Genomic DNA, 57,203 nt, shown 5'->3' with positions numbered 1-57,203 from the left:
TGGAATCCGGCTCGATGCCCGGCAAGCTGGCCGACTGCCAGTCGACCGACCCGCGCGAGACCGAGCTGTTCATCGTCGAGGGCGACTCGGCCGGCGGTTCGGCCAAGTCCGGCCGGGAGAGCCGCATCCAGGCGATCCTCCCGATTCGCGGCAAGATCCTCAACGTGGAGAAGGCCCGGATCGACCGGGTGCTGAAGAACAACGAGGTCCAGGCGCTGATTACGGCGATGGGCACCGGCATCCACGACGAGTTCGACATCACGAAACTGCGGTACCACAAGATCATCCTGATGGCCGACGCCGACGTCGACGGCCAGCACATCCAGACGCTGCTGCTCACCCTGCTGTTCCGCTTCGTGCGGCCGCTGGTCGAGCACGGGCACGTCTACCTGGCCTCCCCGCCGCTCTACAAGCTCAAGTGGAACAAGCGCGGTGACGACGCCCAGTACGCGTACTCGGACCGTGAGCGGGACGGGCTGATCGCGCTGCGCCAGCAGAAGAAGGCGAACGCGAAGCCGGACGACATCCAGCGGTTCAAGGGCCTCGGCGAGATGAACTTCCACGAGCTGTGGGACACCACGATGAACCCGGACACCCGCACCCTGCGCCAGGTGACGCTCGACGACGCCGCTGTGGCGGACGAGCTCTTCAGCGTCCTGATGGGTGAGGACGTGGAGGCTCGGCGGTCGTTCATTCAACGCAACGCTAAGGACGTCAGGTTCCTGGACATCTAGGTCCAGGAAGCCGTATCCACAGCGTGCGCCCACTTTCCACAGTGTTATCCACAGCCATATGCCCGTTCTGGCCGCATTTGCCTGGCATCACCTTGAGTAAGGGTTAAAAGTGACTGACACTCCTGAGCCCCCCGACGGCGACGAGATCCTAGGCGACATCGGCGGCGGTGTGAGCCAGCGCGTCGAGCCGGTCGGCCTCGAGGTCGAGATGCAGCGCTCGTACCTCGACTACGCGATGAGCGTCATCGTCGGCCGCGCGTTGCCCGACGTCCGCGACGGCCTCAAGCCGGTGCACCGCAAGATCCTCTACGCGATGTACGACGCCGGCTTCCGCCCCGACCGCGGCTACGTCAAGTGCGCCCGTGTCGTCGGCGACGTGATGGGCAACTACCACCCGCACGGCGACTCGTCGATCTACGACGCCCTGGTCCGGATGGGCCAGATCTGGTCGCTGCGTTACCCGCTGATCGACGGCAACGGCAACTTCGGTTCGCCGGGTAACGACCCGCCGGCCGCCATGCGGTACACCGAGTCGAAGCTGTCCCCGCTGGCGATGGAGATGCTGCGGGACATCGACGAAGACACCGTCAACATGCAGGACAACTACGACGGCCGCACCAAAGAGCCGACGATCCTGCCGGCCCGCTTCCCGAACCTGCTGGTCAACGGGTCCGAGGGCATCGCCGTCGGCATGGCCACGAAGATCCCGCCGCACAACCTGCGCGAGATCGCCACGGCCGTGCAGTGGTGCCTGGACAACCCGGAGGTCGACGAGGCCACCACCCTCGAGGCGCTGCTCGAGTTCGTCAAGGGCCCGGACTTCCCGACCAAGGGCCTGATCGTCGGACAGCAGGCGATCCAGGACGCGTACCGGACCGGTCGTGGGTCGATCCGGATGCGCGCGGTGGTCGAGGTCGAGGAGGACGCGCGAGGCCGGCCGTGTCTCGTGGTGACCGAGCTGCCGTACCAGGTGAACCCGGACAACCTCGCCGAGCGGATCGCCGAGCTGGTCAAGGAAGGCAAGCTCACCGGCATCGCGGACATCCGGGACGAGTCTTCCGGCCGTACCGGCATGCGCCTGATCCTCGTGCTCAAGCGTGACGCGGTCGCCAAGGTGGTGCTGAACAACCTCTACAAGCACACCCAGCTGCAGGAGACGTTCGGCGCCAACATGCTGGCGCTGGTCGACGGCGTGCCCCGCACGCTGAACCTGGCCCAGTTCATCCGCTACTACGTCGAGCACCAGATCGAGGTCATCCAGCGGCGGACCGCGTACCGCCTGCGTAAGGCCGAAGAGCGGGCCCACATCCTGCGCGGTCTGGGCAAGGCGCTGGACATGCTGGACGAGGTCATCGCCCTCATCCGGCGCTCGCCCACGGTGGAGGACTCGCGTCAGGGCCTGATGACGCTGCTCGACGTCGACGAGATCCAGGCCACCGCGATCCTCGACATGCAGCTGCGCCGCCTGGCCGCCCTGGAGCGGCAGCGGATCATCGACGAGCTGGTCAAGATCGAGCTTGAGATCGCCGACTTCAAGGACATCCTGGCGAAACCGGAGCGGCAGCGGACGATCGTCTCCGAGGAACTGGCCGAGATCGTCCAGAAGTTCGGTGACGACCGGCGCACCCAGATCATCCCGTTCGACGGCGAGGTCTCGATGGAAGACCTCATCGTCCGGGAAGACGTTGTGGTGACGATCACACGAACCGGTTATGCCAAGCGCACCAAGACCGATCTGTACCGGTCGCAGAAGCGTGGCGGCAAGGGAGTGAGCGGCGCCACACTGCGCCAGGACGACATCGTGTCGCACTTCTTCGTCATCTCGACGCACGACTGGATGCTGTTCTTCACGAACAAGGGCCGGGTTTACCGGGCAAAAGCCTACGAACTGCCCGAAGCAAGCCGGGTGGCGAAGGGTCAGCACGTCGCGAACCTGCTCGCGTTCCAGCCGGATGAGCACATCGCGCAGGTCATCCAGATCCCGAACTACCAGGTCGCGCCCTACCTTGTGCTCGCCACCAAGAATGGGCTCGTGAAGAAGACGCGCCTGGAGGAATTTGACTCCAACCGCAGCGGTGGCATCATCGCCATCAACTTGCGGGAGGATGACGAATTGGTGGGCGCGGCGCTGGCGGCTTCGGAGGAGGACCTGCTGTTGGTCTCCAAGAAAGCCCAGGCCATCCGATTCAACGCCACCGACGAGGCGCTGCGCCCGATGGGCCGCGCGACGTCCGGTGTGATCGGCATGCGCTTCGGCGACAACGACGAGCTTCTCGCGATGGAAGTCGTTCGCGAGGGCATGGATGTGTTGGTCGCCACCAACGGTGGGTATGCGAAGCGCACGCCCATCGAGGAGTATCCCGTACAGGGACGTGGCGGTAAGGGGGTGCTGACCGCCAAGATCACTGAGCGTCGTGGTGGACTAGTCGGCGCTCTGGTGATCAGCCCGGAGGATGAACTGTTTGCCATCACCAGCAATGGTGGTGTCATCCGGACTCCCGTGAAGCCTGTACGGCGCACACGGGATCGGAACACAATGGGGGTCAAGCTGATGGACCTCCCAGAAGGTGTAACCATCGTGGCGCTTGCTCGCAATGCCGACGAGCCTGACGAACAGGACTAGTTGATGCCGGAGACACAGGCGAAGTCGGGGGGCCCGGGGACCTCAGCGACTCCGGACGATGCGGCGAAGAAAGACGCTGCCGCACCGAACGGTCGCGAGACCACAGGGCGTGCCGCTGTCCCCGCCGACGCCCCGTCCCCGCCGAAGTTCACTCGGGCGCCGGGCATGGCCCCGCCCCCGGGTGAACCGGCCGCCGGCACCGACGGCGCCGAGGCGAAGCGTCCCAGTGTGCAGCCCCCGGTGAAGGGCTCGGCCTCCGTGCCGGTCGTCACCAAGGGCAAGGGTGCGGCGCCGGGTGCGACCTCTGGTCGTACCCCCGTCAGTGCTCCCGCCGCGACGACGCAGGGGACCGCGCCGCGTCCGACCACCTCGCCGGCGGCGCCGGCGACCGCACCCGGTGCGGCCAAGCAGCGCGCCGGCTCCGCGCCGGCTCCGGCCGGCGGTGCGGCCGCGGTCGGGGCGGCCCGTGTCTCCGAGGCTGTGCGGTCCGCCCGCTCCACGGTGTCGTCGGCCGCGGCGCGGGGCCCGCGCCGTGCCCGGCTGAACCTGAAGCGGATCGACCCCTGGTCGGTCATGAAGTTCGCGTTCGCCGTGTCGATCGTGCTCTTCATCGTGGTGGTCGTCGCGACGTCGGTGCTCTACCTCGCCCTCGACACGATGGGCGTGTGGAGCTCGGTCAACGGCAACCTTCAGGACCTGGTCACCGCCAGCGGCGGCACCGAGGGAAGCTCCAGCGGCACCTTCCGGATCACCGCTTGGGGCGTCATCGGCACGTCGATGCTCATCGGTGCCGTCAACGTGGTTCTCTTCACCGCGCTGGCCACTCTGAGCGCCTTCATTTACAACGTTTGCGCCGACCTTGTCGGCGGTATCGAGCTCACTCTGGCCGAGCGCGACTGACGATCCGCATCACCGGGTTGCGGGTACCCCCGCTTGGAGGCCCGCAACCCGATGCGGTAACGTTCTCTTCGCAGTTGAGGGGCTATAGCTCAGTCGGTTAGAGCGCAGAGCTGATAACTCTGAGGTCGATGGTTCGATTCCATCTAGCCCCACGAGTGACAGGTGGCCCTTGTCCGCGGAGTGCGCGGACCGGGGTCACTCGTCATTTCTGCTCCGGGGGCCGAGCCCCCGGAAACCCCGCGTTACGGTGGGTGCGGTGGCTGGTTCGAGTCGCTCAGGTTCCTTCTTGCGGCTTCAACTTCCACCAACCATGTTTGTACGCGGACCTGTTCTTTCCGGGCAGCGGGTAAGGGGTGGCAGTTCAGTGTTGAAGAAGCTCCTCATCATTGCTGGTGTCGTCGGGGTGGCGGCTCTGGTGGTCAAGAAGGTCAAGGCCTCCAGTGACGAGCGCGCGCTCTGGCACGAGGCGACCACGGCGCCCGATCTGCGGTGACGGCGGTTACGGGGCCCTAGCTCAACTGGCAGAGCACCGCCTTTGCAAGGCGGGGGTTAGGGGTTCGAGTCCCCTGGGCTCCACGACTGACGAGTGGCCCTCGTCCGCGGACAGCGCGGACCCGGGGCCACTCGTCATTTCTGCTTCCGGGGCCGAGCCCCGCACCCGCGCCTCATGGCGATCGAGTGATGGATCCCGTCGTCGGCTCGGGCGGTCGACAGGCACCGTTCACTGAGGACTCGTCGGCGCCTTCGGGGCTGCTGCGGGTCCCGTACTCGATTCGGCAGGGCTGAATCGGACGACCAAGCTATGTGGAGCGAGCGATAGCGGGGGCGCCGGCGGGCATGTGGCAGCCCTCAGATCCGCGGTGACGGCCGATCCCGGGGAAGCCCTATTGCGGGGTGTCGGCAGCCGAGCTCACGAGGCGAGACGACCTCTCAGCCGTTTTCAGTGCAGGCGGCTTCGCTCACCTTGCGCCGCTCGGCTGGCCGGGCACTCAGGGGTGACTGTTTTATAACGATATGGGGACGCCACATAGTGGCCGTCCTTGATGTCGATGCCGCACTGCGGCACGGGCGGGTCGCCCCGGCGAGGTGGGATTCCTGCACCGGGGCACGCGACGCCGGTTGGCCAATTGGCCTTAACCATGCCGGGGACGGTACGGAGCCACGATCTTTGATCTACTAGACCGGTGAGACGCCGTTCCGCTCTACTTCTGCTGACGCTCGTGCCCCTCGCCGGGTGCGGCGCGTCCGGTTCCGCCGAACCGCTCGCCTCCGCCGGGACGTCGGCGGACTACGCCTGGCCGGCCCGGAACGCCGACCTCACCAGCGGGTTCTGCTTCACCCTGGTGCGGGGTCTCACCGAGCATCAAATCACCAAACGACTCGGTGGCGACGATCTCGAGCGGGTGGACTGGAACCGGGTCGTCCGGCCTGGTGACGGTGAGGCCGGCGCCCGGAAACGGTTCTTCATGGGCATCGGCCGGGTCGGTAACTGGTCGGTCATCGTGGAGGACAACGGGACGCTCGGCGTCACCCGGGAGCTCGTGAAGTCGCTTTCGAAGAACCGCGGCGAGGTCTTGGCGTACCGAGGTGGCGGCGGCGAACCGGGGCGTCTGGTGGTCTTCCGCAACGGGGATCTCGCATTGGATCTCGACACCTCGGCGCCGGACCGGCTCGGCGGTAACAAGCCGGACCAGTTCCGCCCGACCCTGCAGGCGACCGGTCTTCTCGGGGGTCCAGCCGTGACCGATCCCACGGCGTCGGCGCTCGCGTTCATGGCCGCCCGGAGCGGCGTCACGCTCACCGCGCAGGTGATGCAGCAGCTGGAGTACCTGCTCGTCGAGGTTCCGCAGGCGTAGGCACGCATTTGCCCGTTCCAGCGAACGTGCCGGGTTATCCACAGAGGAATGAATGAGCCCTGCGGGGCGCAGTTCGTGCGGCTAGCCTGCAGGGCGTGGATGAGCGAAGACGGGCCGCCGCCGTGATCGTGCGGGACGGCCGTGTGCTGATGATGCACGAGCGCAGCCGGCGATTCGGTGGCGGCGAGTGGTGGACGCTTCCCGGCGGCGGCCTGCGCCCCGGCGAGACGGCCGAGGAGGCACTGCGGCGCGAGGTGTTCGAGGAAACCGGCCTGATCGTCAGCGACGCCCGCTACGTGCTGGAGATGCCCTACCCGTCGGGCATGACGTCGGTCTTCACGGTGACCGTCGCCGACGGCGAGCCACGACTCGGGCGAGACGACGGTTCCGGGCCGGAACAGATCGGGATCGACTGGCTACCGGTTCCTGAACTGCCGATCGAGACGAGCGGCGTGCCGGTGCCACCGTTGATGGTGGTGCTGCCGACGCCGGGCGGTCAGGCCGACGCGGAATCGGTCACCGGGTCGCTCTCGGGCACCACGGCCGGCGAGGAGACCGCGACGAACGGGGATGTGACGGCGCGCCGGCGCTCCACGACGAAGTAGATCGAGGCGGCGGTGTAACCCGCGGCCAGCAGGCCGCCCAGGCCGCGCACCTGTAGGGACGCGAACGGCGCCATGGTGATGGCAGCCGCGATCAGCGCCCAGCACGCCAGCAGGATGGTGTTGACCGTGTCGGTGCGGTACCACGCGGTCTGTGACCGGCGGCGCGCCTGGCGCTGGATCTCGACGACGAGGGCGTGTGTCAGCACCATCGCCAGCAGGCCGAGCAGCAGGACGGCGAAGACCGAGTGACGGCCGCCGGAGACGGCGACCAGCGCCGTAGCGCCGACCATCAACGCGAGGCCACTGACGGTCCCGACGCGTGCTTTCCGGCGCTCCTCCACATCATCTGACGGTCGGCATGATCGCTTTGAACCTGAGAGTTTTCCGCCGGCCGCCCGCTCACGATTGCCGATTCATCAGCGTATGCGGTGGTTAAGGTCTATTGTCCGTCCGAGGTCGGGTGCGATGGTGGACGTGCCGTGATCGCCGGGGTGGGTGAGGATGGCGGGATGATGGGAAGCCTGCCGACCGAACCCGCCCAGTCGCGCCCCGACCTGCTCGCCCCGCCGGTGGCCAAGGCCCTGGCGGTCTGGCCGACCGAAGGAGTGATCGACGCCGACCAGGTTCTGGTGGCGCCGATCGATCCCGGGCTGGCGGACACGGCGGCCTTCTGCGAGGCGTACGGCATCAGCCTGGCCGAGTCCGCCAACTGCGTGATCGTGGCCGGCAGCCGGGGTGGGGTCACGCGGTACGCGGCCTGCATCGTGCTCGCCACCACCCGCGCCGACGTGAACGGCGTGGTCCGCCGACACCTCGATGTGCGCAAGGCCAGTTTCGCGCCGACCGACGACGCGGTCGCGCTGACCGGAATGGAGTACGGCGGCATCACCCCGATCGGGCTACCCGTCTCCTGGCCGATTCTGGTCGATTCGCGTGTGGTGGCCACCCCGCACGTGATCATCGGATCCGGCGTGCGGCACAGCAAGATCGCCATCGCCGGACCCGCCCTCGGCGCCCTGCCCGGCGCCGAGGTGATCGACGGTCTGGCACGCGAGGCATCCTGACAATCGTCTATGTCGTTTCACGTGAAACGTCATAGACCGGCGTTGGCACTCTCCCGGCGTGAGATCTCCTGGAAGGCGGCGAGCAGAGTGCTCGGCTCCTGAGCGCCCTGGACCTTGTACTTCCCGTCGATGACGAAGGTCGGCACGCTGGTGATCGCAAGGGCTCGCGCCTCGTCGAGGTCGGTGCGGACCGCGGTGGTGCCGGCCTCGGACTCCAGGTAGGTGAGCGCGGCGGCGGCGTCCAGCCCCATCGTGCCGGCGACGGTCGCGAGGGCGGGCAGGGACCCGATGTCGATGCCGTCGGTGAAGTGCGCTCGCTGCAGGGCGTCCAGCATGTCCGCCTGGCGGTCTTGCGTTGCCGCCCAGGCGATCAGCCGGTGCGACGCGAAGGTGTTGGCCGCGATCGCCCGGTCGAAGTCGAGTGTCAATCCCTCACTCGCGCCGATGGCGGCCACCTGCGTGAACATCTGCTCCGCACGGGCCGGGCCACCGAACTTCTCCGCCATCACCTGCTTGATCGGCAAGGGCTCCGGCGCTGGGGAGGCGTCCAGCTGGTACGCCCGGTAGGTGACCGTCACCGTGCCGTCGAAGGCCTCCAGTGCCTTCTCGAGTCGCACCTTGCCGATGTAGCACCACGGGCAGATCACATCGGACCAGACCTGAATATCCACGTCACTCCGTCTTGAGGGGGGTCGCCTGCTCGGTGATCTGACGCTTGAGCCGCGCCAGGATCGCCGTCCCACCACGCACCCGCAGTGGGCTGATCGTCTGGGAGAGACCCATCCGAGCATAAAGATCATCGGGCACGGCCAGAATCTCCGCCGCGGTCGCCCCGGCCAGGCCCTCGGCCAGGATGCCGGCGAACGCCCGGGTGGTCGGCGCCTCGGGCGGGCAGTCGAAGTGCGTCACCACGGTCTCGTCCGGCTGCACGACCGCCTTGAGGAAGAACGCGGTCTGGCACTCGGGGACCTGTTCCATGCCCTCGTGCCCGGCCAGGTCGGCGGGCAGCGCCGGCACGGCGTCGGCGAACTCCAGCAGCATCTCCAGCACGACCTCGCGGGGCGCGGAGGCGAAGTCGTCGACGATCTCGGCCAGCTTCGGCGGCATGTCACTCACGACCTCGACCCTACGCGTCGATCACCGTGACGGCCGCTGCTGTGGATGCGGTGTGCGCCACGGTGGAAAGGGCGGGTGCAGTCGATGCCCGTTCGGGGCGTGGGCGGAGCTGCCGCAGGCGGGACGTCACCCCCGGGCGGCCGGCCGGCGATCCGGCGGGGCGGCCGGGCAGTGATCACGCCGTCGGTAGGCGGGCGGCTTGTCGGCCGTGGTCAGGCCGAGACCGGTGGAGCGGTGGTCAGGCGGCGGCGGACGAGGTGGGCAGAAGGGCGACGTCGCTGAGACTGAGGATGCCGACCAGTTGACGGTCGGCGTCGCAGACCAGGAGACGGCGGACGCCCCGCTCGCGCATCGCCTGCACGGCCTCCTCCACCGTGGCGCTCTGCTCAACCATGAGCAGCTCACGGGTGGCGATCGCGCCGAGCGTCACGACCGCCGGGTCCAGCTTCTCGGCGATGGCCCGGACCACGATGTCGCGATCGGTGACGATGCCGGCCATCGTCGGGCCCTGGGTCACCACCACGTCACCGATGCCCTGGTCGCGCATGACCTGAGCGGCCTCGTCGAGGGGGGTGTCCTCGGGCAGGTAGACGACCTTCCGGGTCATAGCGTCCGCGACCAGCCTGATCATGCTTCTGCCTCTCCACCGCCGTTGTGTCACGGTTACCCGAGCTCCGCGGCGATTACACCAGCCATGTCCACAAGGGGCACTTCCGTGCGCTCGCGCGTGCGGCGGTCGCGTAGTTCCGCGAACCCCTCGGCCAGGCGGCGGCCGACCACGACGCACCGGGGGATGCCGATGAGCTCGGCATCGGTGAATTTGACGCCCGCCGAAACGTTGGGCCGGTCGTCGACGAGCACCCGGAGCCCGGCCCGGGACAGAGTGGCGGCGAGAGCGAGGGCGGCCTCGACCTGGCCGTCCTTGCCGGCCGCTACCACGTGCACGTCGGCCGGGGCGATCGCCGCCGGCCAGACCAGGCCCTGCTCGTCGTGATGCTGCTCGGCGATCGCCGCGACCGCACGGGACAGGCCGATGCCGTAGCAGCCCATGGTGGGCCGGACCGGCTTGCCGTCGGCGCCGAGCACGTCAACCTTGAAAGCGTCCGTGTAGCGGCGGCCGAGCTGGAAGATGTGGCCGATCTCGATGCCACGCCGCATCGTCAGCGTGCCGTCGCCGCAGGCCGGGCAGGGATCACCGGGCCGGACCACGGCCGCCTCGATGGTGCCGTCGGGGTTGAAGTCACGGCCGGCGACCACGTCGGTGGCGTGCTTGCCGGGCTCGTTCGCGCCGGTCAGCCATGCGGTGCCGGGCGCGACACGTGGATCGGCGAGGTAGGGAATCGTGATGCCCTGGGGGCCGATGTAGCCCTTGACCAGATCGGGGCGGGACTCGAAGTCGTCGAAGAGGACCGCGGTGGCCGGGGCCAGGGCGGCGTTGAGCCGCTTGAGATCGACCTCACGATCGCCGGGCAGACCGATCGCCAGAAGCTCCGGTCCATGACCGGGGTGGAGCACGGTGACCACGACGTTCTTGAGGGTGTCGGCCGCGGTCCAGTCGGTGCGCCCGCCGAGGCCACGCTCGTTCGCCAGCTCCACCAGCGAGGCGATGGTCGGCGTCTCGGGAGTGTCGTGCACCTCCATGGTCGGTGCGGTCACCTCCCGCGCGGGCGGCGCCGGGGTGCTCACGGCCTCGGTGTTGGCGGCGTAGTCGCAGTCGGTGCAGCCCACGAACGTGTCCTCGCCGACCTCGGCCGCGGCCAGGAACTCCTCGGACACGGAGCCGCCCATCGCACCGGACACGGCCGAGACGATCGCGTGGTCCAGCCCGAGCCTGGTGAAGATTCGCTGGTATGCGGCGCGCATCCGCTCGTACGCCTCGATCAGTCCGTTCTCGGTGAGGTCGTAGGAGTAGGCGTCCTTCATCAGGAACTCGCGGCCGCGCAGCAGGCCGCCCCGCGGCCGTGCCTCGTCGCGGAACTTGGTCTGGATCTGGAAGAGCAGGAGAGGGAAGTCCCGGTAGGAGCCGGTCATGTCCTGCACCAGCAGGGTCGCCATCTCCTCGTGCGTCGGTGCGAGCAGGTGATCGGCGCCGCGACGGTCCTTGACGGTGAAGAGATCGTCGCCGTACTCGGTCCAGCGGCCGCTCGTCTCGTAAGGCTCGCGGGGCAGCAGCGCGGGGAACGAGATCTCCTGCCCGCCGGCCGCGTGCATCTCCTCCCGGACCACGGCGGTGACCCGGTCGAGGACCAGCTTCCCGAGTGGCAACCAGGTGTAGCCGCCCGGGGCCGCGCGACGGATGAACCCGGCGCGCACGAGGAGGCGGTGACTCGGCACCTCCGCGTCCGCCGGCTCCTCACGCAGGGTTCTGAGCAGCAGACTGGACATCCGGAGCAGCATGGTGACCGAGCTTAGGGACCGGGTACGACGAATTCATCCGGTTATCCCGTTGTCACCAGGGTCACGTCCGGTGTGCTCCCCGGAGAGCTAGCGTGACAGGCATGTCCGTTCCGAACGATCCGGCGCAGGCGCTACAGGCGTACGCGCACCCTGACAAACTGGTCACCACCGAGTGGCTCGCCGCGAATCTGGATACCCCCGGCCTGGTCGTCGTCGAGTCGGACGAGGACGTGCTTCTCTACGACACCGGCCACATCCCCGGCGCGGTCAAGGTCGACTGGCACCTGGAACTGAACGACCAGGTCAGCCGGGACTACCTCGACCCGGCCGCGTTCGCCGCACTGTGCGCGGCCAAGGGCATCGGCCGTGACGACACGATCGTGTTCTACGGCGACAACTTCAACTGGTGGGCGGCGTACGCCCTCTGGGTCTTCAGCCTCTTCGGCCACCGCGACGTGCGGCTGCTCGACGGCGGCCGGCAGAAGTGGGCCGCCGAGGGGCGCTCGCTGACCAGGGAGAAGACCGTCCGCCCCGCCGCTGAATACCCCGTCCCGGTTCGCAACGACGCGGAGATCCGGGCCTTCCGCGACCAGGTGATGGGCCACATCTCCAGCGGGCGGCCGCTGGTCGACGTGCGGTCTCCGCAGGAGTACTCCGGTGAGCTGACCCACATGGAGGCGTACCCCCAGGAGGGCGCGTTGCGTGGCGGGCACATCCCGGGCGCGGTCAGCAAGCCGTGGAAGTCCGCGGCGAACGAGGACGGCTCCTTCAAACCGCACGACGAACTCATCAAGATCTACCGCGATGAGCTGGGCCTGGAGCCCGCGGACGACATCGTCGCCTACTGCCGGATCGGTGAACGGTCCAGCCACACCTGGTTCGTGCTGCGGTACCTGCTGGGCTATCCGCAGGTCCGCAACTACGACGGCTCCTGGACCGAGTGGGGCAACCTGGTGCGGGCGCCGATCGCCAAGGGCACCGAGCCCGGCGGACTCAGCTGATCCTCAACGGCCTTCCAGACGGCGCCGCCCTTCGCCGGTGGCGCCGTCTTTCGATGAACCGAGCCCGGGAGTCCGGCCTCGTCGGCAACCGAATCCGTGCCTCCGGCCGTGTGGGAACCGAATCCGGGGCTCGGTCTTGTCGGTGAACCGGATCGGGGACCGCCGGCGATAGTCCAGATGTGCGACGGAAAAGACCGCAGCCGGTGCCGCCGGCCAGTGAGCAGAGCAGCGACGCCGAGCTGCTGCGCGCCATCGCCGCCGGGCAGACAGCGGCGTTGCGCCTGCTGCATCACCGGCATGCCGGCTGGCTGCGCGCCCGCCTCCGCCGGCGCTGCGCCGACCCCGACGTGGTCGACGCCGCAATTCAGGACACGTTCGTCGCGGTCTGGAAAGACGCCCATCGGTATGAGGTGACGGCGGCCGACGCCGCGGCATGGCTCTGGACCATCGCCGTCCGCCGCCTCCTCTCCGCCCTGCGCGGGCCGGCCCACCGCTGGCTGAGCGGTCCCGCCGCCGAGCTGCCCGACGTCGCCACCACGCCGTCCGCCGAAGAGCTGGTGCTGCTCGGCGTCGAGCACGGCGCCCTGGGTCCGGCGCTCGACCGGCTCTCCCCCGAACTGCGCCACCTGATCGAGGCGACCGCGCTCGACGGCCTCTCGGTGCGTGAGGCCGCGAAACTGCTCGGCATCCCCGAGGGCACGGCGAAGACCCGGCTGATGCGCGCCCGGACGAGGTTGAGGGAGCTGCTGGCATGACCGACTCATGGCACATCGACACCGCACTGCTCAGCGACTACGAAGAGGGCACTCTCAGCCCGAGCCGGGTCATGGCGGTCGAGGCGCACATGCTGGCCTGCGCGGGCTGCCGCACGCGGGTGCCGGTCGACTACACCTGGCTGACCGGCAACTTCTCCGTCATCTACGACAACGTCCACGCTCCCCGGGTCGGCCCGCTGCAGCGACTGCTGACCCGGTTGGGCCTGCCCGAGCACCGGCTGCGCCTGCTCACCGCCACCCCGGCGTTGCGCTGGTCGTGGCTGGCCGCCACGGCAGCGGTCCTCGGGCTCGCGGTGGCCGTGTCGTGGCTCGACTGGTCCGGCGCCGCCGCGATGAGCACCGTCTTCCTGGCTCTCGCCCCGATCCTGCCGGTGGCGACCGTCGCGACCGCCTACGGCCCGTCGGCCGACCCGATGCGCGAGATCACCGGCACCACACCGGCGGCCGGTCCCGCCCTGGTGTTGTGGCGGGCCGTCGCGGTGGTCGGCGTCGCCGTGGTGATGGCCGCGGTCGCCGGTCTCCTGCTGCCCGGCCCCGGGTGGTTCGCGGCGGCGTGGCTGCTGCCCGCACTGCTGCTCTGCACCGGGACGCTCGCCCTGGCCACCAGCCTGTCGCTGCCGGTTGCGGCCGGCACCCTGGGCGGCCTCTGGCTCACCGGGCTGTATGCCGTCGTCCGGGTGGTCCGTGACGACGTCTTCGTGCCGCTGGTGTTCGGCCCGCCGGCGCAATTCGGTTACCTCGCGGCGGCCGCGGCCGCCGCGGCAGTCCTGACCCTGCGGCGACGCCGCTTCGACCTGGGAGAGAGCCGATGACCACGGTGACCGTGGACAACCTGTCCAAACGGTATGGATCGACGGTCGCGCTCGACGCCGTCGACCTGACGATCGGGGTCGGCGTGACCGGTCTGCTCGGCCCCAACGGGGCGGGTAAGAGCACCCTGCTGCGATGCCTGGCCACCGCGCTCGGTCCGGACGCTGGTTCGATCCGGGTGCACGGCTTCGACCCGGCGGTCCCGGCGCAACGGACCGAGGTGCGGCGGCGGATCGGCTACCTCCCGCAGAACCCCGGGCTCTACCCCCACTTCACGGCGTACGACCTGCTCGACTACGTCGCCGTGCTGAAGGAGATGACCGACACCCAGCGGCGGCGGGCCGAGGTGCGGCGGGTGCTCGACGAGGTCGAACTCACCGACCGGGCGAAGACCAAGGTCCGCAAACTCTCCGGCGGCATGCGTCAGCGACTCGGTCTCGCGCAGGCACTGCTCGGCGACCCGGAGCTGGTGATCCTCGACGAGCCGACGGTCGGCCTCGACCCGGAGCAGCGCATGTCGTTCCGGGCGTTGATCTCGCGGATCGGCGAGCGGCGGACCGTGCTGCTCTCCACACACCAGACCGAGGACGTCGGAGCGCTGTGTGAGCGCGTCGTGGTGATGAGCGGCGGCCGGGTGGTCTTCGAGGGCGGCCCCAAGGAACTGGCCGGCGTCGCCGAGGGCCAGGTGTGGCTCTCCGAGTCGCCTCCCGTGCGAAACACGGCCTACTGGCGGAACGCGGACGGGCTGTACCGCACCGTCGGCCCGCGGCCGGACGGGGCGGAGGCGACCCGGCCGTCCATCGAGGACGGCTATCTGCTGCTGCTCGGCACCGCGGTGGCGACCGGGGCGGTCCGGTGACGGCGATGCTGATCGAGGCCGACCGCCCGCGCGTGTCGGTTCCCGCGGCGACCATGGCTCTGGCCCGGGTCGAGACCCGGCATCTCCTGCGTGGCGCGTTCTTCTGGGGTGGTCTGATCCTTTCGGTCGCGCTCGGCGTCGTGTGGTCCTGGACCCGCATGCCGTCCTGGGACACGTTCTCCCAGAACGCCGGGATGAGTTCTCTCGTGCTGGCCACCTCGCTGCTGATCGGCGCTCACCTGGCCACCGGCCGGGACCATCGGGCCGGCGCCGACGAGACCACCCGCACCATGCCGGCCGGGCGCCGGCGGCGAGGCGTCGCGATGCTGGTGGTGGTTCCGGTCGCCGCGGTGAGCGGAGTGGTGCTCTATCTCATCGAGTTGCTCCTGCTGATGCCGACCTGGCCGGTCGGGCGTTTCGACCCCTGGGCCGCAGCGGTCGTCGTCGTGATTCCAGCGATCGGCGCGGTCGTCGGCGTCCTGGCCGGCCGCCTCATGCCCGCGGTCGCGGCCGGTCCGCTCAGTGCGGTCGCATTCACCGTCCTGCTGATCGGGCTGCGGGTCCTGCCATCCTCCCCAGGCGGTTACGGCGAGGCCGTCTGGCTGGTGCCGAACCAGCCGTGGGAGGTCGGAGCGTCCCGGCCGACCGGATGGCACCTGCTCTATCTGCTCGGTGTGCTGGTCGCGATCACCGCGGTGGCCGCCTGGCGGGCCTGGCCGAAGATTTCGGCGGCGGTCCTGATCGCGGCGGTGGCCTCCGCGGGACTGGCCGTCGACCGTCAGTCCAGCGCTTCCGTCATCGAGATCCATTACCCGGAGGACACCGAGCCGCTCACCGGGGTCGCCGTTCTGAGCTGCCAGGCCGACCGGGAGGTCCGCTACTGCGCGCTGCCCCACCACGAGGGCTGGATCGGGCTGTGGCGAGAGGCGGTGGAACCGGTCATCGCTCATCTGCCGCCCGGAGCCGTCCGGCCCGCAGTCCGGCAGGTCGGCAACTCCCACAATCTTCAACCGATGACACCGGGCATGCCGGAGATCATCACCGCCGCCTCCTGGGGCCGCATCGGAGCGTGGGCCGACGACTCACGCGGCAGGATGACCCGTGACTACGTGGTGGCCGCGATCGGTGTGCGACGGCAGGCGCTCTTCTACGACAGCTGCGAGGGCGCCGGGCAGCACCGAACCGTGGCTGCCCTGTGGTTGCTGGCTCAGGCGACGCCGGGTGATGTCGCGCGCCTGCGGAGCGGCGAACTGCGGTTGCCCCGCGTGAACTACGGAGACGCTGAACTGCGGGCCGCCGTCGCGCTGTTGGACCGGCCCTATGCCGAGGTCGCCGGGCACCTGTCGGCGCACTGGGCGGAGTTGCTCGATCCGTCGTCGACTGCGCTGGCCGGAATCGGCGTCACTCTCACACCGCCGCCGGTTCCGGCCACCCCTGAGCCGGAGGAACCCGGCGCCGGGGGCGGGATCTGCCGGTGACCAGGCTCCTGATTCCACTGACCGGGCACCTCGCCCGCGCGGTCTCGTGGTGGCCGCTCGGGGTGGCGATCCCGCTGGCGGTCCTGGCTCAGGCGCCGGTGTTGGCGACCGAGCCGTCGCTCCGGGCGGTCCTGACCGGGTTGTGGCTGGCCGCCGGAGTGCTGGGGGCCGGCGCCGGCTTCGCGCTGCCCGATCTCATGGCGGCCACGGTGGTCACGCCGGTGCCCCGGTGGGTCCGGCAGTGGCTCCGGATCGGGTTGGTCCTGGCGCCGGCGGTGCTGATCTGGGCGGTGCTCCACGCCGTCGTGCGGTGGGCCGTCGCGCCCGAAGTCACCTGGCCCGGCGGCTTCATGATCCTCCAAGCCGCGGTGTGCGGCCTGCTGCCGATGGCGGCCGCGGCGATCGGGGCGCGCCACCGCGGCACCGCGACCGGCGCCCTCCTCGGGCCGGCGGCGCAGGGTCTCGTCCTGGTCGTGACCTTGTTCTTCGCCGAGCGCAGCTCGCCCTGGTCGATGCCGTCCGCGGACGGGTGGACGACCGCGCATCGGGTCTGGCCCGTGGCGCTGATCGTGGTCGTGCTCAGCTTGCTGCTCGCCAACCGCGAAGCGGCAGGACCACACGGCGCCTGATCGGAACGGTCTGCCAGGCATTCGCCCAACGCGGCGATGGGCCACGCAACAGGTCACGCAACGGGCTGCGCGGCAACGGGCTGCGCGGCAACGGGCTGCGCGGCGGCGGACTGGGTGGCGCCATGATCGCGACGGTGGATCCGCGGGAGCGCGGGTCCAACGGGGGCCGTCGGGATCATGGCGTCTTCCTCAGCTCGCGGAGTGATATCGGTCTGATTTTGTCGGTGGTACCCGGTACCGTGCCGCACCGTGAGCAACACGTTCCAGGTCGACCTGCGGGGCATCGTCGATCTGCTCAGTCACCACCTTTACGCGAGCCCCCGCGTCTACGTCCGCGAGCTGCTGCAGAACGCCGTCGACGCGATCACCGCGCTCGGCCCCGAGCACGCCGGCGTGGTGACCGTCGCTTCCTCCGACAGCACCGGCGACGGCACGCTGCGGATCGACGACAACGGCATCGGCCTGACCGAAGCTCAGGTGCACGAACTGCTGGCCACCATCGGCCGCAGCTCCAAGCGTGACGAGCTGGGCTTCGCGCGGCACGAGTTCCTCGGCCAGTTCGGCATCGGACTGCTCTCCTGCTTCCTGGTCGCCGACGAGATCCGGGTGCACACCCGGCGGGCGGGCGCCGACCCGGTGCTGTGGACCGGCTTCTCGGACGGCCGCTATGCCGTTCGTCCCGGGGCCGAGCGTGAGCCCGGCACCACGGTCACTCTGCTGCCGCGCCGCGGCGCCGAGGAGTTCCTGACCGGGGTGACGGTGACCGAGTTGGCCCGCACCTACGGTTCGCTGCTTCCGGTCGCGGTGTCGGTCGACGACCAGCGGATCACCACCGGCACCCTGCCGTGGCAGCTTCCACCCCAGTCCCGCCTGGCCTACGCCGAGCGGACGTTCGGCTTCAAGCCGTTCGACGTGATCGAGCTCAACGTGCCCGCGGCCGGTCTCACCGGCGCCGCGTTCGTGCTGCCCACCCCGGTCAACCCGGCGAACCGGGGCGGCCACCGGGTCTACCTGAAGCGGATGCTGCTCTCCGACAGCATCGAGGGCCTGCTGCCCGAGTGGGCGTTCTTCGCCCGCTGCGTCGTCGACAGCACCGAGTTGCGTCCCACCGCGAGCCGGGAAGCGCTCTACGACGACGGCCTGCTCGCCGAGACCCGGGACGCCATCGCCGACCAACTCCGTGGGTGGCTGGTGCGGCTGGCGGCGAGTGACCCGCGTCGTCTCCGCGACTTCCTGCGCATCCACCATCTCGGTGTGAAGGCTCTGGCCCTGCACGACGACGAGATGCTGCGCCTGGTCGAGCAGTGGTACCCGATGCAGACCAACATGGGTGAGGTCACCCTCGCCGAGTTCCGTGCCCGTCACGGCGTCCTCCGATATGTGGCCACCGCCGACGAGTTTCAGCAGCTCTCGGGAGTCGCCGCCGCCCAGGACGTGGGGTTGATCAACGGCGGCTACTTCTACGACGCCGAGCTGATCGAGCGGTTGGCCCTGATCGATGCGGAGGTGCGGGCCGAGCGGCTCGACCCGACCGATCTGACCACCCGGTTCACCGCTCTGGACGCCGATGTCGAACTGCAGTTGCGCCCGTTCCTCTCGGCCGCTCAGCGCCGGCTGGACCGGCTCGGCTGCGAGGTGGTGGTGCGCGCCTTCGACCCGGTCGCCCTGCCGGCTCTCTATCTGGTCAGCCGGGCGGCGGCATATCACGACGAGTTCACCGCGAGTCGTGATCAGGCCGACGACCTGTGGGGCGGGGTTCTCGACGCGCTCTCCCGGACGGTGCCGACCGACCGACCGCAGCTCGTGCTGAACCATCGCAATCCGCTGGTTCGCCGGGTGGCCACTCTCGGCGACCCTGAGCTGGCCGGTCTGGCCGTCGAGTCGCTGTACGGCCAGGCCCTGCTCCTCGGCCACCACCCGATCCGCCCGTCCGACGCCGCCCTGCTCACCACCTCGTTCCTGGGCCTGCTCGAGAGGGCCGTCCCGAGCGAGCGGAACGACGAGGAGACTCGATGAAGACCGCTGACGAGCTCTGGCAGTTGCTCGGCGAGGCGCAGGAGATGCCGTACGGCGCCACCCAGATCGCCCTGGTCGACCAGGTGCTCCGGCACGTGGACGCGACCGACGACCCCGCGCTCAAGTTCTCGGCCCGGCTGTTCGCGACCACCGCCTACATCTACGGCGGCGAGCAGGTGAAGGCGTTCCCGTCCTTCTCATGGTGCGTGGCCGATTTCGACCGCAACCCCAGCCCGTACCACGAACGCTGGATGCACAACCTGTTGTGGCTGTTCAAGAACATGGTCAGTTCGATGACCAAGTTTCCCGAGGTGCCGCTGGGCCGCACCTATGCCGTGCTCGACGACATGGAGCGGCGGTACAGGGAGAGCGGTCACGGCATGCAGCCGGTCTACAAGCACCGATACCTGGTCGCCGAGCATGTCGGGCAGACCGAGGAGGCGGCGGAGTGGTTCAGGCGGTGGCAGGCCGAGCCCCGCAACCGGCTCTCCGACTGTTCCGGCTGTGACCCGACCACCCTGGTGAACCACCTCGCCCGTGCGGAGCGCTTCGAGGAGGCCGCCGAACTGGCCGCACCGGTGCTCGCCGGTGACCTGTCCTGCAACGAGCAGCCGCAGAGCATTCTCGGCGAGCTGATGGTGGTCTATCTGAAGACGGGCCGCCTGCGAGAGGCGGCGGACGCGCACCGCCGGTCCTATCTGGTCATGCGCAACAACCTGGCCGATCTGTGGGAGATCTCAGAGCACATCCAGTTCTGTGCCCGGACCGGCAACGAGCATCGTGGTCTGGAGATCCTTCAGCGCCACATCGACTGGCTGGAGCGGGCGCCCTCACCGGCCGCCGCGATGAACTTCGCCGCGGGCTCGGTCCTGCTGCTGCGTCGGCTCACGGAGCTCGGGCACGGTGACACCCTGATCCGCCGCGGCGGCCGCGACGACATCACCGCCGCAGCCCTGGCCGAGGAGCTGACCACCTTCGCCACCGGGTTGGCCGCCCGTTTCGACGCCCGCAACGGCACCGATCATCAGAGCACCGTGATCACCGGCGTGATGACGGCCGAGCCCTACGGCGTCAAGGTGCCGCTCTCGGCCACCGCGAGGCGCGTCCCGGTCACGGCGGGAGCGGGCACCGAGCAGGCGGGAGCGGTCACCGGGAGGCCCGTCCCGGTGGTGGAGCCGGAACCGCCGATCGAGGTGCCGTCCTCGGCGACCGCCGCCGATCTGATCGAGCTCGCCGAGCAGTACTCGAAGGGATCCCGGGAGGATGCCGCTCGTACCGTGATGGAGGCTTTCGACGCGCGTTTCGAGGTGCCCGAGGAGCCGGCGCTCGCCGCCCGGCTGTGGGCGCTGCGTGGTTTCCTGCTGCCGGCCGACGCGCATGAGGAGACGGTGGCCGCCTGGGACCGGGGGGTGGATCTCTTCACCCGTGCCGGTGAGGTGGGTGAGGCGAACATGTTGCGTGCCCGCGTCGCCCTGGAGCGGGCTCAGTCCGAGGGCCCGAGCGAGGAACTGCTGGCCATCGTCCAGTCGAACGCGGATTACCAGGACGAGCACGGCGATCCGGCGATCCGGGCCGCCGCGTGGATGCGGGTGTCCCAGATGTTGCGGTTGCTGGACCGTCCCGGCGACGCCAACGAGGCCGGCGACCGCTCGGACCGGTGTGCGGAGGAGGCCGGCGACCAGCGGCAACTGGCCTATCACGCGTTGGTCCGTGCGCAGAACCGCGAGGCGGCGCACCAGCACGAGGAGGCCGTCGCGGCGGCCCGGGCCGCCTGGGACTTCTATCGGGAGCACGGGCCGGCCGGGCAGAGCGCCGAGGCGGCGATGGTCTTCGGCCAGCTCACCGATGATCCCGAGCAGGCCGTGGAGGCGCTGACCGAAACCTTGGCGGCGGGCCTGCCGGCTCCGGCGCTGGCCGCCCGGATCCACCGTGGCCGTGCGCTGGTGCGACTGGACCGGGCGGAGGAGGCGATCGACGACTTCGTCGAGGCGATCGCGCTCTGTGCCGAGGGCGCCGCGGGTGAGGGCTCGGATCGGGCCGGTCTGTTCGCCCGGCACGAGCTGGCGCAGGCCTATCACCACGCGGGCCGCCCGGCGGAGGCGGCCGAGGTGGGTGAGGAGGCGCTGCTCGGGTTCGACCGGCTGGGCTTCGAAGAGCCGGCCGGCGACACTCGGTTGCTGCTCGCCACGGTCTACCGTGATCTGGGCGACACCGATCGGGCACTGAGCATCTACCGGCACCTGATCGAGTGGTTGGAGGGCAATCCGGCCGGGCGGGGCCAAGTCGGCGAGCAGGCCGGTCAGCTCCTCTATGACATGGACCGTGACAGTGAGGCGGCGCTGACCTTCCGGGCAGCCGCCGAGTCGTTGCACGAGGCCGGCGATCTGGCCGCCGAGCTGCGCGTGCTGCGCCGCCGCCTGATGGCGCTGAACTTCGCCGACGAGGTCGCCGAGGCCGAAGAGGTCATCCGGTTGGCCACCCGCCGATATGAGGAACTGCCTGCTGAGCTGGCCACTCAGCCCGGGGTGCTCTGGGGCAGGTCGATATTCGCCTTCGAGGTCGGGAACCTGCTGATGCGACGCGGCCGCTATGCGGAGGCGCTGCCGCACCTGCGGGACGCTCCGGAGCGGCTGCGCGGCATCGGCGCGGCGGACGACGCCGACCGGGTGGAGGGCATGCTCGCTGAGGCGTTGCTGCGGTCCGGCTCGGCCCACGAGGCGGAGCGGATCCTGGGCGCGCTGCTGAAGCGGATGCGTCCGGACGCGCCCACCCGGGAACTCGCCGTCGACCTCTACGACGCGGCCCTGGAGGCCGTGAATCGGCTGAACGACCGTTAAGTGAAGGCTTGACATCGGGTTACAGTTGCGAGGTGACGACGGTAGATCAGCGGCATCGGACCACCCCGCCGGCGCCGAGGCGGCGGTCCCGCCGCGACGAGATTCTGGAAATCGCGGTGGGCCTGTTCGCGTCCCGCGGCTATCACGGTGTGTCGATGGACGACATCGGCTCGGCAGCCGGCGTCACCGGTCCGGCGCTGTACCACCATTTCGCCGGCAAGGAGGCGATGCTGGTCGCCGCGCTCATCCCGGTGAGCGAGAGTCTGCTGGAGGGCGGTAAGAAGCGTGTCGCCCGGCATCCGGAGGACGCGAAGGCCGCGCTCGCCGATCTGATCGACTTCCACGTCGAGTTCGCGCTGGCCAACCCCGCGGTGATCGCCCTGCACCTGCACGAGCTGGACCGTCTGCCGGAGGACCCGCGCCGCCAGATCCGCCGGCTCCAGCGGCTCTATGTCGAGGAGTGGGTGGCCGTGCTGTCCCGGGTTCGCCCCGAACTGCCCGCCCCCGAGGCCCGGGTGCTCGCGCACGCGGCGTTCGGCCTGATGAACTCGACACCGTTCCTGGGCGGCGAGGTCGATCGAGTGCGCCGTGCCGCCCTGCTGCGCGACGCGACGGTCCACGCGCTGATCGGCCACTGAGAAACCGGTCGGCCAGAACGAGTCACCGAGAAAGCCGTCCGGAAAGCTGGTCGGCTGATAAAGATTTAAAAAGGCATAAATCTACATAGGGATAAGCGCCCACAAGGCAGTCTGAACCCACGGAGAGAGGGCTCATGATCGAGTCACTGCTCATTGCCAACCGCGGCGAGATCGCTCGGCGGATCATCCGTACCGCCAAGCGACTCGGCATCCGCACCATCGCCGTCCACTCCGACGTGGACGCTGACATGCCGTTCGTGCTGGAGGCTGACGAGGCGGTCTGCGTCGGCCCGGCCAACCCGGCCCAGAGCTACCGCAACACCGAGGCGATCCTGGCCGCCGCCAAGTCGACCGGCGCGCAGGCTGTTCACCCCGGCTATGGCTTCCTCAGCGAGAACGCCGACTTCGCCCGTACCGTCGAAGCCAACGGCCTGGTGTGGGTCGGGCCCGGCGCCGATGCGATAACCGCGATGGGCGACAAGATCAATGCTCGGAATCTGATGGCCGCGGCCGGCGTGCCGGTCGCGCCGGGGTCGCCGGACCCCGCCGTGACCGTCGAGGCCGCGCTGGAAGCGGCCGAGGCGATCGGCTTCCCGGTGATGGTGAAAGCGGCTGCCGGTGGCGGCGGAATGGGCATGGCCGTCGCCGAGAACGCGGACGACCTCAAGAAGGAGTACGAGAAGGTCCGCACCTTCGCCGAGCGCATGTTCGGCGCCGGTGATGTGCTGATCGAGCGCTACTTCCCCCGGGTCCGTCACGTCGAGGTGCAGATCCTCGGCCTGGCCGACAGCCGGGTGATCGCCCTCTCCGAGCGCGAGTGCTCGGTGCAGCGCCGCAATCAGAAGCTGGTCGAGGAGGCCCCGTCGCCGGCGGTCGGTCCCGAGCTGCGGGCGCGTCTGCTGCAGGCCGCGGTCAAGGCCGGCGAAGCGGTCGGCTATCGCAACGCGGGCACAGTGGAGTGTCTGCTCGATCCGGCGACCGGCGAGTTCTTCTTCCTGGAGATGAACACGCGTCTGCAGGTCGAACACCCGATCACCGAGCTGATCCACGGCATCGACCTGGTGGAGCTGCAGCTGCGAATCGCCTCCGGCGAGGACGTCACGATCGAAGACGGGCAGAGCGGCCACGCGATCGAGCTGCGGGTCAACGCCGAGGACCCGAAACGTTTCTTCCCCGGCCCCGGCAAGATCACCACCTGGGTCGAGCCGAGTGGCGAAGGAACGCGAGTCGACTCCGGCTACACCGAGGGGAACACGGTCAGCCAGAACTACGACTCGCTGATGGCGAAGCTGATCGTCTTCGGTCTCGACCGGGACGACGCGATCGCGAAGGCCCGTGCCGCGGTGGCGGGTTTCCAGATCGCCGGCCCGAAGAACAACCTGCCCTTCTTCGCCGAGCTGCTGGAGAACCAGGAGTTCCTCTCCGGCGACTACGACACCGGCATCGTCGGAAGGATGCGGTGACCATGGTCTCCATCCGTGAGGTCGCTCCGCGCGACGGTCTGCAGAACGAGGACCCCATTCCCGCCGCCGCCAAGGTCGAGTTGCTCGACGCGCTGAGCCGGACCGGTGTGCGCCGGATCGAGGCGGTCTCGTTCGTCCACCCGAAGGCCATCCCGCAGATGGCCGACGCCGACGAGGTCTGGGCGAAGGCCTGGCACAACCCGGACGTGCGATATTCCGCGCTGATCCCGAACACCCGCGGCGCCCACCGTGCGCTCGCCGCCGGTTTCCGGGAGATAGAGGTGGTGGTGTCGGCGAGCGACACCCACAACCGCCGCAATCTGAACCGGTCCACCGAGGACTCGCTGGACGACATCGCGCAGCTGATCCCGCTGGTGCACGAGGCCGGCGCGACGCTCGAAGTGATCGTCGCGACGAGTTTCGGCTGCCCGTTCGAGGGCGACATCGACCCGGACCGGGTGGCGGGCATCGTGGCCCGGGTCCGCGCCGACGGTGCGGACCGCATCGCCTTCGGCGACACGACCGGCATGGCGACTCCGCGGCGGGTCCGTGACCTTCTCTCCGCGGTCCGCCCCGACCTGCTGCACTTCCACGACACCAGGGGTACGGGTCTCGCGAACATCCTGACCGCCCTGGACCTGGGGATCACCGAGTTTGACGCGAGCGCGGGCGGGCTGGGCGGCTGCCCGTACGCTCCGGGCGCTTCCGGGAACGTCGCCACCGAGGAGGTGGTGCACATGCTTCACGACATGGGCATCGACACCGGAATAGACCTGGACAGTCTGCTGGAAGCGGCGGCTCTGGCGGAGCGTCTGGTCGGGCGCACCTTGTCCTCGGGTGTTCTGCGAGCGGGGCCACGCACGCGTCTGGTGTGATTTTCTGCGCTTTCCCCGCGGTCAGTTTTCCGATTTGTCCGCGTGACTTCCCGCTCGCCCCCGTCGTTACCAATACCGAGTGACCAATACCGCCCTGTTCTGGAAGTTCCTGACGAACAGGTTTAATCGGTCACCGATCGACGACGAGGGGTAGATCATGACGGGTCGGGAGGTCGAGCGCGACGAGCGCACGGCAAGCCGGTCCTCGGCGATCACCCGCGGCGGCTCCCCGCTCATGCCGTCCCACAGCCAGGGGGCGGAGCGGCGGCCGGAGCGCCGCGCGGGACACACCGGATCCCGGTGGCTCCTGCGTGCACTCGTCATCGGTGGGCTGGCCGGGGTGGCGTGGCTGCTCACCGGCTCCGCCGCACACGCCGCGGACCAGGGTGACGAGCCGTCCGGCTCGCTGCTCGGGCCTGTGCCGCAGTTCGCGACGGAGACCGAACTCCTCGAAGCGGCCGTCCAGCCGCCGGAGTCCACACCCAAGAACCACCGGCCCCATGCCGTGACGTCGATTCTCACGGCACCGGAACAGGTGCTGTCCGGGCCGGTGGCGATGCTCGACGAGGTTCTGCTCGACGAGGTCGCGCACGACGGCTCCGCGATCGACGCGAAGACCGCCGGTGTGCCGCGGCGTACGGCGACCCCTTCCCCGCGCGCCAGCGGTGGAACGGCGGACGACGGGACGCTGCCCGTGTCGGCGGGAACCGTTGCGGAGCCCGTGTTCGAGCTACCGGCGGAGATCTCACCCGAGATCCCGGTAGCCGACGATGTCACCACGCCCGCCGGGACGGAGCTGGAACAGCCGGAAGAACCGGCTGTCACGCCCGCTCGGGTGGCGAAGGTGGCAGCGAGGGCCGGCGTGACGCCGGCCCGCAAAGCCAAGATCCAGTCCCGGTCCCGGGTTCACCGGCACATTCCGGCCGCCCGGCCGGCGTCGGAGACCGCCCGTGACGACGTGCCCGGCGACGACGGGCCCGTGTCGCGGCGCATGAACCTCGGAGCAGTCAGCGGTATCCCGGCCGGTGGGCCGGGAGCGTCTGCGGAGGCCGGCCCGATGGCCGTTCTTCCGGCCCGGCTCGCGAACGGTGCGGTGGACGACCACCGGCTTCCGCTCGCGGCTGGTGTCGCGGCTCGGCGAAACGACGCCGAGGCCCCGACCGTCTCACCTGACTGAGGGTCATCACCACCTGTCGCCGGCGCTTCGTAGAGCGTCCATGCCCCGCGATTCCTCAACCGTTTGCGCACAGGCGGCGAGTCGTCCGAGGGAACACCACTGAACCGCGATCCGAAGCGCCAACCATGGCGCGCGTCGACAGGCGGAGTCAGGGCCGGATAAATCGCGCCAGGGCACCGCTGCGCCCGAAAGCGGGCTCCGGAAGTACCAACTGAATACGCGTGTAGATCATTTCTGACCATTTGCGAAAGGCATCCCTTTTCTCATGAAGAAGACTTGGGTTCGTAAGACTCTGAGTGTCGGTGTCCTCGCCGCCGGCGCCCTGCTGCTCGCTCCGGCAGCCTCCGCGCTGGCCGACACCGACCAGGTCACCACGGGCAACTTCGGCACCCTCAACGGCACCCAGGTGGCCATCCCGGTCACCGTGCCGGTGAACGTCGTCGGCAACTCCGCCGGCGTCCTGGGCGCGGCACAGAGCTTCGGCGTCGGCGCCAACCAGGTCGAGAGCGGCCGTAACGGCGGCGGGACCCGCCAGGCCTCGTTCCAGAACCGTGGCTTCCTGAATGGCACCCAGGTCGCGGTTCCGGTCACCGTTCCGGTCAACGTGTCCGGCAACGCCGCGGCGGTGGCCGGCAAGGCGAGCGCCACCGGCGTCTCCGCCAACCGGGTCGAGAGCGCCAAGGCCACCGAGCACGGCTGGAGTGGCCTCGGCGGCTTCGGCGGTGGCAACACCGACCAGGTCAGCTTCGGCAACTACGGCACGCTGAACGGCACCCAGGTGGCCATGCCGGTCACCATCCCGGTCAACGCGTGCGGCAACTCGCTCGCGCTGCTCGGCTCCGCCAGCTCCACCGGCATCTGCGCCAACCAGGTCGGCGGCGGCTTCGCCCGCAAGGCGGCGCACCCGCTGGAGAGCAAGTCCGCCAAGGCTGCCAAGCGCACCGAGAGCGGCCCGTGCATTGCGTACGTTCCGTCAGGTCCGTGCGGCCCGCAGGGCTCCTGGGTGTGGCCGGCGGCCGCGGCCAACCAGGCCAGCTTCGGCAACTACGGCACGTTCAACGGCACCCAGTTCGCGGCGCCGATCACCGTTCCGGTCAACGCGTGCGGCAACTCGCTGGGTGTGCTCGGCTACGCCAGCGCACACGGCGTCTGCGCCAACAACGTCGGTGGCGGCTACGCCCGCCCGCACCAGTGGGTCAAGCCGCTGGTCCCGGTCTACCAGCCCGGTTACGTCCTCGGCGAGGACGACTGCGACGAGTGGAACAACGAGCCGGTCGCGGACGACTGCGGCAAGGACGACAACGGCGGCGTCCGTGGCGACAACGACGGCTACCCCCAGGGTGACGTCCGTGGCGACAACGACGGCTACGACAAGGGCGACGTTCGTGGCGACAACGGCTACAACGACGTGGCTCCCGACAACGCCGGCTACGACAAGGGCGGCAACCGTGACAACGCGGGCGAAGCACCCGTCGTCGCGGACGACAAGGGCAAGGCCCCGCACGACGCCGGCTACGTGAGCCCGGACAAGTACGGCAACAAGGCCGGCGGCCGCAGCGCCGAGAAGTCCGCGGTCAGCGGCCTGACCAACAACGTCGGTGGCCTGGGCGGTCTGGACCTGCTCGGCAGCCTGCGCTGATCTGGCGCGGTGACAGGCCGGGTCGCGCCGGTCCCGGGCGTGACCCGCGTCGGCTCCTGACGGTGCCGATGACCGCCGGCGCTACTCCACAGTGCCGGTAGCAGTGAAAACGGACGGGAGCCCCCCGCAACGGGGGCTCCCGTCCGGCATTGCCGCAGTCCACGCAGTGAGATAACCTAACGCTCGTTAAGCTTGCATCGTCCAGTGCGGATGCGGGCGACGATGCACAGTTGCGGAGGCGGCATGGACGGGGAGGCTCTGGCCGGAGCGCGTAAGCGTGTACTGGCCGGCGGTGCGGAGCGTTACCACGCCGCCAACGCCGCCAAGGGCAAACTCTTCGCCCGCGAGCGGATCGCGCTCCTGGTCGACGAGGACTCGTTCGTCGAGGACGGCCTCTTCGCCAACAGTCTCGCTGACGGACTGCCCGCGGATGGTGTGATCACCGGAGCTGCCCGGATCGACGGCCGGGACGTCTGCCTGATGGCGAACGACTCCACGGTCAAGGCCGGCTCCTGGGGCGCCCGCACGGTCGAGAAGATCATCCGGATCATCGAGCGGGCCTACGAGCGCGGCGTGCCGATGGTCTACCTCGTCGACTCGGCCGGCGCCCGGATCACCGATCAGGTCGACCTCTTCCCCGGCCGCCGCGGCGCCGGGAAGATCTTCCACACCCAGGTCAAGGCTTCGGGGGCGATCCCGCAGGTCTGCGCGCTGTTCGGCCCGTCGGCGGCCGGTGGGGCGTACATTCCGGCGTTCTGCGACGTGGTGGCCATGGTCGACGGCAACGCGAGCATGTACCTGGGATCCGACCGGATGGTCGAGATGGTCACCGGTGAGAAGACCACGCTGGAGGCGATGGGCGGCGCCCGGGTGCACTGCACCGAGTCCGGCGTCGGGCACTTCCTCTGCAAGACCGAGCGTGAGGCGCTCGACGTGGTCCGCACCTACCTGTCGTACCTCCCCTCCAACTGGACCGCGCAGCCGCCGGCGGCCGCCGCCGCCAACCCCGCCGGCATCGACCTCGCCGCCCTGGTCCCGGCCAGCGAGCGGCAGGCCTTCGACATGCGGCGGTACGTCAAAGGCCTGGTCGACGAGAACTCGTACTTCGAGATCTGGGCGCTCTGGGCTCGTGAACTGACCGTCGGATTCGCCCGCCTGAACGGCGAGGTGGTCGGCGTGGTCGGCAACAACTCGATGTTCAAGGGCGGCGTGCTCTTCGTCGACTCGGCCGACAAGGCGAGCCGGTTCGTGCAACTCTGCGACGCCTTCAACGTGCCGCTGCTGTTCCTCACCGATGTGCCGGGCTTCATGGTCGGCACCGCGGTGGAGAAGCAGGGCATCATCCGGCACGGCGCCAAGATGATCACCGCCATCTCCGAGGCCACCGTGCCGAAGATCTGCGTGGTGGTCCGCAAGGCGTATGGCGCCGGGCTCTACGCGATGGCCGGCCCCGGGTTCGATCCGGACGCCACCATCGCCCTGCCCACCGCCAAGATCGCGGTAATGGGCGCCGAGGCGGCGGTCAACGCCGTCTATGCCAACAAGATCGCGGCGATCGAGGACCCGGACGACCGGGCCGCGTTCGTCGCCGAGCGCCGCGCGGAGTACGAGCGCGACATCGACATCATGCGCCTGGCCAGCGAACTCGTGGTGGACGCCGTGGCCGAGCCGGGCGATCTGCGGGTTGAGCTGGTGCGGCGATTCTCCGCCGCGCGCGGTCGGGACCGCTCCTTCTCCCGGCGACGGCACGGCGTCACTCCTGTGTAGAGAGGGGCATCCGGTGGTCGACTTCCGCCTGGGTAAGGAGTACGAGGACCTGCGTGCCAGCGTGCGGCAGTTCGCCCGCGAACAACTGGCCCCGGTCATCGCCGAGCACTACGAGAACAAGACCTTCCCGTACGACATCGTGCGCAAGATGGGTGCGATGGGCCTTTTCGGGCTGCCGTTCCCGGAGGAGTACGGCGGGATGGGCGGCGACTACTTCGCGCTCTGTCTCACGCTGGAGGAACTGGCCAGAGTGGACAGTTCGGTGGCGATCACCCTGGAGGCCGCGGTCTCACTGGGCGCCATGCCGATCCACCGGTTCGGCACCGAGGAGCAGCGGCAGCGCTGGCTTCCCCGGCTGACCAGCGGGGAAGCGCTGGCCGCGTTCGGCCTGACCGAGCCGGACACCGGCTCGGACGCGTCCGGCACCACCACCCGCGCTGTTCTCGACGAGAGCACCGACGAGTGGGTGATCAACGGGACGAAGGCGTTCATCACCAACTCCGGCACGGACATCACCTGCCTGGTCACGGTGATGGCGGTGACGGGCACGAACCCGGACGGCAGCAAAGAGCTGTCGACGATCATCGTGCCGTCCGGGACGCCCGGTTTCACGGTGGCGCCCGGGTACTCCAAGGTCGGCTGGTGCGCGTCGGACACCCACGAGTTGTCCTTCGACGACGTGCGGGTGCCGGCGGCCAACCTGCTCGGCGAGCGGGGCCGCGGTTATGCCCAGTTCCTGCGCATCCTGGACGAGGGCCGCATCGCCATCGCCGCGCTCTCGGTCGGCCTGGCGCAGGGCTGCGTCGACGAGTCGGTGACGTACGCCCAGCAGCGCAGCGCCTTCGGCCGCCCGATCGGCAAACACCAGGCCGTGCAGTTCCTCATCGCCGACATGGACATGCGCGCCCATGTGGCCCGTCTCGGCTATTACGACGCCGCGGCCCGGATGCTGGCCGGCGACGACTTCAAGCGGCACGCGGCCATCGCGAAGCTCAACGCCAGCAACGCCGCCATGGAGAACAGCCGGTACGCGACCCAGGTGCACGGCGGGTACGGCTTCATGAACGAGTCCGCGGTGGGCCGGTTCTACCGGGACGCCAAGATCCTTGAAGTCGGCGAGGGCACGTCCGAGGTGCAGCGCATGCTCATCGCCCGAGGTCTGGGGCTGTAACTCTCCGCCCTCGGGCGTACCGCGAATATCGTCAGGCGGGCAGTGCGGTCTCCGCGCTGCCCGCCGTCGCGCAGGGGTTGACCGCGTCGCGGATGGTGCGCAGCGAGTCGAGCAGTTCCGTCAGTCTCTGTTCGGGCAGAAGCCCGACATACCACCGCTGGACCAGCTCGAGGTGCCCTGGGAGCACCTCGGCGAGCCGCGTCATGCCCTCGTCGGTGATCACCGCGTAGGAGCTGCGGCGGTCGCTCGGGCACGCCTCGCGGCGGACCAGGCCGGTGCGCTCCATGCGGTCGACGACGCGGGTGACGCCGCTGGTGGAGAGGGTGGTCTGGCCGGCCAGGTCGGTCATCCTCAGGTGGTTGCCCGGGGACCGGGCCAGGCGCATCAGCACCTCGAACTCCACCTGCGAGAGTCGGTGCTCCTCGAACTGTGCGGCGAGCCGGTTCATCAAGCCCGTGTACGCCTCGGCGAGCAGTCCGACTGCAGTGAGGCGAGGGTCGTCCAGGTCCTTGTTCACGTGACGAACTGTACCAGGCACTTGACAGGAGGAATATTGCTGAGCATATAGTTGCTCCGTCAGACAAGCATTCCCGCAGAGCTTCGAAAGAAGGCAGTGTCATGACCGTCAGCACCCGTGAGTTCGAAGGTCTTCAGATCCCCGCCGCCGGCACCTACGAGCTCGACGCGGCGCACAAGCAGGTCGGCTTCATGGTGAAGCACCTCATGGTCAGCAAGGTCCGTGGGCAGTTCGCCGAGGCCAGCGCCACGATCGTGGTCGGCGAGAACCCGCTGGACTCCTCGGTCACCGCCTCGATCAAGACGGCCAGCGTCGAGACCGGCCAGATCGACCGTGACAACCACCTGCGCACCGGCGACTTCTTCGAGGCCGAGAAGTACCCGACGATGGAGTACCGCAGCACCGGCGTGAAGTCGCACGCGGGCGCCGAGTTCGTGCTGTCGGGCGAGCTCACCATCAAGGGCGTCACCAACCCCGTCGAGCTGGTCGTCGAGTTCGAGGGCGCCACCACCAGCCCCTACGGGCAGCACGTCTTCGGTTTCAGCGCGCACACCGAGATCGACCGCGAGGACTGGGGCCTGACCTACAACATGGCCCTGGAGGCCGGCGGCGTGATGATCGGCAAGAAGATCAAGATTGAGATCGAGGGCGAAGCCATCCTCCAGCAGGGCTGACCGTGCCCGATCGAGAAGCGCCGCCCGTTTCCGCCAGCGGCGCTTCTCCTGTCGCTGGCGGTCCTCCTCCCGGGATGGCAGGGTGAACCGAGCGCAAGCGTTCGTTCACAGAGCGGTGATCGACGTTGGTTCGTCCTTGGCCGTCCTGGGAGGGCACATGGGCAAAGAACTGGGCACCGCCGTCTTCTCGCCGCATGACCGGGTCCTGTTCCGGCGGAAGGTGCGCTGCTGCGTCGATGTTCTGACCGGCATGCTGGCGAGCGAGCCGTTCGGTTCCGGCGGCCCCACCACCGGCCTGGAAATCGAGATCAACCTGGTCGACGCGGAGGCCGCCCCGGCGATGCGCAACGCCGAGATCCTCGCCGACCTCGGTGATCCGCGCTTCCAGCCCGAACTCAGCCGGTTCAACCTCGAACTGAACGTCCCGCCCCGGCTGGTCTCCGGCGACGGCCTAGGCGACTACGAACAGGACATCCTGGACGCTCTCCGGGCGGCGTCCGAGTGCGCCGGCAAAGGCGAGAGCCGCCTCGCCCTGATCGGCATGCTCCCCACCGTCCGGCCCGGCCACCTGGTCCTGGCCAACCTCTCCGACAACGAGCGGTTCCGGGCGCTGGACCGCGAGATCGCCGGAGCCCGCGGCGACGACTTCCGGATCGACATCGATGGCACCGAGCATTTGGTGGCCAGCAGCGACACGATCGCGCCGGAAGGCGCCTGCACGAGCACCCAGTTCCACATCCAGGTCGCGCCGGCCGACTTCGCGCGGTACTGGAACGCCTCCCAGGCGATCGCCGGCGTGCAGCTCGCGCTCGGCGCCAACTCGCCCTACCTCTACGGGCGCAGGCTCTGGGCGGAGACCCGGATCCCGTTCTTCGAACAGGCCACCGACGCGCGCCCGGACGAGTTCAGCGCGCAAGGCGTCCGGCCCCGGGTCTGGTTCGGTGACCGCTGGATCGACTCGGTCCTCGACCTCTACGAGGAGAACCTCCGATATTTCCCGCCGCTGCTGCCCGAGCTGAGCGAGGAGGACCCGGTCGCGGTCCGCGCCTGCGGAAACATTCCCCATCTGTACGAGCTACGCATGCACAACGGCACCGTCTATCGCTGGAACCGGCCGGTCTACGACGTCTCCGACGGACGGCCCCACCTGCGGGTGGAGAACCGGGTCCTGCCCTCCGGCCCCTCGGTGGCGGACCTGGTCGCGAACGCCGCGTTCTACTTCGGACTGGTCCGGCAGCTCGTTGAGGAGGACCCGCCGATCTGGGCCCGCCTCGCCTTTGCCACGGCCGAGGCGAATTTCCGGGCCGGCGCCCGGGACGGCATCGAGGCTGACCTGACCTGGCCGGGACGGGGCGAGGTGGCGGTGACCGATCTGGTCCGTGACGTGCTGCTGCCACGGGCGCGCACCGGCTTGGACCTGCTGGGAGTGCGTCCGGCCCAGCGGGACCGGCTGCTCGGGATCATCGCGGACCGGTGCCGGACCGGCCGCAACGGGGCGACCTGGCAGACGGCGGCGGTCGGGGCCGCCGAGGCGCGTGGCCTGTCCCGGGCCGCGGCCCTGTGCGAGATGACGCAGCGCTACCTGGAGTACCAACGATCCAACGAGCCGGTCCACACCTGGCCGATCTGACGACCTCTACGGGCGCTTTTCTGGTTCGTCCGGATTGATCCGGGCGACCGTCGGGCTCGCCGGGGGCGGGGTGATCGTCGAGCGCGTCGTCTCGCCGTTGCCGTTCCGGCGTTTCGCGGGCGCGCGGCCGGTCTGCCGGGCAGCCGCGGCGATCTCCGGATCCACCACGGCCGGTTTCGTGGGCTTGTCCGGCACCGTCGCACGCGGGGTGGCGGGGGTCGCCCGGCCGGTCGCGGTCGCCTTCACCGGTAGCGCGTCCTTGACCGCGGGCGTCTCGCCCGCCGGCGGCGCCTCCTTGACCGGTGGCCTCTCGCCCGCAGGCGAGGCGTCCACCGGCTCCGGGACGGCCGCTCGCGGCCGATCGAGACGGCCGTGCCGGCCCTGGGCGATCCCCACCGCGAGCGCGGAGCCCCCCAGACCGGCGAGGGCGGCGTACGGCGCGATGAGGTACGCCGACTCCAGCGGGCCCATCACCTCGGTCAGCTGTGGAGCCAGAGTCAGGAAGGAGAAGGCGACCAGCAGCGGCCCGACCGCTCCGGAGATCGCCGTGCCCAGCCCCACCTCGCCCCGCCATGCCGCCGGAGCCGCCGCCACCGAGCCGATGATGAACGCCGCAACCAAGGTCAACAAGGCGCTCGGCCAGTAGATCCCGCCGTACTGCACCGGACTGACCGACTCGGCGAACTGCCAACTGGTCAGGTACGTCTCGAAGTCACGTCCACTGGCCAGCTCGGCAACCACGCCGGCGACCGCCAGCGCCCACAGCCAGAGCGCGGTCCCGATCAGGTTGGCCGCGACCGGGCCGGAGGACACCGCCCAGAAGGCGACCACGAGCCCGGCGAGCAGGCCGGCTAGCGCGTAACCGCCGGCGACGAGTTGCGGGGAGACCGTGTCGGCGCGCACCGCGGCGCGGGCCGGCAACGCCACCAGGGCGAGAGACACCAGCGCACCCAGCGCCGAGGCGAGCGCCAGCGCGAACCGCCAGAGCCCACGCCACCGGTCCGCGCGCTCGGGGCGCAGCCGCCCGGCGATCACCGCGCCGAGAACGGTCGCGCTCGCCGTGATCCAGGTGGCCCAGCCGAGACTGCCCAGCCACGCGCTGTCACCCTCGATGGCGGTCACCGGCCAGGCGATGACGCCCAAGCCGTACCCGAGGCCCAGTTGTGCGGCCCCGGTGCCGGCGGCGATTCCGGCCGCCGTGGCGGCTTGTGCTGTCCAGCCCTTCTCGGCCATGCCGCGCACTGTACTGGCCCGCGCCGATGTCTGGGAAATGGTCGCCCCGGTTGCTTTCCCCTGGTGGAAACCACACTCGTCGCGCAAGATTCGATACCTTGACGCTGCACTGGAGCGGATGTACGGAGCGGAAGGACGCGGCGATGGCCGAGGAGCGCGATCCGGACCCTGTGGACGATCGTCCCGAATCGGACGACCGCGACGTCTGGACCGGCCGGGCCGGAGTGCGGCCCTACGGCGCTGTCCCCCGGAACCCGTACGACGAGGACAGCGACTGGACCGACCCCGGACAGGCTGAACCGTCGGGCCGGTGGTGGGCGCCGATCGCGGTCGGCACCGTCGCGCTGGTGCTGGTCGGCCTGCTCGCCGTCGGGATCGCGGTGATCGTTCGGAACACCGGCGGAGACGCGGAGACACCCGGGGACACGCCGCCCGCCACCCGTCTGACGAACGGCCCGGACCCGGGAGTCACCACGCCGGGCACCGGCGCGACGGCCACGACGCCGACCACCGAACCCTCCGACCAGGAGGTGAACGTCCCCGCGCTGCGGGGAATGCCCCTCGCGGACGCACAGGCGGCGCTGGCTCGCAGCGGCCTGAAGTGGCGGGTGATCCGCCGCGAGAGCGACGCCGAGCCGGACACGGTGATCAACTGTGACCCCGCCGAGGGCCAGCAGGTGCCGTCGGACACCCGCGTGACCCTCATCGTCGCCGTCGCACGGCAGGGCACACCGACCACTCCGCCGGCCGCCGTGCCGTCGGCCAGCGCTTCCGGTTAGCGGTTGGTGGTGCGGGCCGTCCGCGCGGGGAGGACTCCCGGGCGGGTGGCTGGCTGACGGCCGTTGCGGGCTCGCGGATCGGGCGCCTTCCCGACCTGACGAAGCCCGTTGACCTGCACAAAGATGGAACGGCGCTCGACCGCGTCACCGGCCGAGTTCAGTTCGTAGCCATCCAGCCAGACCCAGCCTTCATACGTCGGCCAGTCGTGGACCCGGATGACCCGGAAAAGCATCGGTGATGCGAATTGGACGCTGGCCGCCTTCGTCACGTGGATGACATCACCGGACCGAGGTAGAACCACGTCATCTCCTGCCCTGAGACCCGTGTGGAGTGTGGACTTTGGTGACTGGTGCATCAGTTTGCCGCCTGAATGCACTTTTGCAAGCCTTCGGGGGAATTGACCATCGAAGGTGGTTGCGGAACGTCACTATCGCCGAACAGCCCCACCCGTGTCGGGGCGAAAGTCCAACTCGGACTTCCGATGGCTCGGCGCCCCGTGATGGACGTCGTTTTGTTCCGTTTCGCCAGTTCTGGCCGCCTCGCTCAAGAACGTTGAGTGATGCAAGCCATACGGAAAGATTGCACCACCAGTGTCGTCGATGCAAGTTGCATGTCACGCTTCCGTGATTCTCCGTGATCATCCACTGTGCTTGGATGATCAAGACCGGACCCGGAGACCGACCGTGTGAATCAACGCCGCAGTCCCGCCCCGCGACGGCGCCGCCTCGGTGTGGAACTGCGCAGACTTCGCGAGGAGGCCGGCGCGGCCATCGATGTGGTGGTGGAACGGCTGGGTTGTTCGCCGTCCAAGATAACGCGTATCGAAACCGGGCATACCGACGCGCAGGCGGCAGGCGTAAGCGATATGACGCACTTTATGGCGCAAATGCTGACATAATGAAAGGGTGAGTCGGAATTGCTCAACCTGCCCGCCGGGAAGGCTGGTGGCATCCCTGCTCGACCGTCCTGAACAGCACTTATGCCGGCTTTAAGGTGGAAGCTAGATCATTCCGGACGCCTGAGCATCCGGTCATTCCGGGCCTTTTGTACACCGAAGCGCACGCAATGGCTTTCATCGGATCCGCCCAATGGGATGACACTGATCAGAGAATCACGCGGCGCGTCCACGTCCGAAGGCAACGGTGGTCGTTGTTGATTCAGGACGATCCAATCGATCTCGGGGTGGTGCTCGATGAAGTGGTGGTCAGCCGACCCGCGACCTCCCCTCCGCCGGCGACCCCGACGCGGTGCTCGCGGCGAACGGGGCCGGTGTGCTCTTCCTGCGCAGGGCGGCGATCGCCGCATGTGCCGCGAGGTCCTCGACACCATTTGGGCGGCCGCCCTGGATCCGGAAGCGTCCAGCGGGATGATCGAGATGCCGGTAGAGGAGCCATTGTGGAAATCCAGGCCAAGGGCCTTCGGGTCGATCTCAACCAGGCTCAGTGGGTCAAGAGCACACGAAGTGGCCCCAACGGCGACAACTGTGTCGAGGTCGCCTTCGTCGGTGAAGCGATCGCGGTCCGTGACTCCAAGAACCCGACAGGACCCGCACTGATCTTCACGGCGGCCGAGTGGGACGCGTTCGTGGGCGGTGCCAAGGACGGCGAGTTCGACCACTGAGGACGCGGGAACGGCCGGCGCGGCGAGCGGATCGCCCGGGTCGGCCGTTGCTATTTGCCCGATTTTGCCGTCGCTGTGTGCGACTCGCCTCGTTGAAAGTCTCAAGCGCGGACCGGACCGCGCTGATGGGCCGGGACACATCACCGAACGAGGCAAGGCAGACAGATGACGATTGGTTCCGAGAACCTCAGCAACGGTTCATCGACGACGGCGCAGGACCGGTTCAGCGGTGGCGTCAGCGCGTACCGGCAGGGCCGGCGCGAGGCGCTCTCCTCCGACAACAGTGACGGCGAGCTGATGTCGCGCAGTGGATCCGGGCTTCCGACCCGGTCTCCGGGCCGGTCGCACAGCATCGAGCCGACCAGCGCGCTGGACCGGGCCGCGAAGCTGCCGTCCCTGGACCTGCCGAGCCTGAGTGAGCCGGTCTTCGGTTCGTCCAGCTGGTCCGACTCCTCATCGAGCCAGTCGATGGCGGACCACCCGCTGCTGCGCGGCCTGCTGCTGGAGCTTCCGGCCCGAGGCACGTTGCCGCCGTCGGAGTGGCTGGACCGCTGGTTCGAGGCGGCGCGCTCCATTCTGGAGCTGCTTTACGTGCAGGAAGCGAAGAAGCAGTAGGGCGGTCGGCCCGTCTAGCGCACACCCACCGGGGTCGGTCGCTCGCGGTCCCGGTCGAGCGACGCCAGCCCCAGCGGGGCCAGGCGGTTGTGGCGCAGCGCCGCCCGGATCCCGATCACGGCGACCGCCAGCACGATCGCGATGACCGCGATGCCCGCCATCGCGGTCGCCTCGCCACCGGGCAGCTCCACCACGCCCGCAGCGATCGGCAAGCCGACCAGCGCGGCGAGACCGGTGACCTGCAGTGGCGCGGCCAGCAGCGGGTGGGCCGCCGCAGCCCGCAGGCCAGGCGGCACCGGCGTGAGCGGTGCGGTGGCGAACGCTCCCGCACCCCGCCGGACCCAACCGAGGCGGCGCACGGTCGCGGTGAGCACGAGCAGGGCCGGTACGGCTGGGAGCAGCGCGGCCGCGGGGGCCGCCGAAACGCCCGGCACCAGTTCGGTGATGAGCGGAACCGCGGCGAACACCGCGACCCCGGCACCGACCAGAGCGGAGAGGAACCCGGCCCGGCGCCGGAGCTGGCGCGCGGAACCGGCGGCGGGCATGCCGTCCGCCAGCAGCCCGGCGGTGAGCCAGACGGCGGCGAGGGTGCCGATCAGGATGACGTCCACAGCGGTGTCCACATCGACAGCGTTCACCGTTTGTGCAAGCCGCGAAACCGGGATATGCCCCGAAGAGCTACCCGTAGGGGTCAAAAACCACCGCGTGTAAACGGACCGTCGCTGTCAGTCGAGAATGTTGCCGACTATGTGGACAAGCCGCACATTCAAAGAGTGACCTGTACCGCACTGTCCGATACAAGATCAGCTCAGCTCAGACCGCGAACTCCCGCACCGGGTCGGTCGCCGGGGCCGGCGGGGTCGCCTTCCACACGCCGAGCTTCTGCGCGCCGAGCCGGCTCAGGTACGCCGGGTTCAGCAGGATGTACCGCTTCCACAGACGCTTGGGCTCCAAGCCGAGGCGCCACAGCCACTCCAGCGCGTACCTCTGCATCCACACGGGCGGGTTCCTCAACAGGCCGGCGTGGTAGTCGAAGGCGGCGCCCACGGCCAGCAGGGGCATGTCCAGCAGCGGCCGCATCGCGTAGGTGAAGATCTCCTGTCGGGGGCACCCGAGCCCGACCAGCACGATCCGGGCGCCGGACGCCTTGATCCGCTCGGCGATCGCCTCCGGCTCGCCCGGCTGCGACTTGCGGAACTTGGACGCCTCCACCCCGGCGATCTTCAGCGCCGGGAACATTCCCTGCAGCGCCGGGACCAACTTCTCCAGGACCGGCTCGGTGGAGCCGTACAGGTAGACGGGGAGTCCCTCGGCGGCGGCCTGCTCGACCACCTTCAGGGTGAGCGACGGGCCGTAGACGCGATCGGTGAGCCCGGCCCCGTGCAACAGGTTCAGTGCCCACCGCACCGGCTGGCCGTCCGGAGTCACCAGATCGAAGGAGTTCAGCCGGGCATTGTGCGCCCGGTCCTCGACTCCGGTCATGACGCCGTGCACCGCCAGGGCCGTCACCGCGAACCCGCGCTGTTCCCGGGCGGCCTCCATGATCTGTGCCGTGGCGGTCGCGTAGTCAGTCGCATCCACCAGCACGCCGAGCACGTTGCGCTTGCCCTGCCCGACACCCGCACCAGTCGCCGTCACGACCGAACTCCACCCTGAAGACCGAATAAAGCGGCGAGCATAACGCCCCCGCAGACATCACCCGAAAGTTGACGCAGCCCCTCGCCGTACCCCCCGAAGGGCTTGATCTTGAGCCGCGAGGGTGAGATGCCCGCCACGTAACGCACCGTGATGCGGGGCTTCCGGGGGCTCGGCCCCCGGAGAAGAAATGACGAGAGGGCCCCCGTCCGCGCGTTCCGCGGACAGAGGCCCCCGCCATCTCGTGGGGATGGGGGGAGTTGAACCCCCACGTCCTTTCGGACACACGGACCTGAACCGTGCGCGTCTGCCATTCCGCCACATCCCCATGTGACTTCCTCGGAGATCATACTTCTGACCTCTTCGGCGGAAGCGGCCTGGTCGGGCCTGCTTCTTGTTACTGGCTGCGACAGACTACGCTGTCGCACGTCACCTAGCGAGTTGATACCGCCCCGGCAACGGAGGAAACATTAGCACGGCGTTGCGGGGCGCCATACGAGGGTCAGAAGTGCCGGCAGCTCTTGGGCTACAGATGCGCAAGCGGTCGCCGGATACCATCATGTCCTCGGAACCCGAGGAGGAGCCGGTGAGCGTGCTGCAGCGCTTTGAGAAGCGATTGGAAGGCCTGGTCGAAGGGGCCTTCGCCAAGGTCTTCAAGGGTGTCGTGCACCCTGTGGAGATTCTGAATGCCATGCAGCGGGAGGCCGAGGCGCACAAGGCCATCCTTGCCGGTGGCCGCACCCTTGTGCCCAACCGCTACGTGATTGATCTGTCGCCATACGACCACAGTCGTCTGGCGCCCTATGCGGCCGCGCTGGCCCAGGAACTCGCCCAGTCACAGGCCGAGTTCATCGGCGAGCAGGCCTGGACCGTCTACGGCGACGTGATCGTCGAGATCGAGCGTGGCGACGGCCTGGACACGGGCATGTTCCGGGTCACGGCGGAGGTCTACACCGGTGGCGAGGTCGCCCCGGTGCAGCAGCCCGCCTACGACGCCGGCCCGCAGTACTCGCCCTACGACCAGCAGGGCGGTTACCCGCCGCACGGTGGTCACGGCGGCCCGCGCAGCGTCGGCCTGGTCTCCGGCGACGGCCGGACCTACCCGCTCCAGATGGGCTCGACCGTGATCGGCCGCGGCGACCAGGCGAACCTTCGCCTGCCCGACGTCGGCATCTCGCGGCGCCACGCCCGGCTGGACTACGACGGCAACCAGGTCGTGCTGACCGATCTGGGCTCGACGAACGGCACCATGGTCAACGGCCAGCGGGTGTCCGCCGTCGCGCTCAACCCGGGCGACATGATCCAGTTGGGCACGACGACGCTGACCTTCCGAGTGGACGGCTAGCCACCTTGCCCGAATTCGTTCTCACCGTCGCCCGGTTCGGGTTCCTGATCCTGCTGTGGATCTTCGTGTTCACGGTGGTCGGAGTGATCCGACGGGACCTCTTCACCGGTGGCCGGTCCAAGAGCATCGTCGCCAGCCCTCGGGGGGTGGGTGGCGCGGTGCTGCAGGGCCGGCCGGCGAAGGTGAAACGCGGCAAGGCGGCGCGTCAGTTGGTCGTGACAGCCGGTAATCTCGCCGGCACGCGAATCACTCTCGGTGAGGCTCCGATCACGATCGGGCGAGCCGAGGATTCGACGCTCGTCATCACCGACGACTTCGCCTCCGCCCGGCACGCCCGGTTGGTCGCCCGTGACGGCCAGTGGTTCGTCGAGGACCTCGGCTCGACCAACGGCACCTACCTTGATCGCGGTAAGGTCTCCGGACCCACTCCAGTCCCCCTTGGCGTTCCGATCCGGATCGGGCGCACTTCTCTCGAGTTACGGCCATGACCCTGACCCTGCGCTATGCCGCTCAGAGCGACCGCGGTCTGATCCGAGACCTCAACCAGGACTCCGTCTACGCCGGGCCGCGGCTTCTCGCTGTCGCGGACGGCATGGGCGGCATGGCCGCCGGTGACGTCGCGTCCAACATCGTCATCGCCGCCATGGCGCCACTCGACGACGACGTCCCCGGGGACGCCATGGTCGACGCCCTGCGGCACGCCGTCGGAACCGCCAACCAGCAGCTCCGGGACACGGTCGACGCCAACCCTCAGCTGGAGGGGATGGGGACCACGCTGACCGCGGTCCTCTTCTCCGGCAGCAAGTTCGGCATGGTGCACATCGGCGACTCGCGGGCCTACCTGCTCCGCAAGGGCGAGTTCGCGCAGATCACCAAGGACGACACCTACGTCCAGATGCTGGTCGACGAGGGCCGGGTCAGCCCGGAGGAGGCGAGCAGCCACCCGCAGCGGTCGCTGCTCACCCGGGCGCTGGACGGCCGCGACATCGACCCGGAGTACTCGGTCCGCCAAGTGCTCAAGGGCGACCGCTACCTGATCTGCAGCGACGGCCTCTCCGGCGTGGTCAGTGGCGAGACCATCGGGCAGACCATGCGCGAGATCAGCGACCCCAAGGCGTGCGTCGAGCGGCTGGTGCAGCTGGCACTACGTGGCGGCGGGCCCGACAACATCACGGTCATCATCGCGGACGCCATCGACAAGGACATCGTCGAGCAGGCGCCGATCGTGGGTGGCGCGGCGTCACTCGACCGTGGCAACACCACGGTCGCCGACAGCTCCACCCCGGCGGCGCGGGCTTCCGCGTTGAAGCCGCCGCCCCGGCCGGCCCAGCCGGAACCGGCGAACGAGTACGACCGCGACCCGGAACCGGCCGGGCATCCGGTGCGGACCACGCTGATGGTGCTGCTCCTGCTCGGTGTGCTCGGTGGTGGCCTGTGGGCCGGCTGGCGGTACACCCAGGACCAGTACTACGTCGGTGCGACGGAGAAGGGCGAACTCGCCATCTTCCAGGGCGTGCCCGGCCAGATCGGCGGACTCGACCTGTCGACGGTGAGCGAGACGAGCACGGTTCGCCTCGACGACCTGACCGCGGCCGCGCAGGAGCGGGTCAAGAAGGGCATCCACGCTCCCGACCAGGCCGCTGCCCGGACCGCGCTGGCAGCCCTGACCGTCGACGAGCCGACGAACGCGAACCTCAAACCGATCTGCACCGCCGCAGGCACGGCGCCGACGGCCGCGGCTACTCCCGCCACCGATGCGAGCGTTGCACCGAACCGGAGCACGCCCGCCTCCGCTCCGACCACCGCCGCTTCCGAAAGCGCTCCGCCGACGGTCGACCCGGTCGGGTGCCGGACCGTCGGCTGAGCACGGCCAACACGTCTGGGGAAATTCTTGACCGCGTCCGCCGTACCGGCTCCCACGCCCGCCTCCACGGGCGAGATGTCGCGTATCCGGGGATTGAAGACTCGCCGCAACGCCGAGCTCGGTCTGCTGGTGTTCGCCATGCTGCTCGTCGCCGCGTTCGGCGCGACGGTGGAGGCCAATCAGTTCGACGAGATCCGACCGAACTTCTGGGTGCCGGCCGCGCTGATCGGTCTTCTCTTCTTCGGCCTGCACATGGTGGTCCGGTTCACCGCACCGTTCGCCGACCCGGTGCTGCTGCCGTCGGTGGCGCTCCTCAACGGCATCGGAGTGGCGTTCCTGCGCCGTCTCGACCTCGAGAACGCGATCGCCAACAAACTGGCCGTGCCCGGATTCTTCGCCGAGACCAGCGGCCGCCAGCTGGCCTGGACGCTGCTGTCGCTAATCCTGGCGGCGGTGCTGCTCCTGCTGCTGCGCGACCACCGGGTGGTCTCGCGATACGCGTACACCCTGGGCCTTGTCGGCATCGTGCTGATGATGATTCCGGCGGTGCTGCCCGCCAGCATCTCCGAGGTGAACGGCGCGAAGCTGTGGATCCGGCTCGGTTCGGTCTCGATCCAGCCGGGTGAATTCGCCAAGCTCGCGCTGGTGTCGTTCTTCGCCTACTACCTGGTCCGCAAGCGTGAGGTGCTGTCGCTGGCCAGCCACCGGGTCCTCGGCATCGACTTCCCGCGTGGCCGCGACCTGGGCCCCGTTCTGACGGTGTGGCTGTTCAGCCTCCTGGTGCTGGTCTTCGAGAAGGACCTCGGCACCGCGCTGCTCTACTTCGGCCTCTTCGTCGTCACCCTTTATGTCGCCACCGAGCGGTCCAGCTGGCTGATCATCGGCCTGATCCTGTTCTTCGGCGGTGTCTACGTCGCATATCTGCTCGGTGACCTGGTCGGTGGTCCGTTCGCGAACTTCTACGACCGGGCCGAGGTCTGGCTCGACCCGTTCTCTCAGGCGAACTACGAGCGAAAGAGCGGAAACAGCTTCCAGCTGGTCCAGGGTCTGCTCGGACTGGGCACCGGTGGCCTGTTCGGCACCGGGCCGGGAGCCGGCTCGCCGTTCAAGGTGCCCGAGGTCCGCACCGACTTCATCTTCGCCGGCCTCGGTGAGGAGATCGGCCTGTTCGGCCTCTCCGCCCTGCTGATCGTCTACCTGCTGATCGTGGAGCGCGGCCTGCACGCGGCGCTGGCGGTCCGTGACTCGTTCGGCAAGCTGGTCGCCGGCGGCCTGGCCTTCACGCTCGGCCTGCAGGTCTTCGTCATCCTCGGCGGCATCACCGGCCTGATCCCGCTGACCGGCCAGACCACCCCGTTCCTTTCCGCCGGTGGTTCGTCACTGATGGCGAACTGGCTGCTCATCGCCATGCTTCTCCGGATCTCGGACGCCGCCCGCCGCCCCGCGACCAGCGGGCCGGAACGGGCCGGCGGCGGGCCGAAGAAGGCACCCACCCAGTTGCACGGCGCCATGACGGAGGTGATCAAGCCGTGAACGCCCCCCTCCGACGCTCCGGCGTCGTCATCCTCGTCCTGTTCGGCATGCTCTTCGCCAATCTCAACTGGATTCAGGCCTACAAGGCCGACGAGTACCGCACCGACCCGCGTAACAACCGGGTCCAGGTCGCCGAGTACGAACGTCCCCGCGGCAAGATCGAAGCGGGCACCGAGACGCTGGCCTCGAACACCGAGACCGACGGGGAGTTGAAGTACCAGCGGATCTATCCGAAGAAGGAGATCTACGCGCCGGTGCTCGGCTACAAGCCGGTCGTGGGCGCCGAGGTCGGCATCGAGGCGGCCGAGAACGACATCCTCTCCGGCTCCAGCGACAAGCTGTTCGCGGACCGGCTCAGCGACATGTTCACCGGCAACAACACCGGTGGCGGAAACATCATCATGTCGCTGAACCCCGCCGCGCAGGAGGTCGCCTGGAAGCAGATGACCAAGAACGAGCGCGGCGTGACCAAGGGCGCGGCGGTCGCGATCGACCCGACCACCGGGGCCGTCCAGGCGCTGGTGTCGATGCCCAGTTACGACCCGAACCCGCTGGCCAGCCACGACGGGAAAGTGGCCACGGACGCGTACAAGAAGCTCATCGCCGACAAGGATCAGCCGCTGCTGAACCGGGGCGTCGCCAACACCCTGCCGCCCGGCTCGGTGATGAAGGTGATCATCTCGGCGGCCGCGCTCCAGGCGGGGTACAACCTCGACACCTCCATCCCTGCGGGCAGCGTCTATCAAGAGGGCGGCGCGACGATCCGCAACTCCGAGGACGAGGTCTGCCCCGGCAATCAGATCACTCTCAAGGACGCGCTGACCACGAGCTGTAACACCGGCTTCTCCAAGCTCGGCGTGAAGCTCGGCCGTGATGTGGTGATGAACACAGCGAAGGCGTTCGGCTTCGAGGACGAGTCGCTCCGGGTCGGTGACCTGGAGGCGACCGACCGGGGCCTGGCGGTCGCGGCCAGCCGCACCGGCGCCATCGCCAACGAGGACGGCAGCGTCGACAAGTCGGCGCTCGCGCAGTCGTCGCTCGGCCAGCGCGACGTCCGGATGACGCCGTTGCTGGGTGCGATGATCGCCGCCTCGGTGGCGAACGACGGCAAGCAGATGCGGCCCTACCTGGTGCAACAGCAGCTCGACTCGGATCGGCGGACGATCTACACGGCCAAGCCGAAGGTTCTGCGCGAGCCGATCGACGCGGCCGTCGCGGGCAACCTGCGCGACATGATGGTCAGCGTCGTCCAGAGTGGCACCGGCAAGAACGCGAAGATCAGCGGCTTCAAGGTCGGCGGCAAGACCGGTACCGCGCAGAACGCCGAAGGCGCCGACCCGCACGGGTGGTTCATCGGCTTCGCGTACGACGAGAACGGCAAAGCGGTTTCTGCGGTGTGCGTCATGCTGGAGAACGTGCCCGGCGGACACGCCAGCGCCGAGGCTGCCCGGATCGCCGGGCTCATCATGAAGGCCGCCGCGAATCGGGGAGGGAACTGACATGATCCGCCCGGGGGTCATGCTCGGTGGGCGATACCGCTTGGAGGAGCGGATCGCCGGCGGCGGCATGGGTGATGTCTGGCGTGGCACGGACGACGTGCTGGGCCGGACGGTCGCCGTCAAGATCCTGCTGCCCGCTCTGCTCGACGAGCCGGGCTTCGCCGAACGGTTCCGTGGCGAGGCGCGGACCATGGCGACCATCAACCACCCGGGCGTCGTCGACGTCTACGACTACGGCAGTGACCAGCAGATCGCTTTCCTGGTCATGGAGTACGTCGAGGGTGACGCCCTGTCCCGCACGCTGAGCCGGGTCGGCCGGCTGACGCCGGCGCGGACCATGGCGCTGGTGGCGCAGGCCGCCGACGCGCTGCAGGCGGCACACGGCAACGGCATCGTGCACCGCGACGTCAAACCCGGCAACCTTCTGGTACGCCCGAACGGCACGCTGGTCCTGACCGACTTCGGTATCGCCCGCTCAGCACTGGTCGGGCAGCTCACCGTGGCCGGGGCGGTGCTTGGCACGGCGTCGTACATCTCGCCGGAGCAGGCCGCCGGTGACGTCGCCACGGCCGCCTCCGATGTGTACGCCCTCGGTGTTGTCGCCTACCAGTGCCTCTCCGGTCATCGCCCGTTCGACGGGGCCACCCCGATCGAGATCGCGATGAAGCACGTCCGGGAGACCCCGCGGCCGCTTCCCGCGGACATCCCGCCCGCGGTCCGTGCCATCGTGGAACGCGCCATGGCCAAGGACCCGGCTGCCCGCTGGCCGAGCGCCTCGGCGATGGCCGCGGTGGCCCGGCAGGCGGCCTCCTCACTGACGACCGCGCAGCAGCCGGCCGGGCAGCCGATGCAGAACTCGCGGCCGACCAGCTCACCGCCGAACCGTCCGCAGTCCGGGGTGCCCACGTCGGGCGCCGCCCGGGCGTCGGTGCCGCGCCCGGTGTCGGGCGCCCGGGGCGCGGCCTCCGTGCCGTCCCCACCGCCGATGGCCCGGCCCATGTCGCCGGCGCCCCCGCCGTACCGCCCGCAGTCGGGTCCGCCGGTCAACAACGCTTATCATTCGGCGCCTGCTCATCCGGCCTCCGCGAAGCCGGAGGGTTCGCTCGGGCGACAGGTGCTCGTGGTTCTGGCCGTGGTTTTGGCGTTGCTGGTGCTGCTCTGCGCCGGGGTCATCTCTTTCCTGTTACGAAGCGGCAACGGCAATCCCGTCTCAGGCAGCGTGCTGGGTCATCACAGCAGCTCTGGGGCTATCCTCCGCTCGGGCGTGGCCGCTGACCCTCTGTCGGTGGCGTCGTACCGTCTTATGCAGGCCGATGCCCAGCTCGGCTGGTTCCGACCGAACGAAGGACGACAGACGTTATGACGGCGCAGGCCCGCCTGCTCGGTGGCAGGTACCAGGTCGGCGAGCTGCTCGGCTACGGCGGCATGGCCGAGGTGCACAAGGGTCGTGACCTGCGCCTTGGCCGGGATGTCGCGATCAAGATGCTGCGCACCGACCTAGCCCGTGACGCCACGTTCCAGGAGCGGTTCCGTCGTGAGGCACAGAACTCGGCGGCTCTGAACCACCCGGCGATCGTCGCTGTCTACGACACCGGCGAGGAGATCTCGGACGCCGGTGAGAAACACCCGTTCATCGTCATGGAGTTCGTCAACGGCCGGACCCTCAAGGAGGTCCTCGCCCAGGAGCAGCGGTTGCAGCCACGCCGCGCTCTGGAGATCATCGCCGATATCTGCGCGGCGCTGGAGTTCAGCCACCGGCACGGGATCATCCACCGGGACATCAAGCCCGGCAACGTGATGATCACGCAGAACGGCCAGGTCAAGGTGATGGACTTCGGTATCGCCCGGGCCCTGGCCAGCGGCGCCACCACGATGACGCAGACCAGCGCGGTCATCGGTACCGCCCAATACCTCTCACCCGAGCAGGCGCGCGGCGAGTCGGTCGACGCCCGTTCCGATGTGTACGCGGCCGGCTGCGTCCTCTTCGAGCTGGTCATCGGGCACCCGCCGTTTGTGGGCGACAGCCCGGTCAGCGTGGCGTACCAGCACGTGCGTGAGGAACCGCGTGTCCCCAGTTCGGTCAACCGCGATGTCCCGCCGGACATCGACGCGATCGTCCTGAAGGCGCTCGCCAAGAACCCGCTCAACCGTTACCAGAGCGCGCAGGAGATGCGCGCCGACGCGCTGCGTGCCGTCTCCGGCCGCCCGGTGATGGCGACCCCGGTGATGAGCCAGGCCGAGACCATGGCGATGACCGGCGGGGCCGGCCAGTGGCAGCCGCAGGGCGCCACCACGGTGCAGCGGCCGGTTCAGCCCGCGATGGCGGGCCCCGACAAGCCGGAGAGCCGCTCCTCCTGGGTGATGGCCGTGGTGGCGGGCCTGGCGGTGCTGGTCGTCGTGGTCCTCGGCGTCGCTCTGGCGATGTCCAAGGGCAACGAGAAGGACAAACCCACCGGTCCCACCACGGTGGCCATGCCCCGGCTGGAAGGACTGACGCCGGAAGACGCGGAGGCCGAACTCAACCGGCTCGGGTTGACCAACACCAAGGTGTCGGCCGAGACGAAGAAGGACTGCACCGGCACGGTGTCGCTGCAGAACCCGAAGCCCGGCGCGAACGTGACGGCCGCCGATGTGATCACCTACAAGGTCTGCAACCCGCTGGCCGCCGTGACGGTGCCGAGTGATCTGAAGGGCGTCAGCGCCAGCACCGCCGAGAGGCGGCTCGCCGGGCTCGGGCTCGTTCCCAAGATCCAGCGGGTGAACAGCACCGACGAGAAGGACCGGGTGCTCGACGTCGAGAAGGCCGGCGAGAGTGTCGACCAAGGCACCACGATCACGGTCAAGGTCTCCAACAACGCCCTGGTGAAAGTGCCCGATGTCGAGAACAAATCGTTCGATGCCGCCCAGGCCCTACTGGAGATCAACGATCTGATCGCCGAACCGATCGAGGTGCAGGCCGACGGTGTCCCCGGCACTGTGATCAAGCAGCTCACCGAGGCCGACAGAGAAGTCAAGCGGAACTCAAAGGTCCAGCTCCAGGTGATCGCCGCCACGGGCGCCCCGGACCCGAGCGCCAGCGCGTCGGGCGGCGCCGGGACCGGCGAGAACGACAACTAGTCACCGACGACGGCTAGTCACCGACGACGGGCGAAGGCCGGTGATCCCTGTCGGGGGTCACCGGCCTTTCTCGTGTTCCGGGGTTGATCAGGCGGCGGCGAAGGCGGAGCGGCGTCGGCTCTCCACCTCGGCGGCGAGCGGGGGCGCCTTCTCCAGAGCCGACGGCAGGCCACAGAAGGCGAGCCAGTTCGCCAGCATGGTGTGACCGCCTTCGGTCAGCACCGACTCGGGGTGGAACTGCACACCCTCGATCGGCAACTCCCGGTGCCGCATCGCCATGACCACGCCGGACTCGGTCGTCCCGGTCACCTCGATCTCGTCCGGCAGGGTCTCCGGCAGGACGGCGAGCGAGTGGTACCGGGTCGCGGTGAACGGGTCGGGCAGCCCGGTGAGCACGCCGACGCCCTGGTGGCGCACCTCGGAGGTCTTGCCGTGCAGCAACTCGGGCGCGCGGGTCACGGTGGCCCCGAAGGCCGCACCGATCGCCTGGTGGCCGAGGCACACGCCGAACATCGGGATCTTCCCGGCGTACTCCTTGATCACATCCATCATGATCCCGGCGCGGGTCGGCTCCCCCGGGCCCGGTGAGAGCAGGATGCCGGCCGCGCCGAACTTGTTTACGTCGGCGACCGAGATCTCGTCGTTGCGGCGCACCTCGCACTCCGCACCGAGTTGACCGAGGTATTGCACCAGGTTGAAGACGAAGGAGTCGTAGTTGTCGATCACCAGAATGCGCACGTCATCACCTACGGGGACTGGGCGAAGGCTGATTGGAGGTGGTGCTGTAGGGCAGTTCGTCGGGACCCTCGTCACCGGGAACGACCGTGTCCGAGCCGGGCTCGCCCGTTCCGGCTTCGACCTGGACGTCGTCGAAGGGCAGCAGCGGGGTGGCCCACGGGAAGATCACATACCAGAGCAGGCTGCCGACCGCCGCGACCAGCACGAGCGAGAAGGTCAGCTTGCTCCAGGTGCCACCGGGGAACCGGTGCCAGATCCACGCGTACACGGCCTCACGCCTTCATCTCGGCCGGCATGCCGGCGTCCGTCAGGGCCTGATCCCGGGGGACCGTCTTGACCAGTTCGGCGTGGATGATCAGGCGCTCGTAGTTGTTGAATTTCGGGTTGCACGTGGTCAGGGTGAGCAGCGCCTTGGTCGCCTTGCTCTTGGGCTTGCCCGGCACCGGGGCGACCACCTCGACCTGGTTCGGCTTCACGACCTGCTGCTGGTAGACGCGGTAGACATACCAGCTCTCCCGGGTCTCGACGCCGATCACGTCGCCGTCCAGGAGTTCGTCCAGCCGCCAGAAGATCTTCCGGACCCGGTGGCCGGCTACCGAGAAGTTGCCGACCTGGCCGGGCTTCGCGGTCTCCGGGTAGTGGCCCGGCGCGTATCGGATGTCGTCGGGCTGGACGCCGTCGACGACCACCCACTTCTTGTCGAGCTTCGGGATGTAGAGGCGGCCGACCAGGTTGGCGCCGGGTGCGGCCGGGCCCTGCTTGGCCGGCGTATTCGCGGTCGGGGCGACCGTCGGGTCGGCCCAGGCCTGGTCCAGTTCCTCGGTCAGGCTGTCCTGCTCGGAGTCGACCGCGGCCGAGTTGCCGAAGACCTGATAGCCGGCGAAGAGCAGGACCACCAGACCGAAAGTGATCATCAGCTCGCCGGAGGTGCGGATGCCGGTGCGGATCCGTGACCCGATCGTCGGGCGGGTCAGCTCGGAGTAGACGCTCTTGTAGCCGGCCTCGGTCTGCTCGGGCCGCAGCTGGACCACCCGCTCACCACGCTTCGGCTTGGCGGGTTCCGCCGGGCCGGACTCCGCGTCGGCCACGCCGCTCTCGGAGCGCGCTCCCGTCACGGCGGGCACCGGTGCGGCGCCGAGAGCGACCTCCGGGCCGGCGGCCTCGCGGGCGGCCTGTGCCGCGCTGACCGCCGGACGGGGCGCGGGGGTGGGCCGGCCCGGCGGGGAGCCACCGGGCGGAACGGCGGGGAGCAGGCCGGTCGGGGCGTCGATGGTGCGGAGGACCGTCGTCGCGCTCGGATCACGGGTCGTCCCGGCCGTCCACGCCGTCTCGCCGCCCGCCACCGGGTCCTTCGCGGGCAGCCAGTCGGCGGCGCCGTCGGCGGCCCCGGGCCGCTCCGGCGGCGGCCAGGCGGCTTCGGCGCGGGAGGGAACCGGCGGGGCCGGCGAGGGCGGACTCTGCTGAGCCGGCTGGAGGTGGGCCTGCGAGGGCGGGCCCTGTGGTGCGAGGCCCGGCTGTCCGGTGGCGGGCGCCCAGGCGGTCGTCGTGCCGTCGTAGGAGCTCGCCGGCGACCCGGCCGGAAGGTCGATCCGCGCGGTCGCGGACGGGTCCCACGCCGTGTTTCCGGGCGGTGGGGCGGGCTCGGGCCGTGGCGCCGGCCGGCGGACGTCGAAGGCGGCCGCCGCCGGGGCGCCTTGCGGGCCGCTGAGCGGCTCGCTGAGCGGCGCAACCCACTGCGGTGTGGTCTCGGAGACCAACGGGACGGTGGAACCGCCCCGTTGGTCTCCGAGGGTCACCGGCGGCGCCGGAGGCTGGAGTGAGCGCCGCCGCGGGTCGGCCGCTGCGGCGTTGATCTCGTCGAGTCCCGGGGCCGCGGACGCCCGGGGTGTCGCGGACCGCGGCGGCCGCGGGTCGACGTTGCCGCCGAGGCCGACCGGCGGCGCGAGCGGCCCGCCGGGGACGCCGTCCGGCGACGCGTCGGTGATGCGCGGGATGTAAGCGGTCTGCGCGTCGGCGTCCGGCGCGCGGTGACGGCCCGAGCCCGGCGGGTTCGCGGGGTACTCCGGGGGCGCCATCACCGGGCAGCCTGCGCCGATCGGAGATCGGTCGATCCGTCGTACGCCTGCACTCTCACGTCCTTCTCCACCTTTTCCGTGTAACCGAGCCCGAAGTCGGTCACGGCTTCCCGGAACTCCCTGACTCCCTCTGCCGACTCCAACGCACGACTCAGCGCTGTGGGTTCGCCGATCGCTGTGATCTTGAAGGGTGGTGAGAAGACCTGGCCGTGGAGGAGCAGCGTGTTGCCGACACAGCGTACCGCGCTGGTGGAGATCACCCGGACATCCATGATCGTCATAGCCTCGGCCCCACCTGCCCAGAGTGCGTTAACGACGGCCTGCACATCGCCCTGGTGCACGACCAGATCGTCGTTGTTGGGAGCGTTGTCGCCGAAGTCGGACCCGCGGCGGGGCGAGTCGTTGAGGGTGACCGTCATCCCCGGGCCGTGCAGTGCGGAGAACCCGGCCGACTGGCGCAGGGCGTCGGCCTGGTCCCGGGCCGGCTGGTCGAGCTCCGCCAGGCGGCCCGTCTCCCGGTCGACCTCGGCGAGCAGGTCGGCGGCGTCCCGCTCGTTCGCCTCCAGCCGCTCGCGCTTCTCGGCGATCAACTGATTCAGCTGCGGGCGCCGGTCGTCGCGCAGTGCCGTACCGTCGGCGATGGTCGCTGACGTGGTGAAGAGCAGGCCCGCCGCCAGCGCGATCAGCGGGACCCCGGCGGACCAGACGGACCGGCGGTGACCGCGCCGGGGCCGGAGGCCGCGGGCGACACGCCGCACCACGAGGCGCCAGGAGGCTCCAGCGGCGCTGTTTTTCACGTCGCCTCCCTCTCGAAAAGCCACCCCGCCCCCTCAAGAACAGACGCTCGGGGTATTTTCTCGCCCCGGCGGGTGCCTGTCTGCGTACCGCCTTGACTACGCTAGCGGTCGAACAGTATTCGCCACGGGCAGCATTCGGGAGTTCCGGAGCCGCTCAGCGGTGGGTTGTTCACCACTTGTTGCCCTCAGGAGAGCACCGTGCCGAAGTCACAGGTTCGCAAGAAGAAGGTCTACACCCCGCCGTCGGACGTCAGCCCGGCGGTGAAAGGTGCGTCCAACAAGCCGAGTCCCACGTGGCTGCCGGTCACCGCGGTGACCCTGATCGTCGTGGGCATCGGCTGGCTCGTCGTGTACTACCTCTCGGATGCTCAGCAGTACCCGGTGGGATCATGGGGCTACTGGAACCTCGCCGTTGGGTTCGGCTGCATGGTGAGCTCGTTGGGCCTCCTGTCGCGCTGGCGCTGACCACGCCTGTTATCCGTTACTGCGGATACGTGAAAATCCTCGAAAGTGAGCGCACCCCCGCCCGGCGTGGGGTGCGCTTTCGACTGGGGGGCGCACTGGATTGACCTGCGGCGCGCGCCCGTCTATTACTCGTGGGTAACATGGGTTGGCGCACCGCCGACCGAGGAGGCACCAGATGGGCATCGCGCAGATCATCGCCACCGTCTTAGCGGGGGTAATCACGGCGGTGGCCGTCTACTTGGCGGTCCGAGCGGTGATGACCATCACCGCGGTGATCCGCCAGGGCCAGCCGGACCCGGCCCGGTTCGAGGATCCGAAGACCCGGACGAAGACCATGCTGGTGGAGACCGTCGGTCACACCAGGATGCTCAAGTGGAGCGCGATCGGCGCCGCCCACTGGCTCGTCATGGTCTCGTTCGTCATCCTGTCGTTGCTCGTGCTCGAGGCGTACTTCGAGGTGGTCAACCCGAAGCTGGGCCTGCCCGTCATCGGTCATTGGGTGGTTTTCGGCCTGGTCACCGAGTGGATCGGCATCCTCGGCATGATCGGGATTCTCTACCTGGTCTTCGTCCGCCAGCGGCAGAAGCCGGGCGCGGTGAAGCGGAGCCGGTTCCTCGGTTCGACCATGTGGCAGGCGTACTTCGTCGAGGCGATCATCATCGGCGTCCTGATCTTCGGGTTCCTGATCCGGGGCTTCAAGGTCGCCACCGACCACTTCGAGTACCCGCTGTGGGCCGCCCCGCTCAGCCACGCCATCGGCTCCGTGCTCCCGGACTGGGAGGACGGCGCCACCTGGATGGCGCTCATCAAGATCATGATCTCGATGACCTGGCTGATCACCATCTCGCTGAACCCGACGATGGGTGTCGCCTGGCACCGCTTCCTGGCGTTCTTCAACATCTACTTCAAGCGCAGCCCGGAGAAGCCGGCCGGTTCCGGCCTCGGCGCGCTGAAGCCGATGATGAGCGAGGGCAAGCCGCTCGACTTCGAGGAGGCCGACCCGGAGAAGGACCTCTTCGGCGTCAACCAGGTCGAGCAGTTCACCTGGAAGGGTCTGCTCGACTTCTCCACCTGCACCGAGTGTGGCCGCTGCCAGTCGCAGTGCCCGGCCTGGAACACGGCCAAGCCGCTGTCGCCGAAACTGCTGGTCCTGTCGCTGCGTGACCACGCCTACGCCAAGGCGCCGTACCTGCTGGCCGGCGGCGGCAAGGACCTGATGGGCGAGGAGAAGGCCACCGAGGCCCAGCTCGCGCACATGGACGTCCTGGCGCTCGCCGAGGGCAACCGTCCGCTGGTCGGCACCGCCGAGGAGCAGGGCATCATCGACCCGGACGTCCTGTGGTCCTGCACCACCTGCGGCGCCTGTGTCGAGCAGTGCCCGGTCGACATCGAGCACATCGACCACATCGTCGACATGCGCCGTTACCAGGTGCTGATCGAGTCGAGCTTCCCCTCCGAAGCCGGCGTCATGCTCCGCAACCTGGAGAACAAGGGCAACCCGTGGGGCGCCCCGCAGAACACCCGCGAAGACTGGACCAAGGGCCTCGACTTCGAGGTGCCGCGGGTCGGCGAGGTCGAGGAGTTCGACTACCTCTTCTGGGTCGGCTGCGCCGGCGCGTTCGAGGACCGGGCCAAGAAGACCACCCGCGCGGTCGCCACGCTCCTGCACGAGGCGGGCGTCAACTACGCCATCCTCGGTGAGGGCGAGACCTGCACCGGCGACCCGGCCCGCCGCATCGGCAACGAGTTCATCTTCCAGATGCTGGGTCAGCAGAACGTCGAGACGCTGAACGAGGCCTTCGGCGACCAGAAGGTCAAGCGGATCGTCGCGACCTGCCCGCACTGCTTCAACACCCTCGGCAACGAGTACGAGCAGCTCGGCCTCAAGGTCGAGGTGGTCCACCACACCCAGCTGCTGGCCCACCTGGTCAAGGAGGGCAAGCTCACGCCGGTCCAGCCGATCGAGGGCGACGTGACCTACCACGACCCCTGCTACCTGGGCCGCCACAACCGGGTCTTCGATGCTCCCCGCGAGGTTCTGGGTGAGGCCGCCAACGTGGTCGAGATGCCCCGCAACCAGGAGCGCTCCTTCTGCTGCGGCGCCGGCGGCGCCCGGATGTGGATGGAGGAGAAGATCGGCAAGCGGATCAACGTGGAGCGCACCGAGGAGGCACTGGCGACCGGCGCCAAGACCATCGCCGTGGGCTGCCCGTTCTGCTACACGATGATCGGCGACGGGGTGACCGGCAAGGGCAAGCAGGAAGAGGTCGAGGTGGTCGACGTGGCCACGGTCCTGCTCCGCTCGCTCAAGCAGGACGTCTGATCCTGGAGCTTCTGACGATGGCCGGTCGCGATGGCGCCCGGCCATCGGCCGTTTCAGGACCCGCCGCCACCGCCGCCCCCATCGCCGCCACCGCCACCGCCGTCACCACTACCGCCGTCACCCCCGCCGCCGGTCACCACCGCGGCCGCCACGGCCACCTGCACGTCACGGATGACCTTGCGTACCGCCTCGGCCGCCCAGTCGCCCTCGCCGATCTCCGCCAGCCGCGCCCGGACCTGCTTGCGGTCCATATCCGGGAAGACCTTCCGGTCCATCTCCGTCGCGGCGATCAGGGCACAGAGCGCGCCGGTACGAGGTTCGACCGTCCCCACCCGCTCCACCGCGGCACGCAGCCGGCCGCGCACCGCGGTCTCCGCCACCGGTTCGGTCCCGTGCGCCGACGGGTACCGGGTGCGCGGGAACACGCCGAGGACCCTGCTGTGCTCGGCGCGCAAGACCTCGGAGGTGACCAGGCGATCGAGCACACGCTGCCGGACGCCCTTGGGGGGCCTGCGCACCCAGTGGCTCGGCTTGCGCTCCCGGCTCTCGCCGGCGATGTGGGTCAGCGTCTCGTCGGCGAGTGTCTCGCCGACGGGTGTGGCGTCCAGCACCACGACCTTCCTGTTCGACATCCCGATGCGCTCGGCCAGCGCCAGCTCCACCAGCAGTGCCCCACCCAGCGCATAGTCCAGCCGGGTGCCGTCGATGATCCGGCGGCCTTCGTCGTCGTGCGCGAGAAGTGTGAACTCTTCCAGGAGGTTCATGTCCCGACGGTAAGACAGGCTGTCACCGGCGCGGTTAGTGGTGGATGGTCCCGGTCCGGCACAATGAGGTCCGAGGTGAAGCGATCATGGACGGCCTGTTCCTGACCGCGGTGCTCCCGTTGGCGGCGTTTGCGCTGCTCACGGTTGGCAACGCGTTCTTTGTGGCAGCCGAGTTCGGGTTGGTCACCGTCGATCGGGTCGAGATCGACGTGCGCGCCACAGCGGGTGACCGCCAGGCCGCCCGGGTGCGCACCGCCCTGCATGAGCTCTCCTTCCAGCTCTCCGGGGCGCAGCTGGGCATCACGCTCACCGCGCTGCTCACCGGATACCTCGCCGCACCGGCCCTCTCCAAGATCTTCGCCCCGCTGGTGGAGCCGCTGGCCGGCTCGTCCACCGACACCGTCACGCGCGTGGTCTCCCTGATCGCGGCGACCCTGATCTCGATGCTCTTCGGCGAGTTGGTGCCCAAGAACGCCGCCCTGGCCCGCCCGATGGGCATCGCGCTGCGCACCGCCGCACCGCTGCGTGGCTTCTCGATCGTCTTCAAATGGCTGATCGCCGCCCTCAACGGCACCGCGAACTGGCTGGTCCGCCGTCTCGGCATCGAACCCCAGGAGGAGCTGGCCAGCGCCCGCTCACCGGAGGAACTCGGTCTGCTCGCCGCGATCAGCGCCTCGGCCGGCGCGCTCCCCACCGAGACGGCCGTCCTGCTGCGCCGGACCATCCGGTTCGGCGAGAAACGCGCGGCGAAGGCGATGACGCCGCGCGTCGACGTGGTCGGGCTCAAAACCACCGCGAGCGTCGCCGACCTCATCACGGTCGCGCGCGAGACCGGGCACACCCGCTTTCCGGTGTACGAGAACACGCTCGACGCGGTCACCGGGGTGGTCGGCGTGAACGACGCCCTCGGAGTGCCACCCGAGCGCCGGGCCGTGATCCGTGTCTCCGCCCTCGCGCGGGAACCGGTCTACGTGCCGGAGAGCCTGAGCCTCGACAAGGTGCTGACCGCCTTGCGCGCGGCCGGCGCCGACCTGGCCATCGTGGTCGACGAGTACGGCGGCACCGACGGCGTGGTCACCGTCGAGGACCTGATCGAGGAACTGGTCGGGGAGATCGCCGACGAGCACGACACCGACCTCGGCGAGACCGGCACGAGTGAGCTGACCGCCCCCGGCGGGGAGAAGACGTTCGTGGTCGACGGCCTGCTCCGGGAGGACGAGGTGCACGAGCAGACCGGCTTCCGGTTGCCCGAGGGGCCGTACGAGACGCTCGCCGGTTTCCTCCTGGCCCGCCTCGGCCACATCCCGATCGCCGGCGAATCGCTGGAGGAGAACGGCTGGGAGTTCACCGTGCTGGAAGTCGACCGGCACCGGATCGAGCAGGTCCGCGTGGTCGTGCCGCCGGAGCCCGTCGATGAGTGAGTTCGCGGCATGAGTGAGCTGTTGTTCGTGGCGATCCTGCTGGTCGGCAACGGCCTCTTCGTGGGCGGCGAGTTCGCCCTGATCGCGTCCCGGCGCACCGCCCTGGAACCGCTCGCCGAGACCTCGC

General features: G+C 69.3%; 53 protein-coding genes, 3 tRNA genes and 1 pseudogene (2 of these 57 only partly in view). 41 read left to right on the top strand and 16 right to left on the bottom strand.

Going from position 1 to position 57,203, the window contains the following annotated elements:
• The 8 genes from gyrB to QLQ12_RS30520 form a co-directional block, all read left to right on the top strand.
• Positions 1-734, top strand: the final stretch of a protein-coding gene (gene gyrB / locus QLQ12_RS30555) for a DNA topoisomerase (ATP-hydrolyzing) subunit B (protein WP_282759054.1). Its footprint begins 1,222 nt before the window's first position; 734 of the gene's 1,956 nt are visible here — the last part of the coding sequence; the start codon falls outside the window, past its left edge; it ends in the stop codon at positions 732-734.
• Positions 735-843: 109 nt separating this feature from the next.
• Positions 844-3,357 carry a DNA gyrase subunit A gene (gene gyrA / locus QLQ12_RS30550; RefSeq protein ID WP_407651454.1) on the top strand — a complete coding sequence of 838 codons (2,514 nt, stop codon included), beginning with the start codon at positions 844-846 and terminating at the stop codon, positions 3,355-3,357.
• 3 nt (positions 3,358-3,360) lie between these two features.
• Positions 3,361-4,257, top strand: a complete 897-nt coding sequence (locus QLQ12_RS30545; protein ID WP_282759052.1) for a DUF3566 domain-containing protein — start codon at positions 3,361-3,363, stop codon at positions 4,255-4,257.
• A 78-nt stretch (positions 4,258-4,335) separates the two neighbouring features.
• A tRNA-Ile gene (locus tag QLQ12_RS30540) sits at positions 4,336-4,409 on the top strand.
• 212 nt (positions 4,410-4,621) lie between these two features.
• A complete protein-coding gene (locus QLQ12_RS30535) occupies positions 4,622-4,750 on the top strand; it encodes a DLW-39 family protein (protein WP_211304171.1) in 129 nt (42 codons plus the stop codon).
• A 10-nt stretch (positions 4,751-4,760) separates the two neighbouring features.
• Positions 4,761-4,833: transfer RNA gene (locus QLQ12_RS30530), tRNA-Ala, on the top strand.
• Positions 4,834-5,441: 608 nt separating this feature from the next.
• On the top strand, positions 5,442-6,113 hold the full coding sequence (locus QLQ12_RS30525; RefSeq protein WP_282759046.1) for a DUF6461 domain-containing protein: 672 nt from the start codon (positions 5,442-5,444) through the stop codon (positions 6,111-6,113).
• A 95-nt stretch (positions 6,114-6,208) separates the two neighbouring features.
• On the top strand, positions 6,209-6,718 hold the full coding sequence (locus tag QLQ12_RS30520; RefSeq protein WP_282759045.1) for an NUDIX domain-containing protein: 510 nt from the start codon (positions 6,209-6,211) through the stop codon (positions 6,716-6,718).
• Here the strand turns inward: QLQ12_RS30520 and QLQ12_RS30515 are convergent.
• On the bottom strand, positions 6,610-7,008 hold the full coding sequence (locus tag QLQ12_RS30515) for a hypothetical protein (RefSeq protein ID WP_282759044.1): 399 nt from the start codon (positions 7,006-7,008) through the stop codon (positions 6,610-6,612). The genes QLQ12_RS30520 and QLQ12_RS30515 overlap by 109 nt on opposite strands.
• Before the next feature lie 222 nt (positions 7,009-7,230).
• Between QLQ12_RS30515 and QLQ12_RS30510 the strand changes: the two genes are divergently transcribed.
• On the top strand, positions 7,231-7,782 hold the full coding sequence (locus tag QLQ12_RS30510) for a YbaK/EbsC family protein (protein WP_282759389.1): 552 nt from the start codon (positions 7,231-7,233) through the stop codon (positions 7,780-7,782).
• 29 nt (positions 7,783-7,811) lie between these two features.
• Here the strand turns inward: QLQ12_RS30510 and QLQ12_RS30505 are convergent, their stop codons facing one another.
• The 4 genes from QLQ12_RS30505 to QLQ12_RS30490 form a co-directional block, all read right to left on the bottom strand.
• Positions 7,812-8,453 carry a DsbA family oxidoreductase gene (locus QLQ12_RS30505; protein ID WP_282759042.1) on the bottom strand — a complete coding sequence of 214 codons (642 nt, stop codon included), beginning with the start codon at positions 8,451-8,453 and terminating at the stop codon, positions 7,812-7,814.
• A gap of 1 nt (position 8,454) precedes the next feature.
• Positions 8,455-8,898 carry a SufE family protein gene (locus QLQ12_RS30500; RefSeq protein ID WP_282759041.1) on the bottom strand — a complete coding sequence of 148 codons (444 nt, stop codon included), beginning with the start codon at positions 8,896-8,898 and terminating at the stop codon, positions 8,455-8,457.
• Between the two features lie 238 nt (positions 8,899-9,136).
• Positions 9,137-9,529, bottom strand: a complete 393-nt coding sequence (locus QLQ12_RS30495) for a CBS domain-containing protein (protein WP_282759039.1) — start codon at positions 9,527-9,529, stop codon at positions 9,137-9,139.
• 32 nt (positions 9,530-9,561) lie between these two features.
• Positions 9,562-11,295: a proline--tRNA ligase gene (locus QLQ12_RS30490; RefSeq protein WP_282759038.1), complete on the bottom strand. Its 1,734-nt coding sequence runs from the start codon at positions 11,293-11,295 to the stop codon at positions 9,562-9,564.
• A gap of 101 nt (positions 11,296-11,396) precedes the next feature.
• On the opposite strand from QLQ12_RS30490, the gene QLQ12_RS30485 reads away from it, so the two are divergent.
• The 15 genes from QLQ12_RS30485 to QLQ12_RS30415 all read left to right on the top strand — a co-directional run bounded on the left by QLQ12_RS30485 (position 11,397) and on the right by QLQ12_RS30415 (position 30,431).
• A complete protein-coding gene (locus tag QLQ12_RS30485; protein WP_282759036.1) occupies positions 11,397-12,296 on the top strand; it encodes a sulfurtransferase in 900 nt (299 codons plus the stop codon).
• A gap of 179 nt (positions 12,297-12,475) precedes the next feature.
• Positions 12,476-13,051 carry an RNA polymerase sigma factor gene (locus tag QLQ12_RS30480; RefSeq protein WP_282759035.1) on the top strand — a complete coding sequence of 192 codons (576 nt, stop codon included), beginning with the start codon at positions 12,476-12,478 and terminating at the stop codon, positions 13,049-13,051.
• Positions 13,048-13,884: a zf-HC2 domain-containing protein gene (locus QLQ12_RS30475; protein WP_282759034.1), complete on the top strand. Its 837-nt coding sequence runs from the start codon at positions 13,048-13,050 to the stop codon at positions 13,882-13,884. Before QLQ12_RS30480 ends, QLQ12_RS30475 begins: the two co-directional genes overlap by 4 nt.
• Complete coding sequence (locus QLQ12_RS30470; RefSeq protein WP_282763975.1) at positions 13,881-14,741, top strand: ABC transporter ATP-binding protein; 861 nt, start codon at positions 13,881-13,883, stop codon at positions 14,739-14,741. The genes QLQ12_RS30475 and QLQ12_RS30470 overlap by 4 nt, the downstream gene beginning before the upstream one ends.
• Positions 14,742-14,746: 5 nt before the next feature.
• The gene (locus tag QLQ12_RS30465) at positions 14,747-16,219 is read left to right on the top strand and encodes a hypothetical protein (RefSeq protein WP_282759033.1); all 1,473 of its coding nucleotides are present in this window, start codon (positions 14,747-14,749) and stop codon (positions 16,217-16,219) included.
• A complete protein-coding gene (locus QLQ12_RS30460; protein ID WP_282759032.1) occupies positions 16,216-16,848 on the top strand; it encodes a hypothetical protein in 633 nt (210 codons plus the stop codon). The genes QLQ12_RS30465 and QLQ12_RS30460 overlap by 4 nt, the downstream gene beginning before the upstream one ends.
• A gap of 249 nt (positions 16,849-17,097) precedes the next feature.
• Complete coding sequence (locus QLQ12_RS30455) at positions 17,098-18,864, top strand: HSP90 family protein (protein WP_282759030.1); 1,767 nt, start codon at positions 17,098-17,100, stop codon at positions 18,862-18,864.
• Complete coding sequence (locus QLQ12_RS30450) at positions 18,861-21,701, top strand: tetratricopeptide repeat protein (protein WP_282759029.1); 2,841 nt, start codon at positions 18,861-18,863, stop codon at positions 21,699-21,701. Before QLQ12_RS30455 ends, QLQ12_RS30450 begins: the two co-directional genes overlap by 4 nt.
• 32 nt (positions 21,702-21,733) lie before the next feature.
• Entirely contained in the window at positions 21,734-22,339 is a 606-nt protein-coding gene (locus tag QLQ12_RS30445) for a TetR/AcrR family transcriptional regulator (RefSeq protein ID WP_282759027.1), read from the top strand.
• A 134-nt stretch (positions 22,340-22,473) separates the two neighbouring features.
• A complete protein-coding gene (locus tag QLQ12_RS30440) occupies positions 22,474-23,802 on the top strand; it encodes an acetyl-CoA carboxylase biotin carboxylase subunit (RefSeq protein ID WP_282759025.1) in 1,329 nt (442 codons plus the stop codon).
• A 2-nt stretch (positions 23,803-23,804) separates the two neighbouring features.
• The gene (locus QLQ12_RS30435) at positions 23,805-24,677 is read left to right on the top strand and encodes a hydroxymethylglutaryl-CoA lyase (protein ID WP_282759023.1); all 873 of its coding nucleotides are present in this window, start codon (positions 23,805-23,807) and stop codon (positions 24,675-24,677) included.
• A gap of 157 nt (positions 24,678-24,834) precedes the next feature.
• On the top strand, positions 24,835-25,854 hold the full coding sequence (locus tag QLQ12_RS30430) for a hypothetical protein (protein ID WP_282759021.1): 1,020 nt from the start codon (positions 24,835-24,837) through the stop codon (positions 25,852-25,854).
• 265 nt (positions 25,855-26,119) lie between these two features.
• Complete coding sequence (locus tag QLQ12_RS30425; RefSeq protein WP_282759019.1) at positions 26,120-27,493, top strand: chaplin family protein; 1,374 nt, start codon at positions 26,120-26,122, stop codon at positions 27,491-27,493.
• Positions 27,494-27,736: 243 nt separating this feature from the next.
• Positions 27,737-29,260: an acyl-CoA carboxylase subunit beta gene (locus QLQ12_RS30420; protein ID WP_282759018.1), complete on the top strand. Its 1,524-nt coding sequence runs from the start codon at positions 27,737-27,739 to the stop codon at positions 29,258-29,260.
• A 13-nt stretch (positions 29,261-29,273) separates the two neighbouring features.
• A complete protein-coding gene (locus QLQ12_RS30415) occupies positions 29,274-30,431 on the top strand; it encodes an acyl-CoA dehydrogenase family protein (RefSeq protein ID WP_282759016.1) in 1,158 nt (385 codons plus the stop codon).
• Between the two features lie 31 nt (positions 30,432-30,462).
• On the opposite strand, the gene QLQ12_RS30410 is transcribed toward QLQ12_RS30415, so the two are convergent.
• Positions 30,463-30,948 carry a MarR family winged helix-turn-helix transcriptional regulator gene (locus QLQ12_RS30410; protein ID WP_282759015.1) on the bottom strand — a complete coding sequence of 162 codons (486 nt, stop codon included), beginning with the start codon at positions 30,946-30,948 and terminating at the stop codon, positions 30,463-30,465.
• Between the two features lie 101 nt (positions 30,949-31,049).
• Here QLQ12_RS30410 and QLQ12_RS30405 point away from each other — a divergent pair, with 101 nt between their 5' ends.
• Positions 31,050-31,622 carry a YceI family protein gene (locus QLQ12_RS30405; protein WP_282759014.1) on the top strand — a complete coding sequence of 191 codons (573 nt, stop codon included), beginning with the start codon at positions 31,050-31,052 and terminating at the stop codon, positions 31,620-31,622.
• Positions 31,623-31,779: 157 nt separating this feature from the next.
• Positions 31,780-33,252, top strand: coding sequence for a glutamate--cysteine ligase family protein (locus QLQ12_RS30400; RefSeq protein WP_282759012.1), 1,473 nt, complete (start codon positions 31,780-31,782; stop codon positions 33,250-33,252).
• Between the two features lie 6 nt (positions 33,253-33,258).
• On the opposite strand, the gene QLQ12_RS30395 is transcribed toward QLQ12_RS30400, so the two are convergent.
• Positions 33,259-34,485 (bottom strand): Hansenula MRAKII killer toxin-resistant protein 1, encoded by a 1,227-nt coding sequence (locus tag QLQ12_RS30395; protein WP_282759011.1) that lies wholly within the window; start codon positions 34,483-34,485, stop codon positions 33,259-33,261.
• Positions 34,486-34,583: 98 nt separating this feature from the next.
• Between QLQ12_RS30395 and QLQ12_RS30390 the strand changes: the two genes are divergently transcribed.
• Entirely contained in the window at positions 34,584-35,264 is a 681-nt protein-coding gene (locus QLQ12_RS30390) for a Stk1 family PASTA domain-containing Ser/Thr kinase (RefSeq protein WP_282759010.1), read from the top strand.
• On the opposite strand, the gene QLQ12_RS30385 is transcribed toward QLQ12_RS30390, so the two are convergent.
• Positions 35,261-35,620 (bottom strand): hypothetical protein, encoded by a 360-nt coding sequence (locus tag QLQ12_RS30385; RefSeq protein ID WP_282759387.1) that lies wholly within the window; start codon positions 35,618-35,620, stop codon positions 35,261-35,263. The two genes, QLQ12_RS30390 and QLQ12_RS30385, sit on opposite strands and share 4 nt — an antisense overlap.
• Before the next feature lie 330 nt (positions 35,621-35,950).
• On the opposite strand from QLQ12_RS30385, the pseudogene QLQ12_RS30380 reads away from it, so the two are divergent.
• The 3 genes and pseudogenes from QLQ12_RS30380 to QLQ12_RS30370 form a co-directional block, all read left to right on the top strand.
• A pseudogene (locus QLQ12_RS30380) lies at positions 35,951-36,682 on the top strand (Scr1 family TA system antitoxin-like transcriptional regulator); the annotation flags it as partial.
• Complete coding sequence (locus QLQ12_RS30375) at positions 36,667-36,885, top strand: DUF397 domain-containing protein (protein WP_407651462.1); 219 nt, start codon at positions 36,667-36,669, stop codon at positions 36,883-36,885. The pseudogene QLQ12_RS30380 and the gene QLQ12_RS30375, both read left to right, overlap by 16 nt.
• A 165-nt stretch (positions 36,886-37,050) precedes the next feature.
• A complete protein-coding gene (locus QLQ12_RS30370) occupies positions 37,051-37,500 on the top strand; it encodes a hypothetical protein (protein WP_282759008.1) in 450 nt (149 codons plus the stop codon).
• A gap of 14 nt (positions 37,501-37,514) precedes the next feature.
• On the opposite strand, the gene QLQ12_RS30365 is transcribed toward QLQ12_RS30370, so the two are convergent.
• The 3 genes from QLQ12_RS30365 to QLQ12_RS30355 all read right to left on the bottom strand — a co-directional run bounded on the left by QLQ12_RS30365 (position 37,515) and on the right by QLQ12_RS30355 (position 39,463).
• Complete coding sequence (locus QLQ12_RS30365) at positions 37,515-38,123, bottom strand: hypothetical protein (RefSeq protein ID WP_282759006.1); 609 nt, start codon at positions 38,121-38,123, stop codon at positions 37,515-37,517.
• A gap of 190 nt (positions 38,124-38,313) precedes the next feature.
• Entirely contained in the window at positions 38,314-39,138 is an 825-nt protein-coding gene (locus QLQ12_RS30360; RefSeq protein ID WP_407651453.1) for a WecB/TagA/CpsF family glycosyltransferase, read from the bottom strand.
• Positions 39,139-39,380: 242 nt separating this feature from the next.
• Positions 39,381-39,463: transfer RNA gene (locus QLQ12_RS30355), tRNA-Leu, on the bottom strand.
• 231 nt (positions 39,464-39,694) lie between these two features.
• Between QLQ12_RS30355 and QLQ12_RS30350 the strand changes: the two genes are divergently transcribed.
• From QLQ12_RS30350 to pknB, 7 genes are all read left to right on the top strand, one after another.
• Positions 39,695-40,480 (top strand): FhaA domain-containing protein, encoded by a 786-nt coding sequence (locus QLQ12_RS30350; RefSeq protein WP_014440161.1) that lies wholly within the window; start codon positions 39,695-39,697, stop codon positions 40,478-40,480.
• Positions 40,481-40,485: 5 nt separating this feature from the next.
• Complete coding sequence (locus QLQ12_RS30345; RefSeq protein WP_282759004.1) at positions 40,486-40,968, top strand: FHA domain-containing protein FhaB/FipA; 483 nt, start codon at positions 40,486-40,488, stop codon at positions 40,966-40,968.
• Complete coding sequence (locus QLQ12_RS30340) at positions 40,965-42,344, top strand: PP2C family protein-serine/threonine phosphatase (RefSeq protein WP_282759003.1); 1,380 nt, start codon at positions 40,965-40,967, stop codon at positions 42,342-42,344. The genes QLQ12_RS30345 and QLQ12_RS30340 overlap by 4 nt, the downstream gene beginning before the upstream one ends.
• 75 nt (positions 42,345-42,419) lie before the next feature.
• Positions 42,420-43,877 (top strand): FtsW/RodA/SpoVE family cell cycle protein, encoded by a 1,458-nt coding sequence (locus QLQ12_RS30335; RefSeq protein ID WP_282759001.1) that lies wholly within the window; start codon positions 42,420-42,422, stop codon positions 43,875-43,877.
• On the top strand, positions 43,874-45,376 hold the full coding sequence (locus tag QLQ12_RS30330) for a penicillin-binding transpeptidase domain-containing protein (RefSeq protein ID WP_282759000.1): 1,503 nt from the start codon (positions 43,874-43,876) through the stop codon (positions 45,374-45,376). Before QLQ12_RS30335 ends, QLQ12_RS30330 begins: the two co-directional genes overlap by 4 nt.
• A 1-nt stretch (position 45,377) precedes the next feature.
• Entirely contained in the window at positions 45,378-46,739 is a 1,362-nt protein-coding gene (locus QLQ12_RS30325; RefSeq protein ID WP_282758999.1) for a serine/threonine-protein kinase, read from the top strand.
• Entirely contained in the window at positions 46,736-48,493 is a 1,758-nt protein-coding gene (gene pknB / locus QLQ12_RS30320; RefSeq protein ID WP_282758997.1) for a Stk1 family PASTA domain-containing Ser/Thr kinase, read from the top strand. Before QLQ12_RS30325 ends, pknB begins: the two co-directional genes overlap by 4 nt.
• An 87-nt stretch (positions 48,494-48,580) precedes the next feature.
• Here pknB and QLQ12_RS30315 read toward each other — a convergent pair whose 3' ends face one another.
• The 4 genes from QLQ12_RS30315 to QLQ12_RS30300 are packed head-to-tail and all read right to left on the bottom strand — an operon-like array spanning position 48,581 to position 52,103.
• The gene (locus tag QLQ12_RS30315) at positions 48,581-49,231 is read right to left on the bottom strand and encodes an aminodeoxychorismate/anthranilate synthase component II (RefSeq protein ID WP_282758995.1); all 651 of its coding nucleotides are present in this window, start codon (positions 49,229-49,231) and stop codon (positions 48,581-48,583) included.
• 4 nt (positions 49,232-49,235) lie between these two features.
• Positions 49,236-49,499 (bottom strand): hypothetical protein, encoded by a 264-nt coding sequence (locus QLQ12_RS30310; RefSeq protein ID WP_282758994.1) that lies wholly within the window; start codon positions 49,497-49,499, stop codon positions 49,236-49,238.
• 4 nt (positions 49,500-49,503) lie between these two features.
• Positions 49,504-51,306: a class E sortase gene (locus QLQ12_RS30305; protein WP_282758993.1), complete on the bottom strand. Its 1,803-nt coding sequence runs from the start codon at positions 51,304-51,306 to the stop codon at positions 49,504-49,506.
• The gene (locus QLQ12_RS30300; RefSeq protein WP_282758991.1) at positions 51,306-52,103 is read right to left on the bottom strand and encodes a DUF881 domain-containing protein; all 798 of its coding nucleotides are present in this window, start codon (positions 52,101-52,103) and stop codon (positions 51,306-51,308) included. Before QLQ12_RS30300 ends, QLQ12_RS30305 begins: the two co-directional genes overlap by 1 nt.
• 198 nt (positions 52,104-52,301) lie before the next feature.
• On the opposite strand from QLQ12_RS30300, the gene QLQ12_RS30295 reads away from it, so the two are divergent.
• The gene (locus QLQ12_RS30295) at positions 52,302-52,568 is read left to right on the top strand and encodes a cell division protein CrgA (RefSeq protein ID WP_282758990.1); all 267 of its coding nucleotides are present in this window, start codon (positions 52,302-52,304) and stop codon (positions 52,566-52,568) included.
• Between the two features lie 175 nt (positions 52,569-52,743).
• Positions 52,744-54,891: a (Fe-S)-binding protein gene (locus tag QLQ12_RS30290; protein ID WP_282758988.1), complete on the top strand. Its 2,148-nt coding sequence runs from the start codon at positions 52,744-52,746 to the stop codon at positions 54,889-54,891.
• 53 nt (positions 54,892-54,944) lie between these two features.
• Here the strand turns inward: QLQ12_RS30290 and QLQ12_RS30285 are convergent, their stop codons facing one another.
• On the bottom strand, positions 54,945-55,655 hold the full coding sequence (locus QLQ12_RS30285; RefSeq protein ID WP_282758987.1) for a GOLPH3/VPS74 family protein: 711 nt from the start codon (positions 55,653-55,655) through the stop codon (positions 54,945-54,947).
• An 86-nt stretch (positions 55,656-55,741) separates the two neighbouring features.
• Between QLQ12_RS30285 and QLQ12_RS30280 the strand changes: the two genes are divergently transcribed.
• Together QLQ12_RS30280 and QLQ12_RS30275 are read left to right on the top strand one after the other, a co-directional pair.
• Positions 55,742-57,076 (top strand): hemolysin family protein, encoded by a 1,335-nt coding sequence (locus QLQ12_RS30280; RefSeq protein ID WP_282758986.1) that lies wholly within the window; start codon positions 55,742-55,744, stop codon positions 57,074-57,076.
• Positions 57,077-57,085: 9 nt separating this feature from the next.
• On the top strand, positions 57,086-57,203 hold the beginning of the coding sequence (locus QLQ12_RS30275; protein ID WP_282758985.1) for a hemolysin family protein. 923 nt of this gene lie beyond the right edge of the window; only the first 118 of its 1,041 coding nucleotides appear in the window; its start codon is at positions 57,086-57,088; the stop codon falls past the right edge of the window.

This window comes from Actinoplanes sandaracinus, from assembly GCF_030009775.1.
In the GTDB taxonomy this organism is placed as follows: domain Bacteria; phylum Actinomycetota; class Actinomycetes; order Mycobacteriales; family Micromonosporaceae; genus Actinoplanes; species Actinoplanes sandaracinus.
Note: the sequence above shows the minus strand (reverse complement) of the source record. Positions and strands in the feature narration are given on the sequence as shown.

What these genes read in the sequence shown, in the direction of transcription:
- QLQ12_RS30475 (WP_282759034.1), top strand. Translation starts at nt 13,048, where the DNA reads ATGACCGACTCATGGCACATCGACACCGCACTGCTCAGCGACTACGAA.
- QLQ12_RS30545 (WP_282759052.1), top strand. Translation starts at nt 3,361, where the DNA reads ATGCCGGAGACACAGGCGAAGTCGGGGGGCCCGGGGACCTCAGCGACT.
- QLQ12_RS30465 (WP_282759033.1), top strand. Translation starts at nt 14,747, where the DNA reads ATGCTGATCGAGGCCGACCGCCCGCGCGTGTCGGTTCCCGCGGCGACC.
- QLQ12_RS30335 (WP_282759001.1), top strand. Translation starts at nt 42,420, where the DNA reads ATGTCGCGTATCCGGGGATTGAAGACTCGCCGCAACGCCGAGCTCGGT.
- QLQ12_RS30395 (WP_282759011.1), bottom strand. Translation starts at nt 34,485, where the DNA reads ATGGCCGAGAAGGGCTGGACAGCACAAGCCGCCACGGCGGCCGGAATC.
- QLQ12_RS30385 (WP_282759387.1), bottom strand. Translation starts at nt 35,620, where the DNA reads ATGCACCAGTCACCAAAGTCCACACTCCACACGGGTCTCAGGGCAGGA.
- QLQ12_RS30470 (WP_282763975.1), top strand. Translation starts at nt 13,881, where the DNA reads ATGACCACGGTGACCGTGGACAACCTGTCCAAACGGTATGGATCGACG.
- QLQ12_RS30450 (WP_282759029.1), top strand. Translation starts at nt 18,861, where the DNA reads ATGAAGACCGCTGACGAGCTCTGGCAGTTGCTCGGCGAGGCGCAGGAG.
- QLQ12_RS30405 (WP_282759014.1), top strand. Translation starts at nt 31,050, where the DNA reads ATGACCGTCAGCACCCGTGAGTTCGAAGGTCTTCAGATCCCCGCCGCC.
- QLQ12_RS30510 (WP_282759389.1), top strand. Translation starts at nt 7,231, where the DNA reads ATGGGAAGCCTGCCGACCGAACCCGCCCAGTCGCGCCCCGACCTGCTC.
- QLQ12_RS30485 (WP_282759036.1), top strand. Translation starts at nt 11,397, where the DNA reads ATGTCCGTTCCGAACGATCCGGCGCAGGCGCTACAGGCGTACGCGCAC.
- QLQ12_RS30350 (WP_014440161.1), top strand. Translation starts at nt 39,695, where the DNA reads ATGTCCTCGGAACCCGAGGAGGAGCCGGTGAGCGTGCTGCAGCGCTTT.
- QLQ12_RS30280 (WP_282758986.1), top strand. Translation starts at nt 55,742, where the DNA reads ATGGACGGCCTGTTCCTGACCGCGGTGCTCCCGTTGGCGGCGTTTGCG.
- QLQ12_RS30285 (WP_282758987.1), bottom strand. Translation starts at nt 55,655, where the DNA reads ATGAACCTCCTGGAAGAGTTCACACTTCTCGCGCACGACGACGAAGGC.
- QLQ12_RS30430 (WP_282759021.1), top strand. Translation starts at nt 24,835, where the DNA reads ATGACGGGTCGGGAGGTCGAGCGCGACGAGCGCACGGCAAGCCGGTCC.
- QLQ12_RS30400 (WP_282759012.1), top strand. Translation starts at nt 31,780, where the DNA reads ATGGGCAAAGAACTGGGCACCGCCGTCTTCTCGCCGCATGACCGGGTC.
- QLQ12_RS30440 (WP_282759025.1), top strand. Translation starts at nt 22,474, where the DNA reads ATGATCGAGTCACTGCTCATTGCCAACCGCGGCGAGATCGCTCGGCGG.
- QLQ12_RS30425 (WP_282759019.1), top strand. Translation starts at nt 26,120, where the DNA reads ATGAAGAAGACTTGGGTTCGTAAGACTCTGAGTGTCGGTGTCCTCGCC.
- pknB (WP_282758997.1), top strand. Translation starts at nt 46,736, where the DNA reads ATGACGGCGCAGGCCCGCCTGCTCGGTGGCAGGTACCAGGTCGGCGAG.
- QLQ12_RS30495 (WP_282759039.1), bottom strand. Translation starts at nt 9,529, where the DNA reads ATGATCAGGCTGGTCGCGGACGCTATGACCCGGAAGGTCGTCTACCTG.
- QLQ12_RS30305 (WP_282758993.1), bottom strand. Translation starts at nt 51,306, where the DNA reads ATGGCGCCCCCGGAGTACCCCGCGAACCCGCCGGGCTCGGGCCGTCAC.
- QLQ12_RS30435 (WP_282759023.1), top strand. Translation starts at nt 23,805, where the DNA reads ATGGTCTCCATCCGTGAGGTCGCTCCGCGCGACGGTCTGCAGAACGAG.
- QLQ12_RS30325 (WP_282758999.1), top strand. Translation starts at nt 45,378, where the DNA reads ATGATCCGCCCGGGGGTCATGCTCGGTGGGCGATACCGCTTGGAGGAG.
- QLQ12_RS30370 (WP_282759008.1), top strand. Translation starts at nt 37,051, where the DNA reads ATGACGATTGGTTCCGAGAACCTCAGCAACGGTTCATCGACGACGGCG.
- QLQ12_RS30420 (WP_282759018.1), top strand. Translation starts at nt 27,737, where the DNA reads ATGGACGGGGAGGCTCTGGCCGGAGCGCGTAAGCGTGTACTGGCCGGC.
- QLQ12_RS30340 (WP_282759003.1), top strand. Translation starts at nt 40,965, where the DNA reads ATGACCCTGACCCTGCGCTATGCCGCTCAGAGCGACCGCGGTCTGATC.
- QLQ12_RS30515 (WP_282759044.1), bottom strand. Translation starts at nt 7,008, where the DNA reads ATGGTCGGCGCTACGGCGCTGGTCGCCGTCTCCGGCGGCCGTCACTCG.
- QLQ12_RS30290 (WP_282758988.1), top strand. Translation starts at nt 52,744, where the DNA reads ATGGGCATCGCGCAGATCATCGCCACCGTCTTAGCGGGGGTAATCACG.
- QLQ12_RS30490 (WP_282759038.1), bottom strand. Translation starts at nt 11,295, where the DNA reads ATGCTGCTCCGGATGTCCAGTCTGCTGCTCAGAACCCTGCGTGAGGAG.